Genomic DNA, 57671 nt, shown 5'->3' with positions numbered 1-57671 from the left:
GCCCGGCTTGTGGATCACTTGCAGCATGTCTTCGCCGACGTTCCAGCAGAACGATGCGCGCAAGGCTTCGTGTCGGGCGATCACCGCTTGCCAGGCTTGGGCGAAACGTTGCGGATCGAGCTCGCTGTTGATGCGATAGCGATCCTGCATGTAATAGAGGCCGGTGCCCGGTTCGAGCAAGGTGTGCAGCAGCATGCCTTCCTGCATCGGGGTCAGCGGGTAAACGTCTTCGATCATCGCCGCTGGCACTGGCAATGCATCGAGTTGCGGCTGAGTCAATTTGGCCAGCGGGAAGTCCGACGGCGTCAAGCCGCCCGCGTTGTCGCTCAGGCAATGCTGGATCAGGCTTTGCAACTCGCCCAGATACGCTTCTGCCAGTGCGGTGATGGTTTGCAGATCGTGGCGTTCGGCACTGAAGGTCCAGCGCAGCACCAACTCACCGCCGTAGACCTGACTGTCGACGCTCAGCTCGTTAGGCAACGGCGCGTGTGGATCGTGGGCCGCGCCCACCGGTTCATCGAGCGGACGGAACAGTGCATCACTGCCGAAGCTCTGGTCGAACTGGCCCAGGTAGTTGAAGGTGATCGGCGCCACCGGCAACGCGGCCATGGCCTGACGGCACACGCCATCGGCCAGGTAACGCAGCACGCCATAACCCAAGCCTTTGTGCGGCACCGCACGCAGTTGTTCCTTGATCGCCTTGATCGACGCACCCTGTTCACTCACGGGTGTGAGGCGCAGCGGATAGGCGCTGGTGAACCAGCCCACGGTGCGGGTCAGGTCGATTTCGTCGAACAGCGTTTCGCGGCCGTGACCTTCGAGTTGAATCAACGCCGACTCATGACCGCTCCAGCGACACAGCACACGGGCCAATGCGGTCAGCAGCAGATCATTGACCTGAGTGCGATAGGCCGTCGGAGTCTGTTGCAGCAGTTGGCGGGTACGCTCGCTGTCGAGGCGCACGCTGACGGTTTGCGCGTGACGATTTTGCTGACCACCCTGCAGACGATCACACGGCAATTCAGCACTTGGGCCGGCCAGTTGCGCCTGCCACCAGCTCAATTCTTCCCGTAGGGATTCGCTGCCGGCATAAGCCTGCAACCGTGCGGCCCAGTCCTTGAAGCTGCTGGTTTTCGCCGGCAGTTTTACCGACTGTCGCGACTCGAGTTGACGATAAACCGTTTGCAGATCGTCCAACAGCATCCGCCACGACACCCCGTCCACCACCAAGTGGTGAATGGCAATGAACAGCCGTTGTTGCCCTTCGGGATCATCCACCAGCAGTGCCCTCATCAGCGGCCCTTGCTCGAGGTCGAGGCTGCGTTGGGCATCGGCGAACAGCGCCACGCATTTGTCCATGGTCGGCACGTGCACTTGCCACAGCACTGCGGCGTCGGAAACCGCCTGGTGCTCGGCCTGCCAATGGCCGGCGACTTCGGTAAAGCGCAGGCGCAAGGCGTCGTGCTGTTCGATCACTGCCAGCAGCGCTTGCTCCAGACGATGAGGGTCGAGCGCCATGGTCGGCTCCAGCAGCAACGCCTGGTTCCAGTGTTGACGCTGGGGGATTTCAGTGTCGAAGAACCAATGCTGAATCGGCGTCAAACGCGATTCACCGCTCAGCAAACCTTGCTCGGCGGTGATCTGCTCGGCGCGGGTCGCGACGGCGGCGAGGGTTTGCACAGTCTGGTGCTGGAACAGATCACGCGGGCTGAAATGGATGCCCTGCTGCCGCGCACGGCTGACCACCTGGATCGACAGAATCGAATCGCCGCCCAGTTCGAAGAAGTTGTCGTTGAGGCCGACCTGCTGGACATTCAGCACTTCACACCAGATGCCCGCCAGCGTCAGCTCAAGTTCGTTGCTCGGCGCCACGTACTGCTGACGATTCAGCTCCGGGTCCGGGGCCGGCAGTGCACGGCGGTCGAGCTTGCCGTTGGCGGTCAGCGGCATGCTGACCAGCAGGATCAGGTGCATCGGTACCATGTAATCCGGCAACTGCGATTTGAGGTGCGCCTTCAACGCTTCGCGCAGTGCGGTTTGTTGCGCTTCATCCTGTTCGGCGATGTTGGTAGCCAGGTAGCCGACCAATTGCTTGCCGCTCGGTGCATCGAGGGTCAGCACCACCGCTTCACGCACGGATTCGTGTTCCAGCAAACGGGTTTCGATCTCGCCCAGTTCGATGCGGAAACCACGGATCTTCACTTGATGATCGATGCGGCCGAGGTACTCGACCAGCCCATCGGCACGCTGACGGACAAGGTCACCGGTGCGGTACAAACGTCCGCCGTTCGCTGCAAAAGGATCGGCAACAAACCGTTCGGCAGTCATGCCCGGACGCTGGTGATACCCCTGCGCCAGACCAGCACCGCCGACATACAATTCGCCCGTCGCGCCTTGCGGCACCAACGCCAGATCGGCGTCGAGGATGTAGGCGGCGCGAGCACCAATCACGCTGCCAATCGGCACGCTGCCCAACCCTTCTTCCAGTTGCTCGGGCGCCAGACTGGCAAGCGGCATGACCACAGTTTCGGTTGGGCCGTAAGCATTGAAAAACAGGCCCGGTTTGAACGCCGCGCGAATCCGTTGCAAGTGTTCGCCCGTCAGGGCCTCGCCGCCGGTGATGCACATGCGCACTGGCAGGGTTTCGTCCTGGGTTGCCAGCCATTGCGCCAGCTGGCTGCCGTAGCTTGGGGTGAAACCAAGAATATTGATGTTGTGCCGACGAATCAGCCCGCAGATTTCTTGCGCATCCCACTGGCCTTGAGCACGCAGGACAACCTGCGCACCGCTCAACAGCGGCACCAGCAGACGTTCAGTCGCGGCATCGAAGTTGATCGAATAGAAGTGCAACTCGCAATCGTCCGGGCGCATGCCGAACCGTTCAATGACCGCTTGGCAGTGCATGGCGATTTCACCGTGGGACACCACCACGCCTTTCGGTTTACCAGTGGAGCCGGAGGTGTAAATCAGGTACGCCTGATGCTGTGGCAGGCTGATAAACGGCAGTTCGCTGGCCGGGTAGTTGGCCAGCGCAGCGGCGTCTTCTTCCAGGCACCAGCGGGCGACAGTGGCTGGCAATTCACCGAGGGCCGCGAACATCGACATATCGCTGAGCAGCAAACCGATGCCGCTGTCTTCGATCATGTAGTGCAAACGGTCCAACGGGTATTCCGGGTCCAGCGGCACATAGGCGCCGCCCGCCTTGAGGATCGCCAGCAGGCCGATGACCATTTCCAGTGAACGCTCCAAGGCCAGGCCAACCCGAACCTGCGGCCCGACACCGCGCTCGCGCAGCATCCAGGCCAGACGATTGGCGCGGCTGTCGAGCTCAGCGTAGCTCAGGGTTTGCCCGGCGAACGTCAGGGCCGGCGCGTCCTTGCGCACCAGCGCCTGTTCGCTGAACAGGTGATGGATGCATTGATCGAGGCGATGCTCGCCCGGCTCAATGCCGAGGCTGTCGAGCAGGTTTTGCTGTTCGGTAGCTTCCAGCAGCGGCAGTTCGCTGAGGCGCTGTTGCGGATCAACGAGCAACGCTTCCAGCAGATTGCGCCAGTGCGCGGCCATGCGTGCAATGCGCGGTTCATCGAACAAATCAGTGCTGTAAGTCAGACAGCAACCGAGGCGATGGTCGAGGTCGGTGACTTCCAGATTAAGGTCGAACTTGGTGGCTCGAGCATCGTTGGCCAGGTACTCGACAGTCATCCCGGCCAGGGCTCGGCTCTGCTGGAATTCCCAGCGCTGCACGTTGCACATCACCTGGAACAGCGGGTTGTAAGCCGCGCTGCGCGGTGGCTGCAAGGCTTCCACCAGATGATCGAACGGCAGGTCCTGATGGGACTGGCCTTCGATCACGGTGTGGCGAACCTGCTCGAACAACTCGCCGACGGACATCTGCCCGTCGAGCTGGCAACGCAGCACTTGAGTGTTGAGGAACGCGCCGATCAGCCCTTCGCTTTCCGGTCGAATGCGGTTGGCCACCGGCGCACCGATGCGCAGATCGGTCTGGCCACTGTAGCGGTAAAGCAGCACGGCCAGCGCGGCAGTCATGGTCATGAACAGGGTCAGACCGTTGTCTGCGTTGAAGGCACGAACCCGCGCCGCGAGATCATCGCTGAGGTCGAAGCGGAACAGTTCACCCTGATGGCTTTGCACCGGCGGACGCGGACGATCGGCCGGCAGTTCCAGCAGCGGATGTTCACGGCCCAGTTGCGCGGTCCAGTAATCGAGCTGGCGCTGACATTCGCCGGATTCCAGCCACTGACGCTGCCACACGCTGTAATCCAGGTACTGCACCGGCAGCGGTTGCAGCGGCGAATCGCGATCATCGACGAACGCTTCGTAGAGCGCGCTCAGTTCCCGGGCAAAAATGTCCATCGCCCAACCTTCGGTGACGATGTGGTGCAGGGTCAGGACGAAGTAATGCTCCTGCTCGGCGGTCTTGACCAGGCAAGCACGCAGCAGCGGCCCGGTTTCCAGATCGAAAGGCTTATGGGCTTCGTCATCGGCCAGTTGCTGGACCTGCCATTCGCGGCCATCGGCATCCAGCGTGGTGAAATCCTTCCAGTCCATGCGCAGGCGAGTGTCTGGATGAACCTGTTGCCGGGCCACGCCATCGACGCTCGGGAACGTCGTACGCAGGGTTTCGTGACGCATGATCAGCGCCTGCAGCGCCGCTTCGAAACGCCCGACATCCAGCACGCCGCGCAATCGCGCCATGCCGCCGACGTTGTAGGCCGGGCCGTCCGGTTCCATCTGCCAGAGGAACCACATGCGTTGCTGAGAATAGGACAGTGGCACCGCTTGGCTGCGATCGACCTTCTCGATCGGCGGTTGCTTGTTGGTTTTGCCGCTGGCCTGGATCAAGCGAACCTGTTCGGCAAAAGCGCCCAGTTCACTGGCCTCGAACAGCGCCCGCAACGGCAACTCGACGTCGCAGGCCTGGCGGGTGCGGGAAATGATTTGCGTGGCCAGCAGCGAGTGGCCGCCGAGGGCGAAGAAGTCATCGCGCAGGCCGATTTGTGTTTGGCCCAGCACTTCACGCCAGATACCGGCGATTTGTTGCTCAAGAGCAGTCACTGGTTCGACGTGCTCGCGGACTTGCCACTGAGGTTCCGGCAAGGCGCGACGGTCGAGTTTGCCGCTCGGGCTGAGCGGCATTTTTTCCAGGCGCATCAGTTGCGCCGGGACCATGTATTCCGGCAGCTCAGCGGCCAGCGCGGTTTTCAGGCGCGCGGTTTGAGCATCGATGGTTTCGCTGGATTCAGTGGCGGTGTAGTAACCGATCAACTGCCCACCGGCCGCCGTTTCGCGTACCAGCACCACCGCTTGGGCGACGCCAGACTGCGCCAACAGACGCGCTTCGATTTCTTCCGGCTCGACACGAAAACCACGCAGTTTGACTTGCTGATCGAGACGGCCGAGGTATTCGATCACACCGTCGGCGGTCCAGCGCGCACGGTCACCGGTGCGGTACAGACGTGCGCCCTGCTCGCCCAGCGGATCGACCACGAAGCGTTCGGCGGTCAGGCCCGGACGGCCCAGATAGCCGCGGGCCAGACCGATACCGCTGATGCACAGTTCACCCGGCACACCGGCCGGTACCGGATTGAGGTCGCTGTCGAGCACGCGGCACAGCACGTTGCCCAATGGCCGGCCAATCGGCGAGCGCTCGCCATCAGCCGTTGTGCAGTGCCAGTGAGTGACGTTGATCGCCGTTTCGGTCGGGCCGTAGCGGTTGTGCAGTTGCACTGCCGGCAAGTGTTCCAGTACGCGGTTGCGCAGTTCGGCGGGCAAGGCTTCACCGCCGGAGAACAGCCGCCGCAGGCTGGTGCATTCGGCGCTGAGCGGTTCGTCGATGAACAACGCCAGCAACGGCGGTACGAAGTGCAGTGTGGTCACGCCGAATTGCTGGACCAATTGCGCGATGCGGTACGGATCGCGGTGTTCGCCGGGGCCGGCAAGCAGCAGGCGGCACCCGGTGATCAGCGGCCAGAAGCATTCCCACACCGACACGTCGAAACTGATCGGCGCTTTTTGCATCAGCACGTCGGTTTCGTTCAGGCGATAGGTGTTCTGCATCCATTGCAGGCGTTCAGCGAGCGCCGCGTGAGTATTGCCAACGCCCTTCGGCTGTCCGGTGGAACCGGAGGTATAAATCACGTAGGCCAGGTTGTCGCCATGCAGGTGCAGACCGGGCGCATGGCTTGGCCATTTCTCCAGATGCAGAGCGTCCATGGCAATCACGCTGACGCCGTCAGTGGCCGGCAAGCGATCGAGTAATTCGGTTTGGGTCAGCAGTAACTCGACGCCACTGTCGCTGAGCATGTAGGCCAGGCGTTCGGCCGGGTAATCCGGGTCCAGCGGCACATACGCGCCGCCGGCCTTGATGATCGCCAGCAAGCCGATCAGCAACTGCGGCGAACGCTCGGCGGCGATTGCCACGCACACGTCCGGGCCGACGCCTTTGTCGCGCAGGTAATGCGCCAGGCGATTGGCCTGGGCGTGCAGTTCGGCGAAGTCCAGGCTGCCACCGTCCCACAGCAGTGCGGTGCGCTCCGGGGTCTGGCGTGCTTGTTCGTTGAGCAACTCCGGCAGCCATTGATTGGCGGGTGTACACGGTGCGGCGCTCCAGGCGGATTGATGATCGTGCTCGCTCAAGGTCAGCAATTGCAGGTCGCCGATGGACTTTTGCGGATGCTCGCAGACATCGCGCAGCAGGTTGGCGAAATGCTCGGCCAGTCGCTCGATGGTCGTTACGTCAAACAACTCGCTGGCGTAGTCGAACGACAGGCTCAGGCGACCATTGCGGTCTTCTTCACTGTGCAGTTGCAGGTCGAACTTGGCTTCGCGGCTGTGCCACGGCAGTTCTTCGGCGAGCAGCCCCGGCAAGCGACGCAGTGCACTGAGATCCCGTTGCTGATGGTTGAACATCACCTGGAACAGACCCTGCTCGCGGGCCTGCGGGAAGGCTTCGAGCAGTTGTTCGAACGGTAGATCCTGATGCGCTTGCGCACCCAATGCGGCTTGACGGGTTTGTGCCAGCAACTCAACGAACGGCAGTCGCGAATCCACCTCGGCGCGCAGCACCTGGGTATTGATAAAGAAGCCGATCAGCCCCTGGGTTTCCAGGCGTGGACGGTTGGCATTCGGCACACCGATGCGGATGTCGCGTTGGCCGCTGTAGCGATGCAACAGACTCTGGAATGCCGCGAGCAACAGCATGAACGGCGTCGATTCATGGTGCTGGGCAGTCTGGCGAATGGCATCGCTCAGGTTGGCGTCCAAACGCAGCGTGTGGCGGGCGGCGCTGTGAATGTGTTGCGCCGAACGCGGATGATCGGTGGCCAGGCTCAGGGTCGGATGCTCCTCGCCCAACTGCTCTTTCCAGTAAGCGAGTTGACGCTCGCCCTCCCCCTGCGCCAACCACTGACGCTGCCAACTGCCGTAGTCGGCGTATTGTGTCGGCAACGCTGGAAGGCTGGCGGTCTGGCCTTGAGAAGCGGCTGCGTACAGCCGCGAGAACTCGTCGATCAGCACGTTCATCGACCAGCCATCGGCGATGATGTGGTGCATCGTCACCAAGAGTTGATGGTCCTCATCGCCGAGGCGCACCAGGGTCACCCACAGCAGCGGGCCTTTTTCCAAATCGAACTGGGTGCGGGCTTCGTCCTCGCGGATCTGCTGCGCGCGGGCTTCACGCTCGACGATTGGCAGGTCGCTGATGTCAATCACTTGCAGGGTGAATTCGCCGGCAGCTATGACCTGTTGCAGGGCTACGCCATCACGCTCGAAAAACCGCGTGCGCAGGGATTCGTGACGTTCGATCAGTTGCTGGAAACTGGCGCGCAAGGCGTCTTCGTCCAGTTCGCCGCGCAGACGCAAGGCACCGGGAATGTTGTACGCACTGCTCTGCGGGTCGAGTTGCCAAGTGATCCATAAACGGTTTTGCGCCAGGGATTGCGGCATGGCTTCGTTGCGCGACAAGGGCATGATCGCGCCTTGGGCCACGCCGCCATCCTGTTGTTGCCGGGCAACCGCGACAGCGAATGCGCCGAGGGTCGGCGCTTCGAACAACAGGCGCAGACTCAGCTCCAGCCCCAACGCTTCACGCAGGCGTGCGACCACTTGAGTGGCGGCGATGGAGTTGCCGCCGAGCAGGAAGAAATGGTCATCGGCGCTGACCTGCTTGACCTGCAATTGCTCACACCAGATCTGGCCGATCAGGGTTTGCAGCTCTGAGTCGGTATTGGTTTCAGGCGTGCTTGCGATGCCTGCTGACGGGAACAGCGCATAGCTGTCGAGGCTGCCATCGGCCAGGCGATTGCGGCACGCCGAGCGTTGCAACTTGCCGCTGGACGTCTTCGGCAGCGCCCCCGGATTGAGCAACACCACCACGCTCGGCGCTTCCTGATACGCCTCGGCCACCGCTTGACGGATGGCTTTGATCAGCGCCTCGGGTGGCAGGATTTTCTGCACGCTGCGGCTGATTTCCGCGGCGATGCCGATGCCTTCCTGCCCTTCGATATTGACCGCGAACGCGGCCACGCGACCTTTGCGCACCACCTCCACTTCACGCTCGATGGTCTGCTCGATGTCCTGCGGATAGAGGTTGTGACCGCGCACGATCAGCATGTCTTTCAGACGCCCCGTGATGAACAATTCCCCCTCACGCAGAAAGCCCAGATCGCCGGTGCGCAGCCAGGTGCGGCCGGCGTGCTGAACAAAAGTCTTGGCCGTGGCTTCGGGGTTGCGCCAGTAGCCATGGGCGATGCTCGGCCCGGCAGCCCAGACTTCACCGATCGCGTTATTGGCGAGCTCTTCAAGCGATACGGCATCGACAATCAGCACCGCGTGATCCGGCTGGCTGATGCCGCAACTCATGATCGGATTGCCATCGCCCGGCTCGGCTCGGTTCTGCGCCAGTGCCTGATCATCCACACGCAACGATGGAATGCCCTGGCCGCGCGGGCTGCCGGCCACGAATAGCGTGGCTTCCGCCAGGCCGTAAGAGGCCATGAAGCTGTCCGACGTAAAACCACAGGTCGCGAACTTCTCGGCGAAACGTTCCAGGGTGTCGAGGCGAATCGGTTCGGAACCGGAGTACGCCACGCGCCAGCCACTCAGGTCGAGGCGTTCCAGCGCTGCTTCGCTGACCCGTTCGCTGCACAGTCGATAGGCGAAGTCAGGCCCGCCGCTGATGGTGCCGCCGTATTCGCTGATCGCTTCCAGCCAGCGCAATGGCCGGCCGAGGAAGTACGCCGGCGACATCAACACACACGGCACACCGCTGAAAATCGGCTGCAACAAGCCACCGATCAGGCCCATGTCGTGGTACAGCGGCAACCAGCTGACGATCACGTCGTCGGGATTGAGATCGATGCCAAAGCCATGACGAATCAAGAGTTCATTGGCCACCAGGTTGCCGTGGCTGACTTGCACACCTTTAGGCAACGCGGTGGAGCCGGAGGTGTATTGCAGGAAGGCGATGTGCTCGCCATGCAAGTCCGGCGCGACCCAGCGTTCGGCCAAGGCGCTGTCGAGGGTGTCGACACACAGCAGCGGCGGCGCCTCGTTGATCTGCAGCAACGCGTCGCGCAGGTCGGCACTGGTCAGCAGCAAACGCGGCTCGGCATCGCTAATGATCGACAGCAGACGTTCCTGGTGATGACGTCGGGTCGATTCAGGCGGATAGGCCGGCACCGCGATTACACCTGCGTACAGGCAGCCAAAAAACGCCGCGACGTAATCCGGGCCGCTGGGAAACAGCAGCACCGCGCGATCGCCAAACGATGACTTGGCCTGCAACGCACCGGCAATGATTCGTGCCCGTTGATCAAGCTCACGATAACTGAGCACCACAGCCTGATCCTGGGTTTCGGCGAGAAAACGCAAGGCCACCCGGTCCGGCGTCAGGGCCGCGCGGCGCTGAAGGGCTTGGACCAGTGTGCTGGGGAGTTCGAACGCGTCGGTCATGAGGTTTCCTGCCTGAATTCGGCTTGCAAGTGGAATCGGTTTTCGTTCGTCACACCCATTCATTGGGTATGCAGGACGCGGTCTTCGCCGACCGCGCAAGGCTTGGGAATGCTGTTCTGGCCGGGGTTTGTGCCCGCAACCTTCACCAATGAGAACGGACAAGGTCTGGAAATAATTAGTCGCCAGGCTTGAGCGCCAGCAGGTTTGCGGTCAGTGGGTGAGTCGATGTGTCGCAGTTCTCACTCTGCTCTTTTGTGGAGCATTAATTCTCTTTCTCAATTGACAATCATTATCATTCAGCCTAATTTGTCGCTCGATGCGTAGGACGAGTCCGATCCCCCTGTCGTCCCACGACCCTATTTGCAGCAAGGTGATTTCCAATGACGGAACAAGTATCCACAAGCAGGTGCGATTCACCGCTACTTCAGGCCTTCGTCGACAACCGACTGATTCTGGTCAAGATTGCCGCCCGCATTACCGGTTGCCGATCACGCGCCGAAGACGTGGTACAGGATGCGTTCTTCCGGCTGCAATCGGCGCCGCAGATCACGTCGTCAATCAAGGCGCAGCTCAGCTACCTGTTCCAGATCGTGCGCAACCTGGCGATCGATCATTACCGCAAGCAGGCGCTGGAGCAGAAATATTCGGGCCCGGAAGAGGAAGGTCTGAACGTAGTGATCCAGGGCGCTTCGCCGGAAACCTCGCACATGAATTTCTCGACCCTGGAAAACATTGCCGATGCGTTGACGGAGCTGCCCAGCCGCACCCGTTACGCCTTCGAGATGTACCGCCTGCACGGCGTGCCGCAAAAAGACATCGCCAAGGAACTCGGCGTCTCGCCAACCCTGGTGAACTTCATGATTCGTGACGCGTTGGTGCATTGCCGCAAGGTGTCGGGCAATCGTGCGGATACGTTCGCGCGCCGTTAAAAGCTTCGCGGGCAAGCCTCGCTCCTACAGGGGAATGCGATTCCTTGTAGGAGCGAGGCTTGCCCGCGAAGACTGACTCAAGACCGCAACAGCCCTTGAGCCATACACCTCAAGCCAACGAACACCGATCAAAAAACCGCTCACGCCCCAGCATCATCAGCGCCGCGCGCTTGTGCGGGAAGTCGAACTCTTTTTCGCAGTGGAAACACTGATTGTGCATATGCCCGATCATCTTCGCATTATCGGCGCGAGGTTCGGCTACCACTCTTTGAGTACGTGGATCATCGAGAAACAGGTAATGCACCAGCGCCGATAGCCAGCTCGCCACTTTGTGCGGGCCGCGCTGATGTTCTTCGCCCACCAGCATATGAATGCCACGGTCGTAATCGCCGGCATCATAGAACGGCGCAATGCGATCTTCCTTGGCCCAGTAGGCTTCGAAATAGGCAAACGGCTGATCATCGAAGCAACCGATCAGCGTCAAGGTGTGCGGGTCGGCTTCAAGCTTGCTCAGGTATTCGCGATGCTTCTCGATACTGCCCTCCTCCTGCCAGAAACTCGCCACCCGCGGGCTGTTCTGCCAGCGGTTGAAACGTGCCAGGTCATGCTCGATTTCTACCGTGCGCAGGGAGACCCACGCACCGAGCCGCGCATCGAGGCGTCGATACACCTCACCACGGGGTTTCACCGCACGCAATGGATGGCGCTTGCCGCCACTGATGACCATTTGCTGCGGATAGCAGCCGTTGCGCGACTCACCCAGCCAAGGCTGGGGCAATTGCCAGAACAGCGTGCGTTCGCAGTGATACTGACCGGTGACTTCGGTCGCAATCAGCAACCCGCTGAGCAACGCTTCGGTAGGCACGTCATCGAGTTGCCAGGTCAGACGCTGACAAGCCGCGTCACGGACAAACAGCCAATAGCAGGCCGCCCAGAATGCCTGACCGTCAGGACGACCGAAGCGTTCCTCCAGCCGCAGGTGCAATTCCGGCTCACGGGTCAGCCGCAGTTCGATCAACGGCTGCCCTTGCAGGCTGAGACTCAGGCGGCTGGTGGTTTCATCGGCTACAAGACAGTTGCCTGACGGCAGGGCCAGGGTGGTCAGGTCATTCAGATTGGACATGGGAGGGGCTCACGGTAATCGTCGACAGTTCAACGATGTGACGTGAGCCGGAGCAGGAAATTTAAGCACAGTCGCCAAATACGCGACCTGAACCACGATTCAGGGTTTGCCCACCGGCACCAAGGCAATTTTGTAGGGATCGAAAATCTTCAGCATCTGCCCATTGTCTCGCAGGCCTTGCAGCAACTTGCCGAATGCTTCGCCAGTAATTGGCGCCTGCGGGCGGATCAGCGCGTAATGGTGATAGACCTGATCGATGCGTTGGGACACCAGCAACTGCTCGCCGATTTTCTCGTTACGCAGCAGATAATCGCTCAGGTAGGAACGTGTCACCAAGGCAATGTCCGCTCGTGCGCGCAGCACCATCAGCAAGTTGCTGTCATGGGAATAGGTCAACGTGGCCTTGTAGGTGTCGGCCAGATACTTGGGATCGGCATTGAAATTGGCAAACTCGTAGTGATAGCCGCTGTACAGCGCCAGGCGCTTGCCCGTCAGGTCCTTGAAGTAATTCTCATCACGATCGGGCTTCTTCTGCGCGACAAAGATTTCTGCATCTTCCAGGCCCATGTCGACGAGGGTATGCGGGATGTCCTTCCAGCCCCAATCCGGATTCTCGAAAATCGCCATGTCGACCCGGCCTTCCTTGAAGTCGTTGAAACGTCGAGGAATGGAGGTGGGCACCAGCTCAAACCGATAGTCGGTTTGCAACTGATTCAGCGCTTCCACCAGTTGCGGCAACAGACCGGTGTCGGCACCGGACTCCGGACGCACGGTATAGGGTGGAAAATGCGCGGCACCGACCCGCACCAACTGCGCGGCCTGAGACGGCAACACCCAGCACACAGCAAGCGCCGCCAGCAAAAGCCGCGACGCCGTTCGAATTGGCGAAGACATCAAAACAGCCCACTCCCCAAGAAAAATACCCATCAATGCATTCAAACTAGGCGGTTTCGCCGACTTAGCCAGTTTCTTGCCGAGATAGACGGCTTACTGCCGTTCTTCAAGCACCAGAATAAGCGCTTCATCGGCCAATTGATCGAGACTCATGCTGCCATCGGGACGAAACCAGGTGGTGGTCCAGGATAACGCGCCCGTCAGGAAACGGCGGGTGATGAACACGTCGCCGCGGATAAAACCGGCGTCCTTGGCTTCACCCAGCACCTGCAACCAGATCGCTTCATAAATATCACGCAGGGCCAGAACCTGCGCCTGACCTTCTGCCGACAGCGAACGCCACTCATACACCAATACCGCCATGGCCTCGCCGCTGCCGCCCATGATCGACTGCAATTCGCAACGAATCAGCGCCAGCACCCGCTCGCGCACACTGTCGGCCTCGGCCAGGGCCGCACGCATCAACGCGGTGTTGTAGCGAATGGTCTCTTCCATCACTGCCCGCAGGATCTCGTCCTTGCTTTTGAAGTGATGAAAAATGCTGCCTGACTGAATACCCACCGCACCAGCCAGATCACGCACGGTAGTGCGTTCATAACCTTTATTGCGAAACAGGTGAGCGGCCACTTGCAGCAGTTTGCCGCGAGCGCTGTCCGGGTCGGTCAATTGGCCGCTGTCGACCAATTCGCGCATCACCCTCAGGGCTTTTTGCTCGTCCACCCGTTCTCTCCTACAGTCGATCAATCAATTGCGCTGCTGCCCGCTAAAACAGCGGGGTTGCGCGGGCAATTTAAGCTGGCGGGGGCGACCAAGCAAGCGCTTGGGCAGAAGATATTTCAGCCGTTTACAAACCAAGCGCTTGCTTGGTAGTCTCGAAGCACTTCTGTCGGAGGTGGTTATGGAATTGGCTGCGCCCAAAACAATCCGCATCGGTTGCGCCAGCGCATTCTGGGGCGACACCTCGACCGCCGCCGAGCAACTGGTGGAAGGCGGGCGGCTGGACTATCTGGTGTTCGATTATCTGGCCGAAATCACGATGTCGATCATGGCCGGGGCGCGGATGAAAGATCCGGGGGCCGGCTACGCCAGCGACTTCATCGAAGTGCTCAGTCCTCTCCTCAACCAACTCGCGGAACAGAAGATCCGCGTCATCAGCAATGCCGGCGGCGTCAATCCACAGGCTTGCGCCGCGGCCCTGCAAGCGGCCTGCGACAAGGCCGGGGTGGCGCTGAAGATCGCCGTGCTGTCCGGTGACGATCTGCAACCGCAGTTCAAACGCCTGAGCAGCCTTGGCCTCCATGAGATGTTCAATGGCACGCCCCTGCCGCCGATGTGCGTGTCGACCAACGCCTATCTCGGCGCGCCCGGCATCGTCGAGGCCCTGCGCCTGGGTGCCGACATTGTGATTACCGGGCGCGTGGTCGACAGCGCCGTGGTCAGCGCCGCGCTGGTGCATGAGTTCGGCTGGTCGTGGCACGACTACGACAAACTCGCCCAGGCTGCATTGGCCGGGCACCTTATCGAATGTGGCGCCCAATGCACCGGCGGCAATTTCACCGATTGGCACGACGTGCCCGATTACGAACACATCGGTTTTCCGATCGTCGAAGTCAACGCCGACGGCCAGTTTATCGTCAGCAAACCCGACGGCTCCGGCGGTCTGGTCACGCCCCTGACGGTGGGCGAGCAGATGCTGTATGAAATCGGCGACCCACAGGCCTATTTGCTGCCGGACGTGGTATGCGATTTCAGTCAGGTCAAACTCGTGCAGCAAGGCAAAAACGCGGTTCAGGTGCATGGCGCAAAAGGCTTGCCGCCGACCGATCAGTACAAGGTCAGCGCCACGTATCCGGACGGTTTCCGCTGCACCGCCAGTTGCCTGATCGCCGGGATCGATGCCGTGGCCAAGGCCCGACGAGTCAGCCAGGCGATCATCAACAAGACCTCGGAAATCTTCAGCCAGCGCGGCTGGGCGCCCTACAGCGAAGTGAATATCGAGTTACTGGGCAGCGAAGCCACTTACGGCCCTCATGGCCAGCGCCAGGACAGCCGCGAAGTGGTGATAAAACTCGCCGTGCGCCACCCAAGCAAACAGGCGTTGATTCTGTTTTCCCGGGAAATCGCCCAGGCCGCCACCGGCATGGCGCCGGGGTTGACCGGGATCGTCGGCGGGCGGCCGACGGTGTACCCGCTGATCCGGCTGTTTTCGTTCCTGATCGACAAAACGGCCTGCACCCTGGAAATCAACCTCGCCGGTAAACGCCATCCGTGCGCCCTGCCCGCCCTCGATGTACTCGACCCGGATGACTTGCCGCTACCGTTCGATCCGCCGCAACCCACAGAACGCGCCGACGCCAGCGTGGCCCTGATCAAACTCGCCGTGGCACGCTCCGGCGACAAGGGCAATCACAGCAATATCGGCGTCATGGCCCGCCATCCCGACTACCTGCCGTGGATCGCCGAAGCGCTGACACCTGCGGTGATGGTCGACTGGATGAGCCATGTCCTCGACCCGATCCACGGGCGTGTCGAACGCTGGTATTTACCCGGCACTCAGAGCTTTAATTTTCTTCTGGAAAACGCACTCGGCGGCGGTGGCGTGGCCAGCCTGCGGATCGATCCGCAAGGCAAGGCGTTCGCCCAACAACTGCTGGAGATCCAGATTCCGGTGCCGCAGCGCATCGCCGATCAGGTCAACTAGAGGACCGTCGCCATGGCTTATGACTCGATTTACAAACCCGACCTGTTCGCTGGCCAAAATATAATTGTCACCGGTGGCGGCAGCGGCATCGGCCGTTGCACCGCCCACGAGCTCGCGGCCCTCGGCGCGCAGGTGCTGCTGGTGGGGCGAAATGTAGAGAAACTGAAAAAGGTCACCGCTGAAATCACCGAAGACGGGGGTAAAGCCAGTTGGCAGGTCTGCGATATCCGCGATGAAGACGCCGTCACGCAATTGGTCAGCGAACTGATCCGCAAACACGGGCCGATTCATGGGCTGGTCAACAATGCCGGCGGGCAGTACCCCTCGCCGCTGGCGTCGATCAATCAGAAAGGCTTCGAAACCATACTGCGCACCAACCTGGTGGGCGGTTTCCTGATGGCCCGTGAGGTGTTCAATCAGTCCATGAGCAAGCACGGCGGCGCCATCGTCAACATGCTCGCCGACATGTGGGGCGGCATGCCCGGCATGGGCCACTCGGGCGCGGCACGCTCGGGCATGGACAACTTCACCAAGACCGCCGCGTTTGAATGGGGCTATGCCGGCGTGCGGGTCAACGCCGTCGCGCCGGGCTGGGTCGCTTCCAGCGGCATGGACACCTACGAAGGTGCGTTCCGGGCCGTGATCCCGACCCTGTGCGAACACGTGCCGCTCAAACGTATCGGCACCGAATCGGAAGTCAGTGCGGCGATTGTTTTCCTGCTCAGCCCGGCCGCCGCTTTTGTCAGCGGCAGCACCTTGCGCATCGACGGCGCCGCCAGCCTCGGCGGACGGGCTTGGCCGATGCACAAGGCGCAGAACAGTCATTCGTACAACGGCTTTCACCGCGCCTATTTACCCGAGGTGCTCAGACCCGACGCGCTCAAACCAGACGTGTCCAAACCAGACATCCCCAAGCCAGACGAGCCCAAGGACAAGGAATAACCCATGCCGGTCATCCAGTCCCAGATAGACCCGTTCAGCGAACCGTTCGCCCGCAACCGCGCGGCTATGCTGGCCAGCATCGAGCAGGTCCGTCAGCTCGAGCAGAACCTGCTGAGCAAAGCCGCCGAAGCCAAACCCAGGTTCGACAAGCGCGGGCAACTGCTGCCCCGGGAGCGGCTCAACCTGCTGCTCGATCCCGGCGCGCCGTTCCTCGAACTGGCGAGCCTGGCCGGCTATAAGTTGCACGATGACAAGGACGGCAGCGCGGCTGGCGGCGGCTTGATCGCCGGAATCGGTTACGTGTCCGGCGTGCGGGTTTTGGTGGTGGCGAACAACAGCGCGATCAAGGGTGGAACCATTTCCCCCAGCGGTTTGAAAAAGTCCCTGCGCCTGCAACAGATCGCCATGGAAAACAAACTGCCGGTGATCACCCTCGCGGAGAGCGGGGGCGCCAACCTCAATTATGCGGCGGAGATTTTCGTCGAAGGCGCGCGCAGCTTTGCCAATCAGGCGCGAATGTCGGCCATGGGCTTGCCGCAAATCACCGTGGTCCATGGTTCAGCCACAGCGGGCGGCGCTTATCAGCCGGGGTTGTCGGATTACGTGGTGGTGGTGCGCGGCAAGGCCAAGCTATTTCTCGCAGGTCCCCCGCTGCTCAAGGCCGCCACCGGCGAAGTCGCTACCGATGAGGAACTGGGCGGCGCCGAGATGCATGCGCAAACCGCCGGTACCGCCGAATACCTGGCCGAGAACGATGCCGATGGGGTGCGCCAGGTGCGCGAAATCATGAGCCTGTTGCCGTGGAACGATCAGCTGCCATGGTTACCCGAACGTCAGTGGGAAGAACCGCTGTACCCCATCGACGAACTGCTGGGTCTGATCCCGGATGACCCGAAAAAACCCTACGACGTACGCGAAATCATCGCCCGGATTGCCGACGCTTCGAACTTCCTCGAATTCAAGGGCGAGTTCGACCAGCAAACGATCTGCGGGCATTTGCAGATTCAGGGTCGAGCCTGCGGCTTCATCGGCAACAACGGCCCGATCACGCCCAAAGGTGCGAGCAAGGCTGCACAGTTCATTCAGCTCTGCGACCAGAGCCAGACGCCCCTGCTGTTTTTTCACAACACCACCGGCTTCATGGTCGGCACCGAGTCGGAACAGCAAGGCGTGATCAAGCACGGCGCGAAAATGATTCAAGCGGTGGCCAATGCCCGGGTGCCTAAATTGACGATCGTGGTCGGCGGCTCCTACGGCGCCGGCAACTACGCGATGTGCGGCCGTGGCCTCGACCCGCGTTTCATCTTCGCCTGGCCCAACAGCCGCACCGCGGTGATGGGCGGCGCGCAGGCCGGCAAAGTGTTGCGGATCGTCACCGAAGCCAAACAGCTCAAGGACGGGTTGGTGCCCGATCCGAAAATGCTCGACATGCTGGAACAGGTCACCGCGCAGAAACTCGACAGCCAGTCCACCGCGCTGTATGGCAGCGCCAACCTGTGGGACGACGGGCTGATCGATCCGCGGGACACCCGCACGTTGCTCGGGTATTTGCTGGATATCTGCCATGAGGCCGAGGTTCGTTCACTACAGCCCAACAGTTTCGGCGTAGCCCGTTTTTGATGACGCAGAGCGTCTAAGGCTGCATTCCCACGCAGAGCGTGGGAACGATCACAGGAGAACAACAAAAAATGATCTTCACCCAGGAACACGAAGCACTGCGCCGCACCGTCCGCCAATTCGTCGAGCACGAGATCAATCCTCACGTCGAGGAGTGGGAAAAGGCCGGGCGCTTTCCGATCCATGAGATCTTCCGCAAGGCGGGCGACCTCGGTCTGCTGGGGATTTCCAAACCGGAAAAATTCGGCGGCATGGGACTCGATTACAGCTATTCGATTGTGGCTGCCGAAGAGTTCGGCACCATCCATTGCGGCGGCATCCCGATGTCCATCGGCGTGCAGACCGACATGTGCACCCCGGCCCTGGCGCGATTCGGCTCTGATGAACTGCGTGAAGAGTTCCTGCGACCGGCGATCACCGGCGAGCAGGTTGGCTGTATCGGCGTCTCCGAAGTCGGCGCCGGTTCCGATGTGGCAGGTTTGAAAACCACCGCCCGCAAGGATGGCGACGACTATGTAATCAACGGCAGCAAGATGTGGATCACCAACTCGCCGAGCGCCGACTTCATTTGCCTGCTGGCCAACACCTCGGACGACAAGCCGCACATCAATAAGTCGCTGATCATGGTGCCGATGAACAGCCCCGGGATCAGCCTCAGCTCGCATCTGGACAAGCTCGGCATGCGCAGCTCGGAAACCGCCCAAGTGTTTTTCGACAACGTGCGCGTGCCGCAACGCAACCGCATCGGCCACGAAGGCGCGGGATTCATGATGCAGATGCTGCAGTTCCAGGAAGAACGGCTGTTCGGCGCGGCGAACATGATCAAAGGCCTGGAGTACTGCGTCGACAGCACGATCGAGTACTGCAAGGAGCGCAAAACCTTCGGCAATGCGCTGATCGACAACCAGGTCATCCATTTCCGCCTGGCCGAATTGCAAACCGAAATCGAATGCCTGCGGGCGCTGGTCTACCAGGCCACCGAGCAATACATCAAAGGCCAGGACGTTACCCGTCTGGCATCCATGGCCAAACTCAAGGCCGGGCGACTCGGTCGGGAAGTCAGCGACAGTTGCCTGCAATATTGGGGCGGCATGGGCTTCATGTGGGACAACCCGGTGGCGCGGGCATACCGCGACGTGCGGCTGGTGTCGATCGGCGGCGGTGCCGACGAAATCATGCTGGGGATCATCTGCAAACTCATGGGCATCCTGCCGGGGAAAAAGAAATGAGCACCCTTCCCGTTTGTCAGACCCTGTTGCTCGAACGGCAAAACGGCGTTCTGCACATCACCCTCAATCGTCCCGACAGTCGTAACGCCATGAGCCTGCAAATGGTCGCCGAGCTGCGCACGGTGCTGGCGGCGGTGCGGGATGACCGGCAGGTTCGCGCGCTGGTGATTGGCGGTGCCGGTGGGCATTTTTGTGCCGGCGCCGACATCAAGGACATGACCAACGCCCGTGCTCAAGGCCAGACGGCTTACCGCGAATTGAATCGCGCGTTCGGCGCCTTGCTGGAAGAAGCTCAGCACGCGCCGCAAGTGGTCATCACCGTGCTGCAAGGCGCGGTGCTTGGCGGTGGTTTCGGTCTGGCCTGCGTCAGCGATATCGCCATAGCCGATCATCAGGCGCAATTCGGCCTGCCGGAAACCAGCCTCGGCTTGTTGCCGGCGCAGATCGCGCCGTTCGTGGTGCAGCGCATCGGTTTGACCCAGGCCCGCCGACTGGCCCTGACCGCCGCACGGTTCGATGGCAATCAGGCGCGGCGGATGGGACTGGTGCATTTTGTCGAGCATGACCCGCAAGCCTTGGCCGAGCGCCTCGATGAGGTGCTGGCCCATGTGTTGTGCTGCGCGCCGGGGGCGAATGCGGCGACCAAAAAGCTCTTGCTGGCGAGTGCGGTGCAACTCTCGGATGGCCTGCTGGATCAGGCGGCCGAGTGGTTCAGTGAAGCAGTGACCGGGGCTGAAGGGGTCGAGGGGACGATGGCTTTTGTGCAGAAGCGTAAACCGGGGTGGGCCACTTAAGAGCTTCGCGGGCAAGCCTCGCTCCTACAGGTTTTGTGTCGAGCCCAAATCACGCGGCAATCGTTGAACCTGTAGGAGCGAGGCTTGCCCGCGAAGAGGCCATCACTTTCACCGCACAACTTGAGAGAAGACTCCATGCCCGCCTTCAGCAAAATCCTGATCGCCAACCGCGGTGAAATCGCCTGCCGCATCCAGCGCACCGCGCAAGCGCTGGGCTACCGCACCGTCGCCGTGTTCAGCGATGCCGACGCCGATGCGTTGCATGTGCAGATGGCCGATGAAGCCGTGAACATCGGCCCGGCGCCGGTGCAGCAGTCTTATCTGAACATCCCGGCAATTATCGACGCCGCCCGGCGCACCGGTGCCGATGCGGTCCACCCCGGTTACGGCTTCCTCTCGGAAAACGCAGAATTCGCCCTCGCCTGCCAACACGCCGGCATCATCTTCATCGGCCCGAGCCCCGAGGCCATCGAATTGATGGGCAACAAACGTCTGTCGAAACTCGCCATGATCAAAGCGGGCGTGTCCTGCATCAAAGGCTATCAGGGCAGCGATCAGGACGACGCGACCCTGAATCGCGAAGCCGAACGCATCGGCTACCCATTGATGATCAAGGCCAGTGCCGGCGGTGGCGGTCGTGGGATGCGCTTGGTGCATGGCGCTGGAGCATTGCTGGAGCAACTCCGTACCGCGCGTTCCGAGGCGCTGCATGGGTTTGGCAGCGACGAACTGATCCTCGAGCAAGCTTTGATCGACCCGCGTCACGTCGAGGTTCAGGTGTTCGGCGATCAGCATGGCAACCTGATCTACCTCGGCGAGCGCGATTGTTCGATTCAGCGCCGCCACCAGAAAATCATCGAAGAAGCGCCCTGCCCGGTGATGACCGCCGAGCTGCGTCAGGCCATGGGCGAAGCGGCGCTCAAGGCGGGGCGCGCGGTGAATTATGTCGGCGCTGGCACTGTGGAGTTCCTGCTGGATGCGCGCGGGCAGTTCTATTTCCTGGAGATGAACACCCGGCTGCAAGTGGAACATCCGGTGACAGAGCTGATCACCGGCCTCGATCTGGTGGCCTGGCAGCTTCACGTCGCCGAAGGACTGCCGCTGCCGTTGCGACAGGAGCAGGTGCAGCTCAACGGGCATGCCATGGAGGTGCGCCTGTACGCCGAAGATCCAGCCCAGGGGTTTCTGCCGCAAACCGGGCGAATCGCAGCCTGGGAACCTGCGTTGCAGGGCAGCGTGCGGATCGACCATGGCCTGATCGAAGGCCAGTCTGTCAGCCCGTTCTATGATCCGATGCTGGGCAAGCTCATCGCCCACGGCGCCACCCGCGAAGAAGCCCGGCGCAAGTTGCTGCGGGCGGTACAAGACAGCGTACTGCTGGGCGTGCAAAGCAATCAGCGCTTGCTCGCCAGCCTGCTGCAACATCCGCAATTCATCAGCGGCGAGTTCAGCACCGGGTTCATCCCCACGTACTTTGTCGATCATCCCTGCCTACACCCCTATATACCGAGCGCCGAAGAACTGGCCATCACAGCGGCGCTGTTTTATCAGGCTTCGGCACAGGCTTATCGCGCCCCGCTGGCCGGTTGGCGTAACAATGCCAACGTGCCTTTGCACTACTTGATCGGCCTGGAGGATCAGGCTTGGCCGGTGGAATTGAACGCTGAACCTGGCAAACCCTACCGTGCTCAGATCGGTGCTCGCGCCCTCGAACTGAAGGTCATCGGGTGCGACGGACGCTGGGCTACCCTGGAAATCGACGGCATCCGCCAACGCCATGCCTATCACCTCGAAGCCGGGCAACTCTGGTTGTTCACGCGCCCCGGCAGCTTGCGGCTGGTCGATAAGACCCAGGCACTGGTCAGCGGCCAGGCCAGTGTCAGTTCCGGCACGCTCAAGGCGCCAATGGACGGGGCGATCGTCGATGTATTGGTCAGTGAGGGCAGCCAGGTCAGCAAAGGTCAGCTATTGGTGGTGCTCGAAGCGATGAAAATGGAGCATCCGCTCAAATCGGGTATCGACGGCGTGCTCAAACGCTTGCAGGTCAGGGTCGGCGATCAGGTCAAAAATCGTCAGATTTTGTTAGAGGTCGAATAAGCCGCTAGGCGGATCCGCCGGGTTTGGCTACGCTCAAGCCCATCAGGACGCGGATACCAGGAACCCTGCGATGCCTCACTGGTTGGTCATTGATCTGGAAGCCACCACCGATGAGGGTGGCTGGCCAGTAACAGAAATGGAAATCATCGAAATCGGTGCCACCCTCGTGGACCGCAAGGGCCAGGAACTGGATCACTTTCAGTGCTTCGTGCGCCCGTTGCGCCGGCCCTTGCTGACGCCGTTTTGCCGGGAACTGACCCACATCACCCAGGCCAATATCGATGCCGCACAGCCGCTCACCGATATTTGGCCATTGTTCGAACGCTGGCTCGGCCAACACCACGCGTGTCTGGAAGGCTGGGCCAGTTGGGGCGATTACGACCGAAAACAACTGCTTCAGGACTGGCAGCGCCTGCAACTTGACAGCGCCCTGAGCCGGGTGCCACACATGAACCTCAAGCAACGCTTCGCCAAGGCTTGTCGGCTCGAGCGCCCGCTGAACCTCAATGGAGCCTTGCAACTGGCGGGCCTGCAGTTCAACGGCCAGCAGCATCGGGCACTGGAAGACGCGCGCAATACTGCGCGTTTGTTACCGCTGATTTTCCCCGCTAATCCTTGAGTGCAGGAGGTGACGCCTATCGACACCTTGTGCATACTGGCCGGCCCTTTTTAGCCCTTTTCGAGGAACCGCCCATGTTTAAAGTCAACGAGTACTTCGACGGCACCGTCAAGTCGATCGCCTTTGGCACCGCTGAAGGTCCAGCGACCATCGGCGTCATGGCACCGGGCGAATACGAATTCGGTACCAGCCAGCGTGAAATCATGCACGTGGTGTCCGGCGCCCTGACCGTTAAACTGCCTGACAGCGACACTTGGGAAACCTTCGCCGCCGGCAGCCAGTTTAACGTGCCCGCCAACAGCAAGTTCCAGCTGAAAGTGGCCGTCGACACCGCTTACCTGTGCGAATACCGCGGCTAAAACCCCGGGTTCTAACAGCGACAAAAAAATGCCCGTGTCCTTGGACGCGGGCATTTTTTTATTTTGAAGGGCTTTTATTCGAGAATTGTCACGGGCATGCCGACTTCGAGCCGGCCATTGCCGTCGTTGACCAGGTTCTGTCCGAACATCGCGCCGTCGGCCTCGGTGCGGTATTTCTGCAAGGTGGCCAGTGGTTCACGATCTTCGCTGCGTACACCGGTCTGCGGGTCGATGGTGGTCAGAATGCAGCGTGAGCAGGACTTGACCACGCGGAACTCGACATCGCCAATTCGGATGCGCTTCCAGCTATCTTCGGCATACGCTTCACTGCCCTCGATCACCAGATTGGGCCGAAAACGCAACATCTCCAGCGGCCGCCCGACCTTGCTCGACAAGTCTTCCAGCGACGCCTGACCAATCAGCAACAACGGAAAGCCATCGGCAAAAGCCACCTGATCATCGTCCTTGCCGTAGCCGGCCTGGGTGGTCCGCGCGCAATTGAGTGGCACTTGCACCAGGCGCGTCGGCTTGCCGATGAACTCACTGACCCAGGCACCCGCCGCATCGCCGGCATCGGGGACGCGCAAAGTGTCGCGCCAGATGGTCACCCCACGCAGATCGGCATCGCCGTCAGGCACCGCAATGTCGATCGGTGAATGGTCCGGGGCACTGAGGGTCAAACCGCCGTCGGCATTCCACAACGCCGACAGCTGACTCATTTTCGCGACCGCGCGTTGGGTCAGGAAGCGCCCGCTGGCCTCGTCCACCAGCATCCAGCGTCGATCGCCGTCCAGTCCCAGCTTGTCCAGACTGACCTGATTGAGGGTCTCGCCCTTGCCGGATTTCAATGGAAAACGATAAAGCGCGCTCAGACGCATGGCTAGCTCCCTTGTCAGTAAAAACGCCACCCTATACGAGCTTGTTTGCCGAATCAAAGGCCCTGTGGTGAGGGGGCAAAAGTTAAGATGCAGAACCTGTGGGAGCGAGGCTTGCCCGCGAAGAGCGATGACGCGCAATACCTGAAAACCGCGGTGCATTCTTCGCGGGCAAGCCTCGCTCCTACAGGATTTTTGTCGCTCAACTCACTGGCATTGGGGCTTACCCCCTGCGCAGCGCGCCCAGATCGTTATCAAGCAGGTACTGCGTCGAGCATCAGGCGCTGGCGCACCACGTCGACGAGTTTGTCGGGCTGGAACTTGGAGAGGAAGTTGTCGCAGCCGACCTTCTTCACCATCGAGTCGTTGAAGCTGCCCGACAGCGAGGTGTGCAAGACCACATAAAGACTGCGCAAACGGGGGTCGTTACGGATTTCGGTGGTCAGGCGATAGCCGTCCATTTCCGGCATTTCCGCATCGGTGAAGATCATCAGCAGCTTGTCAGTCATGACTTCGCCCGTATCGGCCCAGGCCTTGAGCATGTTCAGCGCCTTCAAGCCATCGCTGGCGATGTGCATCTTCACGCCCAGTTGACCCAAGGTGTCGCGTAATTGCGACAGGGCTACGTTCGAGTCATCCACCAGCAGCACTTCACGGCCACGGGCGCGCTCCAGAACCGGATCGTCGAGTTTTTCGCGCGATACCTTGGCGTTGTACGGAACGATTTCGGCCAGGACTTTTTCGACGTCGATGATTTCCACCAACTGATCGTCGACCTTGCTGATGGCGGTCAGGTAATGCTGGCGACCGGCACTGGTCGGCGGCGGCAGAATGGCTTCCCAGTTCATGTTGACGATGCGGTCCACGCCACCGACCAGGAACGCCTGCACCGAGCGGTTGTATTCGGTGACGATAATGGTACTGGTTGGGCTTGGCACCAGCGGACGCATGCCGATGGCCTGGGACAGGTCGATCACCGGCAGCGTCTGGCCACGCAGGTTGACCACGCCGCAAACAAAGGGATGGCGCTGTGGCATCAGGGTCAGCTTCGGCAGTTGCAGCACTTCCTGGACCTTGAAGACGTTGATCGCGAACAATTGCCGTCCGGCCAGTCGGAACATGAGAATTTCCAGGCGATTCTCACCCACCAGTTGCGTGCGTTGGTCTACCGTGTCGAGAATGCCGGCCATCAATGACTCCTGGGCTTGTTCTGATGAATTCAATAAAAGAAGTTATCGGCTGTTTTTGCCGGACCTTGACCCTCAGACAAAATGCCACGATCAGACATTGATGTCACATTAACATCATGCTTTACTGGCGCCGTGATTTCATCTGCTTCATTCCCTGCGGCGCGACCTCGGTTTGCACGTTAGGTTCCCCTGTGTAAGGGATTCCCCTAGTAACAATCAGGCCCAACCTGATATTCGCAGTATCCAATAGCCATTAATGTGACGCCATTCTCATTGCATGAACGGAGTCAGGCTTTTGTGTGCGATCGCAGGTCAGTGGCCATCCACCCTCTCGAGTTCCCCAGCCGGCGCTCAAACCGGCCGGAGTGCGATCTCACGAAAGCTTGGCAGCGCCGGGACACGCATGGTTCTCGTCGGCACACACGACATTCCCTCATCTGACATGACGTTGTGGAGATAAGCATGCCGAACGACACCAAAGAGTGGGCTCAACGATTTCCAGAGTTTCTCGTCGAGGCTGAAACACTCTTGGCCAAATCCGAGGAATGTCTGAGTCATTTGCAACTGATCAGCAATGATAAGGACGCTATCGATTGCATGCTCAGCACCCTTCTCAAGCTGTCCAGCAAGGCTGATGCTCTGGCATTGGCGGCGGTCTCGGAATTCTCGCTGCATATTCATGGATTGCTGAGCCACGCGCAGAACCACATGGACCTGCATGATCAAGCCTTGGACGCGCTCAAGGACTGCTTCACATTAATGGCCTGGCAACTTGAACTCATCGATCAGACTACCGGCCAACTCGGTCTCGATGACAGTGAACAGACCTCGCTGATTGAAGCGTTTGCGTTCCAGGTGGGGCAAAGTCAGTTTCAGCCGCCCAGCCACTCCAGACCGCTCAGGTTGGTTTCGTTCTCGGAACGGCAAGCTTAAAAACAATCAGCCCTACCATGCTGCGTTTTTCTATTACTGACGCCCCCCTATAACTTGATGCGTTCATGTCGCACTTCAGATAGTGCCTGGCAATAAAAGCCAAATGCCTGGTGATCGATATCTTCCGACGATAACAATCAAAAGTTTTTCCATTGTGGAACCCTCGTCCAGAAACAATGTTTTGACTCTATAGAACTATATACCGTACGCGACCAACGGTATGTTAAGTGGTAGTATGCCGACCATTAGTTGACGCCAATTAATGGCACAGTGACGGTATTTCCAGCACTGAACCACAGCCATGAAGGCGACTTCACAACAAATTTCCACACAGAGACCCGTCAGCCTTATGGCCGGTCTGCCCGCAGCGAACATCCATTGGCTCCATCCGCTATGTACGCCAGCCTCAAGTCAATTACCCTGTGGCCAGCTTCTCGAAAAAACGCGCGCCGGTTCACGCTTTTACTGTGCCTCTGCTCGGCGCTTGGCAGCCTGCTGGTCTACAGCTTGTCGATGCCTCTGCCGTTGAGTCTGCTGGTGCTCAATAGTGCAGCGCTGACCTGTGTCTGGGTGGGGCATTGCCTCTCGCGCAAATCGATAAAGTTTCAACCTCAAGAACTGGCTGACCGACTGCTGCAAGTGCAGGAAAACGAACGCCATCGGCTCAGTCGGGAATTGCATGATGACATCGGTCAATTGCTGACCGCCGCAAAACTTCAAAGTGAATGGCTCAAACGTCGATTGCCCGAAGAACTACAGGGTCAGTGTTCGGTACTTTGCGATACGCTGGATGAAACGCTGACCAAGGTTCGTGACGTCTCGGCCATTCTCAATCCGCGGCAACTGGCCAGTCTCGGGCTGGAAGCCAGCTTGCGTGCGCATTTACTCAGGACCCTGGCCAATACCTCCGTGCACTGGAGCCTGGAATGCCATCAACGCTTGACGGGCATACCGGAAGAAATGGCGGTGGCGGCTTTTCGAATCACTCAAGAAGCGATTACCAATATACTGCGTCATGCCGAGGCCAGAAATCTGTTGGTTCGCCTGCAACGCCTGCCCCAGGGCCTGACGCTGTTGATCAGCGACGATGGCCTGGGTTTCACACCAGCGGCAGATCCTGCTCGCGAGGGGCAACGCGGAATGGCCGGGATGTCGGAACGGATCGATCAGTTAGGTGGCACACTGACCGTGACCAGCGAGCCGGGCAAAGGCACTCAAATCGAAGCACTCTTCCCCTGGGCGCCGCGTGCGCTAGAACGGGCCAGTACGAATAAGGTTATGCATTGACTTGTAACTTACTTCTGGTGGACGACCACTCGCTTATCAGGGCTGGCCTGCGCGCTCTGGTGCTGGATATTCCCGGTTACGCGGTAATCGGGGAGGCCAATGACGGCTCGCTGTTGGTCGAGATGGTCGAACAGCTGTCCCCGGACATCATTCTGCTGGATATTTCCATGAAGGAAACCGGTGGCCTTGAAGCCTTGCAGCGACTCAAGCGCGTACGCCCCCAGTGCAAAGTACTTATCCTGTCGATGCACACTGACCCGGCGCTTATCATGCAAGCACTGGAGTCAGGGGCGCATGGCTACCTGCTCAAGGACACCACGGCCACCGAACTCGAACATGCCCTGGATGCCTTGCGCAATAACGAACGCTATCTGAGCCCGGCCATTGCCCATACCGTCATCAATCAGGCACTGACCCGCCCCCAGAAAAATCAGGTGCAAGCCCAGGACTCGCACAACCTGACGGCACGTCAGCTGGAAATCCTGCGATTGATTGTTCGTGGCAAATCCACCCGGGAAATCGCCAATGGCCTGGCTCTGAGCATCAAGACTGTCGAAACCCACCGCTCGCAGATCATGAAACGCTTGCAGATCTACGATGTGGCCGGCCTGGTGCTGTTCGCCGTGCGCGAGCACATCATCAGTCTGGACGATTAGCTGGATTCAAGACGCTCAGCAGCGGCGAATCCTCGGGCAAATGCACACGCAATGCCGCCGGGCGCGCCGAGAAACGCAGACTGTCGCCTTCCAGAGGCTCACCATCAAGGTTGATATAAAGGCCCTCCGAAACTTTGATCTCGACCCATGGCAAGCGAGCGCGCACAAACATGTTGTCGATTCCGAAGCCATCGGTCAGCAGGTCTTTCAAGGTGCCAACCAACTCCTGTGGCGCGGGCAAAATGCTGATATCCAGCAGACCATCGTCAGCCAGCGCCTGCGGGCACAACACATGACCACCGCCAGCTTGTCGGCCATTGCCAATGCCCAATGCCAACAATTCGCCGCGCCAGTGAAAATCCGGGCCCTGCAACTCGCCATAGGCTGCATGCAACTCACTGAAGCGCGATAAACCCGTGAAGAGATAAGCGGCGCCTCCGAGAATTTTTTTCAGATCCTCGGAGGTGTTGGCCGTGACCTGACTGCCAAAGCCGCCCGTGGCCATGTTCAGGAAAACCTGCCCGCCGACTTCGCCCAGATCAATGGCTCGCGGGGCAACCTCCAGAAGGTCCAACGCCTGAGCGGGCTCCAGAGGCACACCGGCGGCGCGAGCAAAATCGTTGGCGGTGCCCAAGGGCAAAAGCACCAGGCTTGCCTGCGTCGAATGCGCCGCCATGGCTTCGGCAATATCACGCAAGGTGCCATCACCGCCGCCGGCAATCAGCTGCGTATAACCTGCCGTCAGCGCTTCCTCCACCAACCGCTGCGCATCACCGGCCTCCCAGGTCAGTCGAACAGCCAGTTTCCAGCCCTGCTGGCGCTTGCCTTCGACGGCTGCACGGACCTCCTCATTAAGTGCCTGCTTGCCATGCAGAATCAACAGCACCTTGCGCTCGCTCATTTTTGCCACTCCCCTATCCGCAATTCCATAGGATATGTTGACCTCGTACCCCCTGATAAAAGTCGACAGAATTTCAATTATTTCCAAGGGAAGGAAACGTGAGTCCTACAGAGCGGTATTTTTTCTTACAAAACATGAGGAATCGGCTCAATTGACCCACCCGAACAATTGGTACACCGTTGGTTTTCGGTTATCCGTTATCACCCGTTAAATTTACACAGGGACGTGAGAACAATGAATGGAATCCCCTTAAGGGCCTCAAAAGGCGCAAGCAACAACGGCATCGATCACTCGAATGGTCTTAACGCAAGGAGCCAGTTACTCCATGCAAAGCCATGACCTGAGACTACCGGTAACCCCGGTCGCGCCGTTCGCAGACAATCGCGCCAATCATCAGGCTGAACTCAAAAACAGCGCAAAGCCCGCCGGAGAAGTTGATATGGAACCTCGCGTCATTGAACTGGAAACACACCTCAAATACATCCGAAGAGACATGGATGAAGTCCGGGGTGATGTCAAATCCATCAAACACAGGCTTGCCTATTCAGCGGGCGGAACAGCCGTGATCCTGGGACTTCTGGCCTGGATCGCCAACAGCCGCTTCGACCAGGTGGTGACACTTCTGGCACATTGACGAATGGTCATGCACGCAAGCCCAATGCGATCAACCGGGCTTGCGTGGCAAAACCAGTGCCTGTTCAGCTCAAGACTTCACTCAGCGGGATGAAGCTCACCCAATCACCCTCGATCAGCGTACGGTCCTCCAGCACTTCGACCAAACCGTCAGCCCAGGCGGCACTGCGCAGTACGCCAGAGCTCTGATTTCTGTAGATGATTGCCCTGCCGTTCTCCAGACGTCCGCGCAAGTACTCACGTCGGTTACCAGCCTTTGGCCAGACAAACCCTGCCGGCACCTGAAACTTCAGGGGCTCAACTTCTTTTACGCCTTGGCGGCGCAAAAGGTAAGGCCTTGCCAACAGAGCAAAAGTCACCAGGGTCGATGCCGGATTGCCGGGTAAACCAATCACAGGCACGCCGCGAAAATGCCCGAACGTCAGCGGCTTGCCTGGTTTGATGGCAAGCTTCCACAGGGTTAATTCGCCCTCCTCCCGCAAGGCAATGCCCAGAAAGTCGGCTTCTCCCACCGATACGCCACCGGTCGAGAGAATCAGGTCGACATCCTTCAACTCACCGAGGCGGGCACGAGTGGTCGCTAAATCATCGGGAAGAATGCCAGCATCGATCACCTCACAACCCAATCGCTGCAACCAGCTGCAGAGCAATACTCGATTGCTGTTGTAGATCTGCCCCGGCCCAAGAGCCTGGCCAGGCTCAATCAACTCATCACCGGTAGACAAGACCGCAACACGAGCCTTGCGAACCACGTCCAGCTCAGCGCATCCCAGCGATGCCGCCAGCCCCTGCTCGATAGCCCCCAGACGCGTTCCGGCGGGCAAAATCAGCTCACCAACGGTAGCTTCCTGACCTTGTGGACGGATGTTCTGTCCTGGGGTCATGGTCTCGGTGAAACGTACCCGCTCATCCGCCTGAACCTCGGCATTCTCTTGCATCTCGACACAGTCGGCGCCTGCGGGCACCGGCGCGCCGGTGAAGATTCGCGCACAGGTACCTGGCTTCAAAGGCTCCGGGGCCTGGCCTGCAAAAATCTTCTGACTGACCACCAACGGCTCTCCCGTCCAGTCGGCCAGGCGCAAGGCATAACCGTCCATGGCACTATTGGGCCAGGGCGGCAAATCAAGTGTCGAGACCAGATCAGCGGCCAGTACACGCCCCTGAACCTGCGCCAACGGCAAGCGTTCGTGCTCGCGAATCTTCGAGGCGTCGGCCATTTCCAGTAAGCGCGCCAGTGCCACCTCGACAGCCATCAGACTGCCAGTCTTGCCTGGTTTACCCGCGGGTTTCACAGGGTGCCGCCTGTTTCAGATGGGCCACGAAATTGCACGGACGGTGACGCGAATCCAGTTGCTCGGCGAGAATGCCGTCCCAACCGGTGCGCACCGCATTGGTCGAGCCCGGCAAGCAGCACACCAGCGTGCCATTGGCCAGACCGGCCAAGGCCCGGGACTGAACCGTCGAGGTGCCGATATCCGCTACCGATATCTGCCGGAACAATTCACCAAAGCCATCGACCTGTTTATCCAGCAGGCAACTCACGGCTTCGGGTGTGCTGTCGCGACCGGTGAACCCGGTACCGCCGGTGATCAGCACCACCTGCACGACCTCGTCGGCAATCCAGTTGGCGACTTGCGCGCGAATTTTGTAGAGGTCATCTTTAAGCAATACACGGGCCGCCAGGTTATGACCGGCAGCGCTCAAACGGTCGACGAAGACCTGGCCTGAGGTATCGGTTTCCAGGGTCCGGGTGTCGCTGACAGTCAGCACCGCGATGTTGAGCGGTGCGAAAGGTACATCAGCCTTGGCTTTCATAGGCTCGTCCAGTTGTAGGAGAAACAGCCCGGTGTTATATCACAGCGCCTCATTTTTTCGCCGCCCCCATGGAGAAGTGCGATGACCTCGAACACACCTCTGGCGCCTTGCTCCATTCTGCTCCTGGCCGGCGGTCGCGGCCAACGCATGGGCGGTCAGGACAAGGGGCTGCTGGATTGGCACGGCGAACCGCTGATCGCGCATCTGCACCGTAAGACGCGCCCGTTGAGTGATGACTTGATCATCTCCTGCAACAGAAACCTGGAAAAATATGCGCCTTATGCAGATCAATTGGTCCATGACGATGAAGGCGACTTTCCAGGTCCATTAGCCGGTATTCGCGCGGGCTTGAAAGCCGCCCGCCACACTCACCTGCTGGTGCTGCCCTGCGATGTGCCACGCATCGATGCCGCGCTGCTCCAGAACATGCGTGAAACCGCCGGACAGCATCCGGACAAACCGTTGATGCTGCGCCATGGCGAACATTGGGAACCCTTGCTGTGCATAATCCCCGTCGCCCTTTCAGTAGCTTTCGAAACCGCTTGGAACGAAGGTGAGCGCAGCCCGGGTCGCCTTATGCGCAAACTGGGCGCCACGGCCCTGCAATGCCCGGACAACGACGCTCGCCTGGCCAATCTCAATACGCCGGAACTTTTAAGCACACACCACACTGTGTCAGACTGACACACGAAGGAACTTGCGCGCGTTGTATACGTCTCAAGCTCAGCAATTAAAAGAATTCCCATTCGGAGACAAACTCATGACTCAACGGACCCTCGCCACTTTCATGCTCGCTCTGGGCCTTGCCACCCTCGCCGGTTGCGCATCGCCTACAGTGATCACCTTGAATGACGGTCGAGAAATCCAGGCCGTCGACGCGCCTAAGTACGATGAAGAATCGGGCTTTTACGAATTCGAACAACTGGATGGCAAGCAAACTCGCGTTAACAAAGATCAGGTCCGTACCGTTAAAGATCTGTAATCTTTACGGCGACAACCGGATACAGAAAAGCCCGCTTTAAAAGCGGGCTTTTTCATGACTGAAGAAAAGCAGCGTCATTAGCCCTGTGATCACCACTGCAAGGTGATGGTGCTTTCGAATTCTCTTTCCTGCCCCGTGACCGGATCGACAAATCGCAACCCCTGGGCCAACAGCTTCAAGGGGTTGGCATAGTCATCTCCAACGTCCTTGAGCACCTGCGGATAGAACGGATCATTGCAGATGCTGGCCCCCAAAGCTGTCATGTGAACTCGCAACTGATGTTTCTTGCCCGTCACCGGGTACAGCGCATAACGCCAGAACTCACCGTTCTTTTCCCTGACTTCGACCGCTGTCTCGGTATTGCTGACGCCCGGACCTTCTTGCATGCGAAAAAACGGCTCGCCATCGATAAGTCGACTTTTATGGACCAGCGGGAAGGAGTGTTCAGGCAATGCCCGGGCGATTGCTTCATAGCGCTTTTCGATCTGGCGCGCAGGAAACAATGACTGATACGCCGACCGACTCTGAGGGTTGGCTGAAAACAGCACCAGCCCCGCCGTATGCCGGTCGATCCGATGCAACGGCACCAGATGCGGGTTATCCAGTCGACGGATCAGCCGTCGCAGCAATGTCTGCTCAACGTATTCACCCGCCGGCGTCACAGGTAGAAAGTGTGGTTTGTCCGCCACCACCAGATGCTCGTCGGCGTAGAGGATCGACTCCACCACCGGGATCGGTTTTTCGTCCGGTACTTCACGGAAATAATGAATCCGCAGACCTTCCTTGTAAGGCAGGTCCAGGGCGATCGGCAGGCCTTGCCCATCGAGAACACGACCGCGCGCAACTCTGTCCAGCCATTGTTCACGACCGATAGCGCTGAAGTGTTCGCACAGGCAATCGAGTACGGTCTGCCACGACCCCGGCGGCAAATAGAGCGTGCTGGCCTGGTTATGTGCAGCAGAAAAAGATGAAGTGGACATACGAAAAGCTCTAACCCTCAATGCAGGGCGGCATTATCCAACAGTGGCCGGAACGAACCTAGAAGAATCCTCAGGCCGGTATCGACTGCGTTCGAGCGGCCGCTTCGGTGAATTCCTTGAGCCAGCGCAGCACATCGACCGCTTCCCAGCGACCCGGATCATAAAGTGCATACAACAACCCCTGATAGCCCACGACATCCAGCTGCCGGTGATAGCCCGCACGCTGGAACAAGGCTTCGATTTCGGCGAAACAGGTATTGAAATGCAGTTTGTTGAAGGGCGTTTTTCCCTCCGTGACCAGACCATCCAAACGCAATTCGAGGACGGCCTCGCGCACCACGTCCGCCGACATCCGGTTCACGCTGTTCTTCAATTGTTCGACATTGACCAAGGTTCATCCCTCTGACGTCCGGGATCAGCTGCCAAACCCCAAATAGGGAAAAGCATGGCAGGCAACCGGAGTTACTGTATGCACATACAGTAACCGAATAACCAGCCTTTCGCCAATGGATGAAACGAGGACTGCGACAGGTGGGGTCTCTTCAACCGGCGTCACGGCTCAGGAATGCCACGACCTGATCAGCATCGAAAGGCCAATCGAGTTCAGCGCCGTTATCAAGACGCCGCAGGACCGGTATACGCAAACCATAGTCTTCGACCCAGTCTTCGTTTTCGGCGATGTCGACCAACTCCACCAACAAACCGTTTTCGACAAAGGGCATCAGAAGTGCTTCGGCGACTTCACAAAGATGGCAACCAAGGGTGCCGAACAGGCGACATTCAGGAGGCATGACGACAAGACCCATCGAAGTAAGCGCTCATTCTAGGCCCGCTATCAAAAGCCGTCGAGCCGATGCCCTATCTGTCTGAGCAATGGCTGATTTCAAGAGATTTCGGCAAACTCCTGACGCACATCATTCGCCTCAACGGCCATTTGCGCGATGCTCGCGTCTTTTTTACTTCTACGCTTGAGTAGCCAGAACCTCACCGGAGTTTTTTGTGTTCGCCAATCTGTTGATCATCTTCACCTCCTCTCTGGTGGTGATTGCACTGTTCCAGCGCCTGCGCTTGCCACCGGTGCTGGGCTACTTGTGCGTGGGGCTGATGATCGGGCCGACCGCGTTCAACTGGGTGAATGAAAGCGAAGATTTACCCGACCTGGCAGAATTGGGCGTGGTGTTCTTGCTGTTCTCCCTGGGGCTTGAGTTTTCCCTGTCGAAAATGCTCGCACTGCGCCAGGTGGTTTTTGGCCTGGGCAGCCTGCAAGTGCTGCTTTGCGGGACAGTGCTGGGGGGGGTGCTGATGCTGTTTGGTATGCCAACCATACCTGCACTGTTACTCGGTGCCGGTTTGGCGCTGTCGTCTACCGCCATTGTCAGCAAGGAATTGAGCAGCCTCGGTGAGCTTTTCAGCCGCCACGGCCAGAATGCCATCGCCGTGCTGTTGTTCCAGGACGTGGTCGCGGTGTTGCTACTGACCCTGGTGCCGGTGTTCGCCGGCACCAGCGACCAGGTTTGGTATTGGGCTCTGCCGTTGACGCTGGGCAAGACTATCGTGCTGTTCGTCGGTCTGCTGCTGGTCAGTCGCTGGTTTTTGCCACGCCTGTTTCATGAAGTCGCCGCGTCCCGGTCCGCTGAGCTGTTCGTGCTGTTGGCGCTGGTGCTCGTTCTGCTGACAGCCTGGCTGACTCACCTGCTCGGCCTCTCTCCAGCCCTGGGCGCCTTTCTCGCTGGCATGCTTCTGGGGGAAAGCCACTACCGACATCAAATCGAGGCGGACATTCGTCCGTTTCGCGACATTCTGCTGGGGGTGTTCTTCGTCAGCATCGGCATGCTGATCGACTTGCGCTTGTTTGGCAGCCACGGCCTGCTGATTCTCGGCCTGACGCTGGGATTACTGCTGATCAAAGGCACCGTGGTCGCGCTGCTGGTCAAATGGCGCGGCAGCGATGTCGAAACTGCCTGGCGCAGCGGCCTGGCATTGGCTCAAGGGGGCGAATTCTGCTTTGCCCTGATGACGCAAATGCAGCAGAACAAACTGATGCCCGCCGACTTCGGTGGCCTTCTACTGGCCGCCACGTTCTGCTCGATGCTGGTGACGCCTTTACTGCTGCGCGCTGCGCCCCACATTGCCACACGCCTGCACCACAAGCCCAACGAAGAAGCTGAACTCGAAGAAATCAGCGCGCTCAACGCGGGCTTGCACAATCATGTAGTGATCTGTGGCTACGGCCGCGTAGGTCAGTCCATCGGGCGCGTCCTGCGTAATGTGCATCAACCTTATATTGCGCTGGATACCGACCCGGTGCGGGTTCAGGAAGCAGCCGTCAATGAAAGCTGTGTTCATTATGGCGACTCACGTCGCGGCGAACTGCTGGTCGCGATAGGGCTGGAACGCGCCCGGCTACTGGTGGTCGCCGTGGACCAGACGGACATCGCACTGTTGATCCTCAAGGAGGCGCGCCGCTTCAACCCGAGCGTGCCAGTCCTGGTGCGCACACGGGACGACAGCCAGTTGACCGAATTGAAGGCGGCCGGCGCCAGCGAAGTCGTACCCGAGTTGCTGGAGTCGAGCCTGATGCTCGCCTCCCACGCGCTGATCATGCTGGGCATTCCCGGCCAGCAGGTGCTGGACCGGGTCGCCCAGGTAAGGCATGACCGCTATCGTCTGCTGCACGGTTTTTACCCCGGCACCGACGATGAAGAACGCTGATTCAATCCTGACTCACGGCACCGATCTTGTGCACCGACAAGTCCGCGCCGTAATACTCCTCCTCCTGGCTCAGGCGCAGACCATGGAACATCTTGATCGCGCCATACACCACAAAACCGCCGGCCAGCGCCACGATCACCCCCAGAGATGTGCCGATCAACTGACTGATCAGGCTCACGCCCCCCAAACCACCCAAGGCAGTTTGACCAAAGATGCCGCAAGCGATCCCGCCCCAGACACCACACAGTCCATGCAAAGGCCAGACGCCCAGCACATCGTCGATATGCCATTTGCCTTGGGCAGCGGTAAAGCACCAGACAAACAGTGCCCCGGCGATGGCACCGGTCACCAACGCACCCACCGGGTGCATCAGATCCGAGCCGGCGCAGATCGCCACCAACCCGGCCAATGGGCCGTTATGCAGAAAGCCCGGGTCATTGCGGCCGATGATCAACGCCGCCACGGTGCCACCGACCATGGCCATCAACGAATTCACCGCCACCAGCCCGCTGACCCCTTGCAGTGTTTGAGCGCTCATCACGTTGAAGCCGAACCAGCCGACGATCAGAATCCAGGAACCCAACGCCAGAAAGGGAATGCTCGACGGTGCGAATGCCACCAGTCGTCCGTCGCGATAACGACCATGCCTTGGGCCAAGCAACAACACCGCCGCGAGTGCCAGCCAGCCACCCATGGCGTGAACCACCACAGAGCCTGCGAAGTCATGGAAACTGGCACCGAAGCGCTCCAGCAACCAGGCTTGCAAACCAAAGTTGCCATTCCAGATCATGCCTTCGAAGAAGGGATAGATGAACGCCACAATCAACGCCGTCGCACACAACTGCGGGACGAATCGGGCGCGCTCGGCGATGCCTCCGGAAATGATTGCCGGTATCGCCGCGGCAAAGGTCAGCAGAAAGAAAAATTTCACCAGCCCATAGCCATGATCGGCGGTGATCACCGCCGCCGGCTGCATGAAAGTGACCCCGTAGGAAATCCAATAGCCTATAAAGAAGTAGGCGAGCGTCGAAATGGCGAAGTCGCTGAGGATCTTCGACAAGGCATTGACTTGGTTCTTTTGTCGAACCGTGCCCACTTCGAGAAAGGCGAAACCGGCATGCATGGCCAAAACCATGACTGCACCGATCAGAATGAACAACGTGTTGGAGCTATGGACCAGACTGTCCACAGCGCTTTGCAGATTTTCCATGGATTGGCAGACCTGAAGGCTGAAAAAAAGCACCAAAGCAGTTCGCGTAGATGGCCGGCGCACCAAGTTGCAGCTCATCCAGACTGAAGCGCTGATCCGGATGAACCGCTTTGGCGCACAGGAACGAAGCCTTTGCGCGAGTTTTGATTATTTGAGTTAAGGTTTTCCTGAAATCATGCCCGCCAACAGCGCAATGGCGCAGGCTGACGCACCACGACATAGCAAAAGTTGTACCAGTCATTTGTACTGAACCTTCACGCAAGGCTCATACTCGAACGCTTCACAAGCCACTCACGGAGATCACCAATGGCACGCACCACAGCAAAGACTGCTCAAGAAGTTCTGATGGAAGATTTTCAGACGCTGGTTACCGACACCGAAAGGTTGCTGGAACACACCAAATCCCTGGCTGGCGATCAAGCCGATGAGTTACGCCAGCAGATCCATGACAGTCTGCTGCGCGCGCGGGAAACCCTGAGATTGACCGAAGACTCTGTGCGCGAGCGCGGCAAAGCTGCTGTCACCGCCACCGAAGATTACGTCCAGGCCAATCCATGGCAATCGGTCGGAATCGCGGCTGGCGTGGGCTTCCTGATCGGCCTGCTGGCCACTCGGCGCTAATATGGCGATCGGCGAATCCGGCCCGTCCGCGACGGGCACCGGCTCATCACCGCGGCGCCTCGGTGCTGCGTTTCTTGGACTGCTGCACAGTCATGTCGAACTGTTTGGCATTGAATTGCAGGAACAAAAAGCACGCACCGTGAGCCTGCTGCTGTTCGCAGGCCTGACGCTGGTCTTTGCCTTGTTGTTGCTGGTGGGGTTGTCGACGCTGGTGTTGATCCTGTTTTGGGACACCTATCGCTTGGCCGCAATCATCGGGCTCTGTGTGTTCTATACCCTTGCCGCGTCGTTCTGTGCGATGCGCTTGAGAGCAGCGATTTTCGATGAGTCCTCGCCCTTCCACGGCACCCTGGAAGAGTTGGCCAATGATCGGGAGCGTCTGTTGCCATGAGCATGTCTGAACTTCCCCGCAACAGTTCGCGCACGGAAATGCGCAAGGCGCTGATTCGCCTGCGCATGGAAATGCATCGCCAGGAAATTCGCCACGAATCCCAACACCTGCTGCATCCCCTGCAACGGGTGCGTGGCATGACGCAAAACCTGCAAGACGGTCTCGGCATCAAACACGCCCCGCTCTGGGGCATCGCGGCCGTGATCGGGTTGGGCTTTCTGACCGGCAAGGGTGCCAAGGGTGGCGGCATCGGCAGCCTGACTCGGCTGGCTCGGTTGGGTGTCACGCTGGGGCCCCTGATCAAGCTGATCATGCAGAACTCGCGCAAACACTAATCAGTCCTGTTTGGCTGCATTCTTGCAATACCACCGGGATTAACCTCTTTTGTCGAGAGGTTGATCCTGTGTGCCTGCCTGATGTCCAGGTTTACCCAGAACAAAACCTCACTAAGGAGGTCCCGTGATCGACGGGCAACCGCTCGCCTGCTTTCAACCGTTCATCGATACCGCCACGGGCCGCATCGCTGGCGTCGAAGCGCTAGGTCGACTGCGTCAGGCCGACGGCCAATTGACCTCGGTAGGGCCGTTGTTCGCCGACCCGCGAACGCCCGCTATCGCCCTGCGTCGTCTCGATCGCCAGATTCGCGATAATGCCCTGAGCCGTCTGCATGAAGCGCCCCCGGACTGGTTTCTCAGCTTGAACATATCGCCCCGCTGGATCAACCGCTTGCGCCGGGACCAGGTACTGCCGAGCCTCAAGCAGCTGAGCAGGCATGGCGTCGACGCGCAACGAATCGTCTTCGAGATCACCGAATTGGGTGGCGACAGCCAGCGTCTGGCCGAAGTCGTGGCCCGTTATCGACAAGCCGGGGCGCGGATCGCCATCGATGATTTCGGTGCCGGTTACTCTCAGCTCGATCGCGTGCTGGCCCTGCAACCGGACATTCTAAAGCTCGACATGCGGCTGTTCCAGGCCGCCGCATTGGGTGGCCCCAGCAGCGACGTGGTGAAGGCGCTGGCGCAAATGGCGGAAAAAACCGGCTGCTGGATTATCGCCGAGGGCGTGGAAACCGAAGCTCAACTAAATTTTGCCCTGGAGTGTGGCTCGCGCTATGTACAGGGCTTTCTGTTCGCCCGTGCGCAAGCTGATTTCTTCACCACAGAGGCCTTTGTCGAGCGCTTCGCACAACTGCGCCAGCGTTATGTTCAGCAAAAACTGGCTGAGCGCGCGCGCCTGATGATCCTGCGCCAGCAACTCAGCGAACTGATGACCATCCTGCAGGCCTGGGCTCAAGCCAGCGCGCCCCTCAGCACCTTGCCGCAACTGGAAGCGTTTCCCTGGCTGTTGCGTTTTTATCAATGCGACCGCCACGGCACGCAGCTGACCCCCAATCTGGAATGGCGCAACAACGGCTGGGAGGCGGATAACCGCTACCTGGGCCATAACTGGTCTTGGCGCCCCTACTTTTATCATTTGCTGGCCGAGGGTTGGGATGAGCGCCGACTAACGCTTTCCAACACTTACCGCGACGCCACCAGCAATCAGTACTGCCTCACCGCCGGGCAATTCTTCGATAACGGCGAGCGGTTGCTGCTCATCGATATCGATGCCGCAGGGTTGTAGTTCTTCTTGCAGGGACCGGCGTGAACCGGGAAGCTAGGGGATCAGTCACCTGACGGAGAAACCAGCCTTGGATTGGCAAACCCTGCTTACCCGCGAACGCCTTGGAAAGCCTGTGCACAGCCCGGAAGAACTCGGCCGCAGCCCTTTCCATAAAGACCACGACCGCATCATTTTCTCGGGCGCGTTTCGCCGTCTCGGGCGCAAGACCCAAGTCCATCCGGTCTCCAGCAACGACCACATCCATACGCGCCTGACCCACTCGCTTGAGGTCAGCTGCGTCGGTCGTTCGTTGGGCATGCGCGTCGGTGAAACCATCCGTAGCGCCCTGCCCGACTGGTGCGAACCGAGCGACCTGGGCATGGTGGTGCAATCGGCTTGCCTGGCCCATGACATCGGTAATCCACCCTTCGGTCATTCCGGTGAAGACGCTATTCGCCACTGGTTTCAGCAGGCCGCAGGCCGTGGCTGGCTGGATGCGATGAGCGAAACCGAACGCAATGACTTCCTCAATTTCGAAGGCAATGCCCAAGGTTTCCGGGTGCTTACCCAGCTTGAATACCACCAGTTCGAAGGGGGGACCCGGCTCACCTACGCCACGCTGGGCACTTACCTGAAATACCCGTGGACTGCTCGGCACGCCGACTCACTGGGTTACAAGAAGCACAAGTTTGGCTGTTATCAGAGCGAACTGCCGCTGCTGGAACAGATCGCTCACAAACTCGGTCTGCCCCAACTGGACGAACAGCGCTGGGCGCGCCATCCACTGGTGTACCTGATGGAGGCCGCCGACGACATCTGCTACGCGCTGATCGATCTGGAAGATGGCCTGGAGATGGAGCTGTTGGAATACGCCGAAGTCGAGTCCCTGCTGCTGGACCTGGTAGGCGACGATCTCCCGGAAACCTATCGTCAACTCGGTCCACAGGATTCACGTCGGCGCAAACTGGCGATCCTGCGGGGCAAAGCCATCGAACACCTGACTAACGCGGCTGCCCGAGCCTTCGTCGAGCAACAGGATGCGCTGCTGGCGGGCACGCTGCCTGGCGACCTGGTGGAACACATGCATGGCCCGGCCAAACGCTGCGTCTTGAATGCCAAGGACATGGCACGCAAAAAAATCTTCCAGGACAAGCGCAAGACGCTCCACGAAATCGGTGCCTACACTACCCTGGAAATCCTGCTCAACGCGTTTTGCGGCGCGGCACTGGAGCAACACAACGGCCGTACGCCATCCTTCAAGCACCGCCGCATACTCGACCTCTTGGGCAACAATGCGCCCGATCCTCATGGCCCATTGCATACCTCTTTCTTGCGCATGATTGATTTCATCGCTGGCATGACCGACAGCTATGCCGGTGAAATGGCGCTGGAAATGACCGGTCGTTCAAGCCACAGATAAAAGCGTATCGATCAGCCGCGTCGCCTGAGCGGCTGATCGAATGACTCGATGTTCATTTGTATTTCAACGTTGACAGAATCGCCCTACACCTTGCGCAGAGCTGACTGATCGATTGTTCGGCCATATCGCGAAACAATCAAAATCCCAATGCTCGACAGATGAAGCATGAAAATTCCTATGTTCAAACATGATTGGCGCATCTTGCTGGTGGAAGATCATCCTTTTCAACTACGAGCGACCCAATACCTGCTCGAGAGTTATGGCTTCACTCAATTGACTGCCACCGACAGTGCCGAAGGTGCCTTGCAACACATGCTCAAGGCTGCACAACCGTTCGATATTCTTCTGTGCGACCAATGCCTGCCCGACCTTCCAGGTCTCGACTTGATTGCATACGCCAGTCAGCGGGGGATGATCAGACAGGCAATACTTCTGAGCAGCCTGACATCCGTCGAACTGGACGAACTTAAAATAATGGCTTGCCACCATGATCTACCCTTGCTCGGTTACTTGATCAAGCCATTGAAACAATCAGACTTCAGAAACTTGTTGACCTTGTCCTCTCCATAAAGCGCAAAAAAACCAAACACACTAAAGCCATCATCAAAACATCAATTAACATCTCTAACTCAATGCTTTCGATCTCTTGACTATCCCGATCGAACTTTTGCCCTTCCTCATGCAAAACCTAGTTGATACGTAGTCCTATTCTTCTTCATTTGTAGGACTTTTCCTATATTGCCGCTACAGCGACCTCGGTTCATGCGGCCCCTCAACTATCTGAGCTAAGGTGCGCGCTTTATTTGTGCACGTATGGGATTTGATTATGAACTCCGTTTTTATTATCGACGATCACCCTGTCATTCGCCTCGCCGTTCGAATGCTGCTGGAACATGAAGGTTACAAAGTCGTCGGCGAAACTGACAATGGGGTCGATGCAATGCAGATGGTCCGCGAATGCATGCCTGACCTGATCATCCTCGACATCAGCATTCCCAAACTGGATGGACTGGAAGTTCTTTCCCGTTTCAACGCCATGAGTACACCACTCAAAACACTGGTATTGACGGCACAGTGCCCGACACTTTTTGGTATTCGCTGCATGCAGTCCGGTGCATCGGGATATGTATGCAAACAGGAAGAACTTAGTGAACTGATGAGTGCGATCAAAGCAGTCTTGTCAGGTTACAACTATTTCCCCAGTCAAGCCTTGAACCCTGTTCGTCGAGACGACGCACGCTGGGCCGATCTGGAATTGTTCAAATCCGTTAACGATCGGGAGTTGATGGTATTACAACTTTTCGCCCAAGGTCGCACCAATAAAGAAATTGCCAAGGGCATGTTTCTTAGCAACAAAACGGTCAGCACCTATAAAAAACGACTCATGCAAAAACTCAAAGCCAAATCCCTGGTTGAACTCATCGATATGGCAAAACGTAACGCATTAGTGTGAGAAACAGGATGCCCAGTCGTTTCAAGGATTATCTGATACTCATGGCCGCGGGTTTATGCCTGAGCACCCCGGTTCTCGCGACTCAGACGACCAGCGAGCACTACACCCTGCTCAGTCGCTCGACGGCTGGGCACATGGAAGTCCAACTGGATACCTCACAACGACAATGGGTTAACGAAAAACGTGAATTGATCCTGGGTACGTCTGCTCCAGATTATCCTCCTTTCGACCTGACGCTCAGCGGCCAGGACTATGAAGGTTTCACCGCCGATTACGCGGGCATCCTCGGCAACGCTATAGGGTTGCCGATCAAAGTTCGGCGCTTCGCGTCCCGAGGAGCCGCGATCGAGGCGCTGGAAAAAGGCCAGGTCGACATGCTTGGCACCGCCAATGGGTTCGAGGCCGACAATGCCGAGATTGCCCTATCCATGCCTTATGCGGTGGATCAACCCGTACTGGTGACACGAGAAGGAGAAACCAGATCGCTGACCGATGGGCTTGCCGGCATGCGGCTCAGCATGGTGTATCACTATCTGCCTCTGAATGAGGTCAGGGCGCTGTATCCGAAGGCAATCATCACCTCCTATCCCTCCTACCAGAATGCAATCAATGCGGTTGCCTTCGACCAGGCCGACGTTTTTCTCGGCGACACCATCTCAACCCACTACATGATCAACAAGGGGTACCTGAACAACATCCGCATGGCCAACTTCGGTCAACACGAAGCCCACGGTTTCAGCTTTGCCGTGCAAAAGGACAACCCGGATCTGCTCGGGATCATCAACACGGTGCTCAGGGCCATTCCCACCAGCGAGCGAGAAAACATTGCCAAACGCTGGAGTGCCGGCAGCGACATTCTTCTCACCGATCACAAACTGCAACTCAGCCATCGCGAAGAACGCTGGCTGGCGCAACATCCGGTCGTGCGCGTCGTGGTCAATGAAGCGTTTGCGCCACTGACGTTTTTCGACAGCGACGGCAACTTTCGGGGCGTCACGGCGGATTTGCTCGAGCTGATCAGATTGCGCACCGGTTTGCGTTTCGAAATCCTGCGCAGCCGAAGCGATGATGCGATGGTCGAGCAGATCGTTAACCATCAGGCCGACCTGATCGCCGCCCTGCTCCCCAGCGTCCAACGTGAAACGATGCTGAACTTCAGCCGCCCCTATCTGGAAAACTCCTTTGTGCTGCTGACGCGCAGAGCGACCGACAGCCCGACAAACCTCACGCAATTGCAGGACAAACGCCTGGCGATCGCCCAAGGCAATCCACTGGTGGATTACCTGCGCAGAGAGTTTCCGCGGATCAATCTGGTTGAAACCCCGGACACGTTCAGCGCCGTGGAGTTGCTCGCCGAGGGCCAGACAGAAGGTGCAGTGAACTCACTGGTGATCGCCAACTACTTCATCTCATCGCGGATCTTCGAACAGGCACTTCAGATCAGCACCACCATCGGCACCCGACAGGCAGCGTTTTCCCTGGCGACCGGGCGCGATGCCAAAGAACTGAATGCCATCCTCGACAAGGCACTATTGAGCATCGCCCCGGAAGAGCTGGGCATCATCAACAACCGCTGGCGTGGCTATTCAGCGGCTACGCAAAGTACCTGGCGCAACTATCATCGCGTGTTCTATCAGATCGTTATCAGTGCCGGCGTATTGCTGCTGATATCCGTTGCCTGGAACGCCTACATGAGACGCCAGATCAAACAGCGGCAGGCGGCCGAACGGGCATTGAACGATCAACTGGAATTCATGCGCTCACTGGTCAATGGCACGCCTCATCCCATTTATGTGCGTGATCGCCAGGGTTTGCTGCGAAGCTGCAACGACAGTTACCTGGAAACCTTCTGCGCGAAACGCGAAGACATCATTGGTAAAGGCGTCACACAGGGCGCCCTCGGCAACGCCTTCGAAGCACGGGAATATCAGGCGGACTACCAGCGCGTCATGGCCGAGGGAACGCCGCTGATTCTCGACCGTCCGTTGCACATCAACGACCGCATGCTGACGATCTATCACTGGATTCTTCCCTATCGAGACTCGAGCGGTGATGTGCAAGGCATCATTGGAGGCTGGGTCGACATCAGCGAACGGCGGCAACTGTTCGATGAGCTGCGGGCCGCGAAAGAGCAAGCCGATGCTGCCAACCGAGCTAAAAGCACCTTTCTGGCGACCATGAGCCACGAGATCCGCACGCCCATGAATGCAATCATCGGCATGCTCGAACTGACGCTCAAACGTATCGATCACAGCCATCCGGATCGACCGGCCATCGACGTCGCGTACCACTCGGCGAAAGACCTGCTGGAACTGATCGGCGACATTCTCGATATTGCGCGCATTGAATCCGGGCGTTTGAGCCTGAGCCCGGAGCGCGTCGATCTGGCTGAAACCGCAGCCTCGGTGGTGCGGATCTTCGACGGGCTGGCCCGACAGAAAAATCTTGGGCTGCAACTGGAGTTCAGTCCTGCCAAACCAGCCTTCGATGTGCTTCTGGACCCGATGCGCTTCAAGCAGGTGCTGTCCAACCTAGTCAGCAATGCCATCAAGTTTACGCAACAGGGCCAAGTCAGAATCAGCGTCGAGTTGCAGCCGACCGACGAACCCGACCGGGTCCAATTGCAGTTGCTGGTTGAAGACAGTGGCGCAGGGATCAGCGAGCAGGATCAACAGCGGTTGTTCGAGCCTTTCGTCCAGGCCGATAACTCCGGCCAATTAGCCAGAGGCGGTGCGGGGCTGGGCCTGGTGATCAGCCGCAATCTGTGCAAAATGATGGGCGGCAACCTGCAATTGAACAGTCAACCGGGTGTCGGCACACAGGTTCGGGTTTCGCTGAACCTGGCCACCCTGCCGACGGAACGGATGCCCGAACCTGTCGAGCCGCAAATCCACCCCTGCATTGCTCCCTTGAACGTTCTGGTGGTCGATGATCATCCGGCCAATCGCTTGCTCATGTGCCAGCAACTGGAGTTTCTGGGGCATCGGTTCAACGTCGCGGCGGATGGCAAAGCGGGGTTCGAGGCATGGAAGAATCAGCCATTCGACCTGGTGATTGCCGATTGCAACATGCCGATCATGAATGGGTATGAGCTGGTCCGTGCCATTCGCCAACATGAACAACACATGCAGCGTCCTCCCTGCACTGTTCTGGGTTTCACCGCCAATGCACAACCGGAGGAAAGACAACGCTGCAAGCTTGCCGGGATGGACGATTGCCTGTTCAAACCCCTCAGCCTGACGGCGTTGAGCCAATGGGTCGAAGGCATCAGGCCGACGCTCCGCGAACCGGCCTTCAGTCTGGAGGGGCTGCACCTGTTGACCGGTGGCAACCCGACTCTGAACCAGCGATTGTTGACCGAGCTACTGAACAGCAACCGCCTGGACCGCAAAGCGCTGCTGGCGTTATCCGAGTCAAAGGACCGCCAGTCACTCCTCGACATTGCCCACAAAATCAAGGGCGCGGCCCGGATCGTCCAGGCCTCCCGCCTCATCGACAGCTGCGAGGCGCTCGAGCAGGCCTGCAACAACAGGCTCCACCACGATGAAGTGGCCGATTGCAGCACGTCCATGGCGCGCGCCATGCTTGAACTGGAGCAGGCATTGCAGCACCAGATGGCTCGCTATGACAAAAGCAGAATGAAGGAGCATTAACTATGCTTGAAGGCTGAGCAGTGAGTTAATCATCATGGAGAAAGCTGCAATGTCCAGCCCACTGCGCCCGGAGCAACGCCGGTTCCCTCTGCACATCCATATCAGCGTGATGTTCACCTTCCTGTTGTTACTGACCGGGGTGGTACTGGGCATTTTCAATTATCGGCAAACCACCCAGATCATTCTTTCCAGCAGCGAAAAGCTCTTCAACCGCATCGAGCAGGATGTTCGTCTGGACCTGCATCGCACCTATCAGCCGATTCGTCATTTGCTGAGCCTGCTGGCGGACAATCCGGCGACCGAGGCGGCCGATCTTGAGCATCGCCTGGCGTTGCTCAAGCCCTTCAGCCAATCGCTCAAGGACAACCCCGTTCTGGCCTCGCTGTACCTGGGCTACGGCAATGGCGACTTCTTCATGGTTCGTCCACTGCGTACCGCCGCGCTGAAAACCTTGCTCAAGGCACCGGACACGGCGGCGTATGAGGTGTGGAGCATCGAACACTCAAGCAGCGGCCAGATCCGCTCCCAATCATTGTTTTTCGATCAGAACCTGGCCCTCATCAGCCATCAGGACAACCCCGACGATACCTACGATCCCCGCACCCGCGCCTGGTTCTCCAGCGCCCTCGGCAACCACGATCAGATCACCACCGAGCCCTACCTTTTTTTCTCCACCCACAACGTCGGCACCACACTGGCCCGACGCAGTGGCGAGCAGGCGGTGATGGGGGCCGACCTTACGCTGGCTGAACTGTCGGCGACCCTGGCCGAACATGTGGTGACCCCCAGTACCGAAATTGTGCTGTTCGATGCCCAGGGTAATGCCATCGCCTACCCCGACAGCAGCAAACTGATCGTCGACGACCAGACCGCCCGGCTGACCAAAGCCGCCGACCTGAACCCCACGCTCGCGGCTCTGCTCAGCAGTCCACCCGAGGTCAAACGGTTGAACGTCGCAGGTCGTCAATGGATCGTGGCGCGCAGCAGCATCCAGGAGGGTGGCCCGCAGGGACTGCAACTGGCGCTACTGGTGCCGGAGGACGAACTGCTCGTCGATGCCTACCGCATGCGCTGGCAAGGCGCGTTGATTACCCTGGCGACGCTGTTGTTGTGCCTGCCGATGGGTTGGCTGACCTCGAGAATCCTGGTCAAACCCTTGCGCGCCCTGGTGCAGGAAGCCGATGCGATTCGTAGTTTCGATTTCAATTTTCCAGCCTCCCGTCGCTCGCCAGTGCTTGAAGTCGACCAATTGAGCGTGTCGATGGCGCGCATGAAAGACACCTTGGCGAGTTTTTTCCAGATCACCGACAGCCTGAGCGCCGAGACCCGTTTCGCCCCGCTGCTGCAACGGGTGTTGTTTGAAACCGTGAAGATCGGCCAGGCCCAGGCCGGTCTGCTTTATCTGCGGGAAAATGATGACGATCGCGTGGAGCCTCATGCGCTGGTCATCAACGGCAGCTCACAGGCTTTGTCGTCATTCGCCATTCAAGGACACACACCTCAGGATCCGCAGAGCCCTCGATGGATGCAGAAATTGTCGAGCGCCAACAATGTCGTCACCAGCCTGGGTTTCGACGAGGCGGCGGACTTGCAGAAGGTTTTGCTCGCACTGGAATGCCCACGGGTTCATCTGATCGGTATTCGGCTGCACAACCGTCATAACGAAACCGTCGGCCTGCTGGTCCTGCTGCTGACCGACAGCGGCACGCAAGACGACCTGGAAAAACTTCGCCCGGATCGCATCGCATTTCTCCAGGCGGTTTCCGGTGCAGCGGCCGTGAGTATCGAAAGTCAGCGCCTGCAAGCCAAGCAGAAGCAATTGCTGGACTCTTTTATTCACCTGCTGGCTGGCGCGATCGATGCCAAGAGTCCTTATACCGGCGGGCACTGCCAGCGGGTGCCGGCACTGACGCTGATGCTGGCACAGGCGGCCGCGGCCAGTCAGGATCCGGCCTTCAGCAGCTATCAGCCCACCGACGATGAGTGGGAAGCCCTGCACATCGCTGCCTGGCTGCATGATTGCGGCAAGATCACCACGCCTGAATACGTGGTCGACAAAGCCACGAAGCTTGAGACCCTGAACGACCGCATCCACGAAATCCGCACCCGCTTCGAAGTGCTCAAGCGCGATGCCTGGATCAACTATTGGCAGGCCATCGCCTTGGGAGGTGACGAGCAGCATCTGACGCAATTACGCAACGCGAATCTCACGGCGCTGGATGATGATTTTGCGTTCATCGCCCGCTGCAACCTTGGCAGTGAGGCCATGGCCGAGGCCGATCTGCAACGCCTGAACACCATCGCCCAACGCACCTGGACCCGAACCCTGGATGATCGACTGGGGGTTTCGTGGGAAGAGAACCGTCGTCAGGCCCGGACGCCGGCGCCGATCCTGCCGGTCAGCGAGCCGCTGCTGGCGGATAAACCCGAACACCTGATCGAACGCGCCGACAGTGAGCTGATCCCGGCTGACAATCCGTGGGGGTTCAAGCTCGACGTGCCACGCTACAAGTACAACCGGGGCGAACTCTACAACCTGAGCATCACCCGAGGCACCCTGACCCGCGAGGAGCGTTACATCATCAACCACCACATGGTGCAGACGATTCTGATGCTCAGTCACCTGCCCTTCCCCGGCCACCTCAATAATGTCGCGGAGATTGCCGGCGGCCATCACGAAAAAATGGACGGCACCGGTTATCCCAAACGGTTGAAGCGCGAAGACATGAGCTTGCCGGCGCGGATGATGGCGATTGCCGATATTTTCGAAGCGCTGACCGCCGCCGATCGCCCCTACAAGAAAGCCAAGTCCTTGAGCGAAGCGCTGGGCATCATGGCCACCATGTGCCGTGACGCCCACATTGACGCTGAGTTGTTCGGGCTGTTCATCAACGACGAAGTCTACTTGCAGTACGCCAAGCGTTTTCTCGACCCACGACAAATTGATGCGATCGACCCGTCAAGCCTGCTGATCAAGGCCGGCTTGAAGGCCTGATCAGCAGTCGGTCAGACGCAGGAAAATCGCCGCCAGTTGCTCGATGCCGGCCTGATCGTCAGCGGTAAAACGCGCGAGTTTCGGGCTGTCGAGGTCCAGCACACCGATCAGTCGACCGTCCTTGACCAGCGGCACCACCAACTCGCTGTTCGAGGCACTGTCGCACGCGATGTGCCCGGGGAACGCATGCACGTCTTCAACCCGTTGAGTCTCCAAGGTGGCCGCCGCCGCCCCGCACACACCGCGACCGAATGGAATCCGTACACAGGCGATCTGCCCCTGAAACGGGCCAAGCACCAGTTCTTCGTTGCGATTAAGGTAGAAACCGGCCCAGTTCAGGTCGTCGAGCTGGTTGAACAGAAACGCCGAAAATTGTGCGGCGTTGGCGATAAAATCACGCTCGTCTGCCAGCAGCGATTCCAGCTGCGCCCACAGCATGCCGTAGCCTTCCAGACCCTGGCCGCTCTTTTGTAAATCGATCATGCCTTGTGCTCCAACAGCTTCAGCCCCACCCAATAGCGGGCAAATTGATACGCGCAACGTCCGTTGCGATTGCCCCGGCCCGTGGCCCAGCGTACAGCGAGGATGTCCAGCTCTTCGTCACGCTGCCACTCAAGGCCGGCCTTGTCGGCCAATTGGCCGATCCAGTGTTCGACGACGTTGAGGAAATGCTCCTGAGTAAACGGATAGAACGACAGCCACAGACCAAAACGGTCCGACAGCGCGATCTTGTCTTCCACCGCCTCACTGGGATGGAGTTCGCCATCGACCCTTTTCCAGTTTTCGTTATCGCTTTCCTTTTCCGGCACCAGATGGCGACGGTTGGAGGTGGCGTACAGCAGAACGTTGTCTGGCGCCTGTTCAAGAGAGCCGTCGAGCACGCTCTTGAGCACGCGGTAATCGCCCTCACCCGACTCGAACGACAGGTCATCGCAGAACAGCACAAAGCGCTGAGGCAGCTTGGCGATCTGCTCGACCACGCGAGGCAAATCCGCCAAGTGATCGCGTTCGATCTCGATCAGCCGCAGGCCGCTCGTGGCGTGTTCCGACAGCAAGGCGCGCACCAGCGACGATTTACCGGTGCCACGCGAGCCCCAGAGCAAAGCGTGGTTGGCCGGCATGCCATCGAGAAATTGGCGGGTATTGCGGCCCAGTTGCTCCAGTTGCCGGTCAACGCCGATCAAGTCGGACAAACGCGTGTCCAGGCTGACTTGCAGCGGCAACAGAAAACCGCTGCGTCCCTCGCGCTGCCAGCGTGCGGCCAGGCAGTGCGTCCAGTCGATGGCTTGCCGAGGCGCGGGAAGCAACGGTTCGATACGGGCCAAAACGGCATCGGCGCGTTCAAGAAAAGCATTCAATCGGGAATCCACGTCTTCTCCTCGGGCACGTTCAAGGTAATGATGGCGATACAGCGACGAAACACAGCGTCTACACCCCCTACAGGTGTTTTGCGAGAACATCGGCATCCATTGATGATCGACTATGCTTGAGCAGCGAAGGGAAACGGAAGTGGTTCAACATCCCATGGATATCAAGTTCAGCCAACGGCTGTCGTACAAACAAGCCAAGCTTACGGTGCTGGTCGGGTTCATTCTGGGCACGCTGCTCAGCCTGCTGCAAATAGGCATCGATTATGCCAGCGAAGACGCCTCCATCAACCGCGAAATCCTGTCTTTGCTGGAAATCAGCCATAACCCCGCATCCCGCATCGCCTACAACATCGATGCCGAACTCGCTCAGGAACTGGCCCTGGGTCTGCTGCGCTCCCCGGCGATCATCGGCGCGCAACTGATCGACAACAACAATACCGTGTTGGCCAGCGTCAAACGCCCGGGCCTGGAAAACAATGACCGGATGATCAGCGACTTCCTGTTCGGCGCTAACCGGCAGTTCGAAGACCGCCTTTACCTCGACCACTTGCCGGACGAATCCCTCGGGACCTTGCGCCTGGAAGTCGACACCTACACCTTCGGCAGCCGTTTCCTGCGCCGGGCCGAAGTGACCCTGCTCAACGGCTTTGCGCGCAGCCTGATTCTCACGGGCATTCTGCTGGCGCTGTTTTACGTGATGCTGACCAAACCGCTGGTGCGGGTCATCCGTGAACTCAGTGGCCGTGATCCGCGCAGCGCGGAGCCGACGTGGCTGGAATGTCCGACGGGGCATGAAAATGATGAAATCGGAGTCTTGGTCGAGGTCGCCAATCAGCAGTTCGAAAATATCGCCACCGAAATCCAGCAACGGCGCAACGCCGAAAATCGCCTGACCGACTACCTCTCGCAACTGGAAAATATCGTCTCGGCACGCACTGCGGAACTCAAGGCGATCAACTCTCGGCTCACCCAATCGAACGAGGAACTGGAGGTTGCCCGCAGCACCGCCCTGGACATGGCCGAAGCGCGCTCGGTGTTCCTGGCCAACATGAGTCATGAAATCCGCACGCCCCTCAACGGTCTGCTGGGGATGATCGCGCTCTCGCTGGACGGCCCGCTCAATGCCGAGCAGCAACAACAGCTTTCCATCGCCCATGACTCGGGCAAAGTGCTGGTGGAACTGCTCAACGATATTCTCGACCTGTCGAAGTTCGATGCCGGCCAGCTCGAACTCGAACACATTCCATTCGACCTTGGCTCGCTGATCGAAGACACCGCCAACCTGCTATCCCAGAACGCCGCGCCGAGTGTCGAATTGGCTTGTCTGATCGACCCGCAATTCCCTGCCCTGGTGCTCGGCGATCCGACCCGGGTCCGGCAAATCGTCAGCAACTTGTTGTCCAACGCCCTCAAGTTCACCCGTTTCGGGCGGGTCGATGTGCGTCTTTCAACGTTCGAAGACGGTGTGCGAATCGAAGTCTGCGACACTGGCATCGGCATCGCCCAGGACGCGCAGGTCAAAATCTTCCAGCCGTTCACCCAGGCCGGTGCCGGCATTACCCGGCAATTCGGCGGGACCGGGTTGGGTCTGGCGCTGACGTATAGCCTCTGCGAAGTGATGCAGGGGCGTCTGACAATCAGCTCGGAAGCAGGTTTCGGCAGTCAGTTCTGCGCCGACCTGCCCCTGCCCTGCCATACCCGGGCTATTTCTCCGGCCGCATTGCGGGGCAACATCGTTGCGATTACCGCCGCCAGCAGCGGTCTGGCGGAACTGTTGAGCAGCCTGTTGCCCGGCTGGGGGCTCGACTATCAGCAGCGCTCCATTGATGACAGGTTGATCGGGCTAGAGCCGGATGTACTGATCACCGACTGCCCCGAATGCCTGTTTGGCCTGCGCCCTACCTTCACCGCGCCGATTCTGCTGGTGACCGCTTACGGCAGTTTCCTGCCCAGCGAGCAAGTCAACGCTCTCGCGCCCTTGCAACAACAGGCGCGGCCTCTGGCGCGCAATGCGCTTTACCAGACACTGCGGCGGATCCTGCAACCGGAACTCACCACGATCAACGGGGCCCGGATCGAAGCCATCTCACCCCAGCGACGCGGGCGCATCCTGCTGGTGGAGGACAACCCGGTCAATCAGTTGGTGGCCAAGGGCATGCTCGGAAAACTCGGTTGCGAGGTCAGCGTCGCGGCCCACGGCGGCGAAGCGCTGGATCAGCTTGAGCTGAGCGAATTCGATCTGGTGCTGATGGATTGCAACATGCCGGTGATGGACGGCTATGAAGCCAGTCGGCAGATTCGTCGCAGCGGGCGCTGGCCACAGCTGCCCATCGTCGCCCTGACCGCGAACGCCATGTCCGAAGAACGCGAACGCTGCCGCGCGGCGGGCATGAGTGACTACCTGGCCAAACCTTTCCGCCGGGAAGAACTGGCGGCCCTGCTCGACTTGTGGATACCCACTACGACAGCGCTTTGATTTGCCCCAGCAGGTGATCGAGGCCATCGCGCAGATCATTCAGGCGATCCAGATCGACGCCGCTATCGCACAACAGCCGGGCCTTGAGCGGCCCGACCTGATCGCGCAAGGCCATGCCGGCGGGCGACAGACTCAAATGCACCTCTCGCTCATCGCGCGCCGAACGCTGACGCTGCACCAACTGCAATTGCTCAAGCCGCTTGAGCAGCGGCGTCAGGGTCCCGGAATCCAGCGCCAGGCGCTCACCCAAGGCCTTGACCGTCGGCTGCTCCGGGGCCGCCTCCTGCCATTCCCACAGCACCAGCATCGCCAGGTATTGCGGGTAGGTCAGGCCCAACTGATCGAGCATCGGCTTGTAGGCGCGGATCACCGCCCGAGAAGCGGCGTACAGCTTGAAGCAGAGCTGACTGTCGAGCTTCAGCGAATCAACTGACAACGTGTTCATTTGAGCAAGGCTTCGATCTCGCGGCTCAGGTCCTGCGGTTTAGTCGCCGGAGCGAAGCGCTTGACCAACTGGCCGTCCCTGCCGATCAGGAATTTGGTGAAGTTCCACTTGATGCCTTGGGAACCCAGCACGCCCGGTGCGCGCTTTTTCAGCTGAACGAACAGTGGGTGGGCGTCGGCGCCATTCACTTCGATCTTCTTGAACAGCGGGAAACTCACCCCGTAATTCACCTCGCAGAATTCGGAAATCGCCCCCTCATTGCCCGGCTCTTGCTTGCCGAACTGATTGCACGGAAAGCCGAGCACCACCAGACCTTGATCCTTGTAGGTCTGCCACAGCTCTTCAAGACCTTTGTATTGCGGGGTGAACCCGCATTTGCTGGCGGTGTTGACCACCAGTACCGCTTTGCCGGCGAAATCGGCCAGGGTCTTTTGCTCGCCCTTGATGGTGGTGCAAGGAATGCTCAGCAGGTTGTCGCTCATGGCACGAACTCCGAATGGAAGGACAAAGACTAAACATAGCGAGCAATTGAATTGTGCGCAATTTAAAATATTGAACGCCATTCATCTGTAGGAGCGAAGCTTGCTCGCGAAGGCGCCGGGTCAGTCAAACTCAATGTTGAATGCCAAGACGCCTTCGCGAGCAAGCTTCGCTCCTACGGGGCTCGCATTACGAGCGGGGAACGAGGTCCAGGCACACCGAGTTGATGCAATAACGCAGGCCGGTGGGCGGCGGACCGTCCGGGAACACATGCCCAAGGTGCGCATCGCATGTGGCGCAGACCACTTCGGTGCGGATCATGCCGTGGCTGACATCACGGATCTCGACCATCGCGCTGTCGCCGATCGGCGCGTAGAAGCTCGGCCAGCCGCAGCCGGAATCGAATTTGGTCTTTGAGTCGAACAGCGGCGCTTTGCAGCAGATGCAGTGGTAAACACCGTCGACCTTGCTGTCGTTGTACTTACCGGAGAACGGCCGCTCGGTGCCCTTGAGGCGGCAAACGTTGTACTGCTCCGGATCGAGCATTTCACGCCATTCTTCCAGGGTTTTTTCCAACTTTTCCATGATCACACCTCAGCAGCTGAAAAAGCCCGATCTGTACCTTTTCCACGGATCGGGCGGCACGTATGATTGCGCCTCGTCAAACGCCAGTCTGGCAGCCAGACCACGCGCATTCAAACAGATTATGGGTGCCGCCACTCAAGGCGTCAGGCCTGTGTGAATACGCAGGATACCCAGTACGGTCGTTCATACGCCGCCTGGATCGTTCATTTTCGGGAACACATCGCCATGCAGGTCAGCAAATCGAACAAGCTCGCCAACGTCTGCTACGACATTCGCGGCCCAGTGCTCAAGCACGCCAAACGCCTGGAAGAGGAAGGTCATCGCATCCTTAAGCTGAACATTGGCAACCCGGCGCCCTTTGGTTTCGAAGCGCCGGATGAAATCCTTCAGGATGTGATCCGCAACCTGCCGACAGCCCAGGGCTACAGCGACTCCAAGGGGTTGTTCAGCGCTCGCAAGGCCGTGATGCAGTACTACCAGCAAAAGCAGGTGGAAGGCGTCGGCATTGAAGACATTTATCTGGGCAATGGCGTTTCCGAGCTGATCGTGATGTCGATGCAGGCCCTGCTCAACAACGGCGACGAAGTGCTGGTGCCAGCTCCCGATTATCCGTTGTGGACTGCCGCAGTAAGCCTGGCAGGCGGCAACCCGGTGCATTACCTGTGCGACGAGCAGGCCAACTGGTGGCCGGACCTGGCCGACATCAAGGCCAAGATCACCCCGAATACCAAGGCTCTGGTGATCATCAACCCGAACAACCCGACCGGCTCGGTGTACTCGAAAGAAGTCCTGCTGGGCATGCTGGAACTGGCCCGTCAGCACAATCTGGTAGTGTTCTCCGACGAAATCTACGACAAGATCCTGTACGACGATGCCGTGCACATCTGCACCGCCTCGCTGGCGCCGGACCTGCTGTGCATGACCTTCAACGGCCTGTCCAAATCCTATCGCGTGGCCGGTTTCCGTTCCGGCTGGGTCGCCATTTCCGGCCCCAAACACCATGCCCAGAGCTACATCGAAGGTATCGACATACTGGCCAACATGCGCCTGTGTGCCAACGTGCCGAGCCAGCACGCCATCCAGACTGCGCTGGGCGGCTATCAGAGCATCAACGATCTGGTGCTGCCGCAAGGGCGCTTGCTGGAACAGCGCAATCGTACCTGGGAACTGCTGAACGACATTCCGGGCGTGAGCTGCGTCAAGCCGATGGGCGCATTGTATGCGTTCCCGCGGATCGACCCGAAAGTCTGCCCGATCCACAATGACGAGAAATTCGTGCTCGACCTGCTGCTCTCGGAGAAGCTGCTGGTGGTACAAGGCACGGCCTTCAACTGGCCATGGCCGGATCACTTCCGCGTGGTCACCCTGCCACGGCTCGATGACCTGGATCAGGCGATTGGCCGGATCGGTAATTTCCTCAAGTCCTACCGCCAGTAAATGGCCTGTCACCGTGCGACGACTGATCAAAGTCGCACGGTGATTAATTCAGCAACATATCTTTTCACCCCGACCTGCACCGTTGTTTCAAGCGCTGACTGACGACACGTTTCATGCCCGCGCCTAACAACGGCGGGGGCCTGCGACGTTAATTGGCTGACAACCATTTCCTCTGTCGATGTCGGAAATGCCCTTCAAGCAGCTAGACTGTTGCTGTAGGACACAGTTTGAAATAGTCACCCAGTTGAATAGCCCGGTGCAGCACCTTATATACCCCGCAGTACGCTACATCTTTAGCACGAGGAGATTTCTACAACCATGATGCGCATTTTGCTGTTTTTGGCCACTAACCTGGCGGTCGTGCTGATTGCCAGCATCACCCTGAGCCTTTTCGGCTTCAACGGGTTCATGGCGGCCAATGGGGTTGATCTCAACCTCAATCAGCTGCTGATTTTCTGTGCGGTCTTTGGTTTCGCCGGTTCCCTGTTCTCGCTGTTCATCTCCAAGTGGATGGCGAAAATGAGCACCAGCACCCAGATCATCAGCCAGCCGCGCACCCGGCACGAGCAATGGCTGCTGCAAACTGTCGAGCAACTGTCCCGTGAAGCCGGGATCAAGATGCCCGAAGTCGGGATTTTCCCGGCCTATGAAGCCAACGCCTTCGCCACCGGCTGGAACAAGAACGATGCACTGGTCGCGGTCAGCCAGGGCTTGCTCGAACGTTTCTCGCCGGATGAAGTGAAAGCCGTTCTGGCCCACGAAATCGGCCACGTCGCCAATGGCGACATGGTCACCCTGGCGTTGATTCAGGGGGTGGTGAACACCTTTGTGATGTTCTTCGCGCGGATCATCGGCAACTTCGTCGACAAGGTGATCTTCAAGAACGAAGAAGGCCAAGGTATCGCCTACTACGTAGCGACTATCTTCGCCGAACTGGTTCTGGGCATTCTGGCCAGCGCCATCGTCATGTGGTTCTCGCGCAAGCGCGAATTCCGTGCCGATGATGCCGGTGCACGCCTGGCCGGTACCAGCGCAATGATCGGTGCCCTGCAGCGTCTGCGTGCAGAACAAGGGCTGCCGGTGCACATGCCGGACACCCTGAATGCCTTCGGCATCAACGGTGGCCTCAAACAAGGGTTCGCCCGCATGTTCATGAGTCACCCGCCGCTGGAAGAGCGTATTGACGCATTGCGTCGTCGGGGCTGAGAGGCTCTGCTGTCTAGTCCTGAAATAGGTTTACACCTGTTTCACCCTAACGCCCGATGCACCGCATCGGGCGTTTTGTATTTCAGG

The 57671-nt window shown here is 59.1% G+C and carries 47 protein-coding genes (1 of these 47 running past the window's edge); 28 read left to right on the top strand and 19 right to left on the bottom strand.

From position 1 onward, the window contains the following. Nucleotides 1–9972, bottom strand: the 5' portion of a protein-coding gene (locus tag NHU87_RS23130; protein WP_253552746.1) for a non-ribosomal peptide synthetase. The gene continues 3012 nt to the left of window position 1, outside the view; only the first 9972 of its 12984 coding nucleotides appear in the window; its start codon is at nucleotides 9970–9972; its stop codon lies beyond the left edge, outside the window. Nucleotides 9973–10352: 380 nt separating this feature from the next. On the opposite strand from NHU87_RS23130, the gene NHU87_RS23125 reads away from it, so the two are divergent. Beyond that, on the top strand, nucleotides 10353–10901 hold the full coding sequence (locus NHU87_RS23125) for an RNA polymerase factor sigma-70 (protein WP_007894994.1): 549 nt from the start codon (nucleotides 10353–10355) through the stop codon (nucleotides 10899–10901). 109 nt (nucleotides 10902–11010) lie between these two features. On the opposite strand, the gene NHU87_RS23120 is transcribed toward NHU87_RS23125, so the two are convergent. The 3 genes from NHU87_RS23120 to NHU87_RS23110 form a co-directional block, all read right to left on the bottom strand. Further along, complete coding sequence (locus NHU87_RS23120) at nucleotides 11011–12024, bottom strand: GNAT family N-acetyltransferase (protein WP_253552745.1); 1014 nt, start codon at nucleotides 12022–12024, stop codon at nucleotides 11011–11013. Between the two features lie 99 nt (nucleotides 12025–12123). Then, nucleotides 12124–12918 carry a substrate-binding periplasmic protein gene (locus NHU87_RS23115; protein WP_253552744.1) on the bottom strand — a complete coding sequence of 265 codons (795 nt, stop codon included), beginning with the start codon at nucleotides 12916–12918 and terminating at the stop codon, nucleotides 12124–12126. A 93-nt stretch (nucleotides 12919–13011) separates the two neighbouring features. Beyond that, nucleotides 13012–13638, bottom strand: a complete 627-nt coding sequence (locus NHU87_RS23110) for a TetR/AcrR family transcriptional regulator (RefSeq protein WP_253552743.1) — start codon at nucleotides 13636–13638, stop codon at nucleotides 13012–13014. Nucleotides 13639–13816: 178 nt separating this feature from the next. On the opposite strand from NHU87_RS23110, the gene NHU87_RS23105 reads away from it, so the two are divergent. The 8 genes from NHU87_RS23105 (at nucleotide 13817) to NHU87_RS23070 (ending at nucleotide 23276) form a co-directional block, all read left to right on the top strand. Continuing rightward, nucleotides 13817–15619 (top strand): acyclic terpene utilization AtuA family protein, encoded by a 1803-nt coding sequence (locus NHU87_RS23105; protein WP_253552741.1) that lies wholly within the window; start codon nucleotides 13817–13819, stop codon nucleotides 15617–15619. Nucleotides 15620–15631: 12 nt separating this feature from the next. After that, nucleotides 15632–16561 (top strand): SDR family oxidoreductase, encoded by a 930-nt coding sequence (locus NHU87_RS23100; RefSeq protein WP_253552738.1) that lies wholly within the window; start codon nucleotides 15632–15634, stop codon nucleotides 16559–16561. A 3-nt stretch (nucleotides 16562–16564) separates the two neighbouring features. Continuing rightward, nucleotides 16565–18181, top strand: a complete 1617-nt coding sequence (atuC, locus tag NHU87_RS23095) for a geranyl-CoA carboxylase subunit beta (protein WP_253552736.1) — start codon at nucleotides 16565–16567, stop codon at nucleotides 18179–18181. A 68-nt stretch (nucleotides 18182–18249) separates the two neighbouring features. After that, entirely contained in the window at nucleotides 18250–19407 is a 1158-nt protein-coding gene (gene atuD, locus NHU87_RS23090; RefSeq protein ID WP_253552734.1) for a citronellyl-CoA dehydrogenase, read from the top strand. Next, nucleotides 19404–20201, top strand: coding sequence for an enoyl-CoA hydratase/isomerase family protein (locus tag NHU87_RS23085; protein ID WP_253552732.1), 798 nt, complete (start codon nucleotides 19404–19406; stop codon nucleotides 20199–20201). The genes atuD and NHU87_RS23085 overlap by 4 nt, the downstream gene beginning before the upstream one ends. Before the next feature lie 135 nt (nucleotides 20202–20336). Beyond that, a complete protein-coding gene (locus NHU87_RS23080; protein ID WP_253552730.1) occupies nucleotides 20337–22298 on the top strand; it encodes an acetyl/propionyl/methylcrotonyl-CoA carboxylase subunit alpha in 1962 nt (653 codons plus the stop codon). Nucleotides 22299–22368: 70 nt separating this feature from the next. Continuing rightward, nucleotides 22369–22917, top strand: a complete 549-nt coding sequence (locus NHU87_RS23075; protein WP_253552729.1) for an exonuclease domain-containing protein — start codon at nucleotides 22369–22371, stop codon at nucleotides 22915–22917. Between the two features lie 74 nt (nucleotides 22918–22991). Beyond that, nucleotides 22992–23276, top strand: a complete 285-nt coding sequence (locus NHU87_RS23070; RefSeq protein ID WP_007895072.1) for a pyrimidine/purine nucleoside phosphorylase — start codon at nucleotides 22992–22994, stop codon at nucleotides 23274–23276. Nucleotides 23277–23350: 74 nt separating this feature from the next. Here the strand turns inward: NHU87_RS23070 and NHU87_RS23065 are convergent, their stop codons facing one another. Continuing rightward, nucleotides 23351–24154, bottom strand: coding sequence for an MOSC domain-containing protein (locus tag NHU87_RS23065; protein ID WP_253552728.1), 804 nt, complete (start codon nucleotides 24152–24154; stop codon nucleotides 23351–23353). 251 nt (nucleotides 24155–24405) lie between these two features. Beyond that, a complete protein-coding gene (locus tag NHU87_RS23060; protein WP_008009352.1) occupies nucleotides 24406–25341 on the bottom strand; it encodes a chemotaxis protein CheV in 936 nt (311 codons plus the stop codon). Between the two features lie 462 nt (nucleotides 25342–25803). On the opposite strand from NHU87_RS23060, the gene NHU87_RS23055 reads away from it, so the two are divergent. The 3 genes from NHU87_RS23055 (at nucleotide 25804) to NHU87_RS23045 (ending at nucleotide 28217) form a co-directional block, all read left to right on the top strand. Then, nucleotides 25804–26274: a hypothetical protein gene (locus NHU87_RS23055; protein ID WP_253552727.1), complete on the top strand. Its 471-nt coding sequence runs from the start codon at nucleotides 25804–25806 to the stop codon at nucleotides 26272–26274. Between the two features lie 393 nt (nucleotides 26275–26667). Continuing rightward, on the top strand, nucleotides 26668–27561 hold the full coding sequence (locus NHU87_RS23050) for a sensor histidine kinase (RefSeq protein WP_253552775.1): 894 nt from the start codon (nucleotides 26668–26670) through the stop codon (nucleotides 27559–27561). Next, complete coding sequence (locus NHU87_RS23045; RefSeq protein WP_253552726.1) at nucleotides 27558–28217, top strand: response regulator; 660 nt, start codon at nucleotides 27558–27560, stop codon at nucleotides 28215–28217. The genes NHU87_RS23050 and NHU87_RS23045 overlap by 4 nt, the downstream gene beginning before the upstream one ends. Here the strand turns inward: NHU87_RS23045 and yegS are convergent. Then, complete coding sequence (gene yegS, locus NHU87_RS23040) at nucleotides 28201–29118, bottom strand: lipid kinase YegS (RefSeq protein ID WP_253552725.1); 918 nt, start codon at nucleotides 29116–29118, stop codon at nucleotides 28201–28203. The genes NHU87_RS23045 and yegS overlap by 17 nt on opposite strands. A 325-nt stretch (nucleotides 29119–29443) precedes the next feature. Here yegS and NHU87_RS23035 point away from each other — a divergent pair, with 325 nt between their 5' ends. After that, nucleotides 29444–29752 (top strand): hypothetical protein, encoded by a 309-nt coding sequence (locus NHU87_RS23035; protein WP_253552723.1) that lies wholly within the window; start codon nucleotides 29444–29446, stop codon nucleotides 29750–29752. Nucleotides 29753–29816: 64 nt separating this feature from the next. Here the strand turns inward: NHU87_RS23035 and NHU87_RS23030 are convergent, their stop codons facing one another. Next, on the bottom strand, nucleotides 29817–31043 hold the full coding sequence (locus NHU87_RS23030; protein ID WP_253552721.1) for a molybdopterin molybdotransferase MoeA: 1227 nt from the start codon (nucleotides 31041–31043) through the stop codon (nucleotides 29817–29819). Next, nucleotides 31027–31566: a molybdenum cofactor biosynthesis protein B gene (gene moaB / locus NHU87_RS23025; protein WP_008075630.1), complete on the bottom strand. Its 540-nt coding sequence runs from the start codon at nucleotides 31564–31566 to the stop codon at nucleotides 31027–31029. Before moaB ends, NHU87_RS23030 begins: the two co-directional genes overlap by 17 nt. A gap of 81 nt (nucleotides 31567–31647) precedes the next feature. On the opposite strand from moaB, the gene mobA reads away from it, so the two are divergent. Together mobA and NHU87_RS23015 are read left to right on the top strand one after the other, a co-directional pair. Next, nucleotides 31648–32250 carry a molybdenum cofactor guanylyltransferase MobA gene (gene mobA, locus NHU87_RS23020; RefSeq protein ID WP_253552720.1) on the top strand — a complete coding sequence of 201 codons (603 nt, stop codon included), beginning with the start codon at nucleotides 31648–31650 and terminating at the stop codon, nucleotides 32248–32250. Nucleotides 32251–32326: 76 nt separating this feature from the next. Beyond that, nucleotides 32327–32548 carry a YgdI/YgdR family lipoprotein gene (locus tag NHU87_RS23015; RefSeq protein WP_038982251.1) on the top strand — a complete coding sequence of 74 codons (222 nt, stop codon included), beginning with the start codon at nucleotides 32327–32329 and terminating at the stop codon, nucleotides 32546–32548. An 89-nt stretch (nucleotides 32549–32637) separates the two neighbouring features. On the opposite strand, the gene NHU87_RS23010 is transcribed toward NHU87_RS23015, so the two are convergent. The 3 genes from NHU87_RS23010 to NHU87_RS23000 all read right to left on the bottom strand — a co-directional run bounded on the left by NHU87_RS23010 (nucleotide 32638) and on the right by NHU87_RS23000 (nucleotide 34319). Next, nucleotides 32638–33528 (bottom strand): pseudouridine synthase, encoded by an 891-nt coding sequence (locus NHU87_RS23010; protein ID WP_253552719.1) that lies wholly within the window; start codon nucleotides 33526–33528, stop codon nucleotides 32638–32640. Nucleotides 33529–33598: 70 nt separating this feature from the next. Next, on the bottom strand, nucleotides 33599–33919 hold the full coding sequence (locus tag NHU87_RS23005) for a hypothetical protein (protein ID WP_007895054.1): 321 nt from the start codon (nucleotides 33917–33919) through the stop codon (nucleotides 33599–33601). Between the two features lie 151 nt (nucleotides 33920–34070). Then, a complete protein-coding gene (locus tag NHU87_RS23000; protein ID WP_301271539.1) occupies nucleotides 34071–34319 on the bottom strand; it encodes a glutaredoxin family protein in 249 nt (82 codons plus the stop codon). A 208-nt stretch (nucleotides 34320–34527) separates the two neighbouring features. Here NHU87_RS23000 and NHU87_RS22995 point away from each other — a divergent pair, with 208 nt between their 5' ends. Then, nucleotides 34528–36240, top strand: a complete 1713-nt coding sequence (locus tag NHU87_RS22995) for a cation:proton antiporter (protein WP_253552717.1) — start codon at nucleotides 34528–34530, stop codon at nucleotides 36238–36240. A 1-nt stretch (nucleotide 36241) separates the two neighbouring features. On the opposite strand, the gene NHU87_RS22990 is transcribed toward NHU87_RS22995, so the two are convergent. Beyond that, the gene (locus NHU87_RS22990) at nucleotides 36242–37450 is read right to left on the bottom strand and encodes an ammonium transporter (RefSeq protein WP_253552716.1); all 1209 of its coding nucleotides are present in this window, start codon (nucleotides 37448–37450) and stop codon (nucleotides 36242–36244) included. Continuing rightward, nucleotides 37410–37691, bottom strand: coding sequence for a hypothetical protein (locus NHU87_RS22985; protein ID WP_253552714.1), 282 nt, complete (start codon nucleotides 37689–37691; stop codon nucleotides 37410–37412). The genes NHU87_RS22990 and NHU87_RS22985 overlap by 41 nt, the downstream gene beginning before the upstream one ends. A gap of 65 nt (nucleotides 37692–37756) precedes the next feature. Between NHU87_RS22985 and NHU87_RS22980 the strand changes: the two genes are divergently transcribed. From NHU87_RS22980 to NHU87_RS22940, 9 genes are all read left to right on the top strand, one after another. Beyond that, nucleotides 37757–38071 carry a DUF883 family protein gene (locus tag NHU87_RS22980; RefSeq protein WP_008009371.1) on the top strand — a complete coding sequence of 105 codons (315 nt, stop codon included), beginning with the start codon at nucleotides 37757–37759 and terminating at the stop codon, nucleotides 38069–38071. A gap of 1 nt (nucleotide 38072) precedes the next feature. Continuing rightward, nucleotides 38073–38462, top strand: coding sequence for a phage holin family protein (locus NHU87_RS22975; protein WP_253552712.1), 390 nt, complete (start codon nucleotides 38073–38075; stop codon nucleotides 38460–38462). Next, the gene (locus NHU87_RS22970; RefSeq protein ID WP_052963975.1) at nucleotides 38459–38797 is read left to right on the top strand and encodes a hypothetical protein; all 339 of its coding nucleotides are present in this window, start codon (nucleotides 38459–38461) and stop codon (nucleotides 38795–38797) included. Before NHU87_RS22975 ends, NHU87_RS22970 begins: the two co-directional genes overlap by 4 nt. A gap of 124 nt (nucleotides 38798–38921) precedes the next feature. Continuing rightward, the gene (locus NHU87_RS22965) at nucleotides 38922–40085 is read left to right on the top strand and encodes an EAL domain-containing protein (protein ID WP_253552710.1); all 1164 of its coding nucleotides are present in this window, start codon (nucleotides 38922–38924) and stop codon (nucleotides 40083–40085) included. Nucleotides 40086–40152: 67 nt separating this feature from the next. Further along, nucleotides 40153–41484, top strand: coding sequence for a deoxyguanosinetriphosphate triphosphohydrolase (locus tag NHU87_RS22960; RefSeq protein WP_253552708.1), 1332 nt, complete (start codon nucleotides 40153–40155; stop codon nucleotides 41482–41484). A 165-nt stretch (nucleotides 41485–41649) separates the two neighbouring features. Continuing rightward, nucleotides 41650–42054, top strand: coding sequence for a response regulator (locus NHU87_RS22955; protein ID WP_253552706.1), 405 nt, complete (start codon nucleotides 41650–41652; stop codon nucleotides 42052–42054). A 256-nt stretch (nucleotides 42055–42310) separates the two neighbouring features. Continuing rightward, nucleotides 42311–42937 carry a response regulator transcription factor gene (locus NHU87_RS22950; RefSeq protein ID WP_253552704.1) on the top strand — a complete coding sequence of 209 codons (627 nt, stop codon included), beginning with the start codon at nucleotides 42311–42313 and terminating at the stop codon, nucleotides 42935–42937. 8 nt (nucleotides 42938–42945) lie between these two features. Further along, a complete protein-coding gene (locus tag NHU87_RS22945; RefSeq protein WP_253552702.1) occupies nucleotides 42946–46590 on the top strand; it encodes a transporter substrate-binding domain-containing protein in 3645 nt (1214 codons plus the stop codon). A gap of 49 nt (nucleotides 46591–46639) precedes the next feature. Next, nucleotides 46640–49585 carry an HD domain-containing phosphohydrolase gene (locus NHU87_RS22940; protein ID WP_253552701.1) on the top strand — a complete coding sequence of 982 codons (2946 nt, stop codon included), beginning with the start codon at nucleotides 46640–46642 and terminating at the stop codon, nucleotides 49583–49585. Here the strand turns inward: NHU87_RS22940 and NHU87_RS22935 are convergent, their stop codons facing one another. Together NHU87_RS22935 and NHU87_RS22930 are read right to left on the bottom strand one after the other, a co-directional pair. Next, complete coding sequence (locus NHU87_RS22935) at nucleotides 49586–50068, bottom strand: GAF domain-containing protein (protein WP_253552700.1); 483 nt, start codon at nucleotides 50066–50068, stop codon at nucleotides 49586–49588. Next, complete coding sequence (locus NHU87_RS22930) at nucleotides 50065–50955, bottom strand: ATP-binding protein (protein WP_253552699.1); 891 nt, start codon at nucleotides 50953–50955, stop codon at nucleotides 50065–50067. The genes NHU87_RS22935 and NHU87_RS22930 overlap by 4 nt, the downstream gene beginning before the upstream one ends. A gap of 154 nt (nucleotides 50956–51109) precedes the next feature. Here NHU87_RS22930 and NHU87_RS22925 point away from each other — a divergent pair, with 154 nt between their 5' ends. Then, complete coding sequence (locus NHU87_RS22925) at nucleotides 51110–53431, top strand: hybrid sensor histidine kinase/response regulator (RefSeq protein ID WP_253552698.1); 2322 nt, start codon at nucleotides 51110–51112, stop codon at nucleotides 53429–53431. Here NHU87_RS22925 and NHU87_RS22920 read toward each other — a convergent pair. The 3 genes from NHU87_RS22920 to msrB all read right to left on the bottom strand — a co-directional run bounded on the left by NHU87_RS22920 (nucleotide 53415) and on the right by msrB (nucleotide 54941). Continuing rightward, entirely contained in the window at nucleotides 53415–53876 is a 462-nt protein-coding gene (locus NHU87_RS22920; protein WP_253552697.1) for a MarR family winged helix-turn-helix transcriptional regulator, read from the bottom strand. The two genes, NHU87_RS22925 and NHU87_RS22920, sit on opposite strands and share 17 nt — an antisense overlap. Continuing rightward, nucleotides 53873–54358, bottom strand: coding sequence for a glutathione peroxidase (locus tag NHU87_RS22915; RefSeq protein ID WP_253552695.1), 486 nt, complete (start codon nucleotides 54356–54358; stop codon nucleotides 53873–53875). Before NHU87_RS22915 ends, NHU87_RS22920 begins: the two co-directional genes overlap by 4 nt. Nucleotides 54359–54545: 187 nt before the next feature. Then, nucleotides 54546–54941 (bottom strand): peptide-methionine (R)-S-oxide reductase MsrB, encoded by a 396-nt coding sequence (gene msrB / locus NHU87_RS22910; RefSeq protein ID WP_253552693.1) that lies wholly within the window; start codon nucleotides 54939–54941, stop codon nucleotides 54546–54548. A 225-nt stretch (nucleotides 54942–55166) separates the two neighbouring features. Here msrB and NHU87_RS22905 point away from each other — a divergent pair, with 225 nt between their 5' ends. Both NHU87_RS22905 and htpX read left to right on the top strand, forming a co-directional pair. Then, nucleotides 55167–56378: a pyridoxal phosphate-dependent aminotransferase gene (locus NHU87_RS22905; RefSeq protein ID WP_223483802.1), complete on the top strand. Its 1212-nt coding sequence runs from the start codon at nucleotides 55167–55169 to the stop codon at nucleotides 56376–56378. Between the two features lie 318 nt (nucleotides 56379–56696). Continuing rightward, nucleotides 56697–57584: a protease HtpX gene (gene htpX / locus NHU87_RS22900; protein ID WP_008075669.1), complete on the top strand. Its 888-nt coding sequence runs from the start codon at nucleotides 56697–56699 to the stop codon at nucleotides 57582–57584. Nucleotides 57585–57671: the final 87 nt, after the last annotated feature.

The organism is Pseudomonas mandelii (assembly GCF_024138395.1).
Lineage (GTDB): Bacteria > Pseudomonadota > Gammaproteobacteria > Pseudomonadales > Pseudomonadaceae > Aquipseudomonas > Aquipseudomonas mandelii_E.
The sequence above is the reverse complement of the archived record's forward strand: the minus strand, read 5'-3'. Positions and strand labels throughout refer to the sequence as shown.

Bases quoted from the DNA above. Each gene is read 5' to 3' on its own strand.
- mobA (WP_253552720.1), top strand. From the start codon at position 31,648: ATGACCTCGAACACACCTCTGGCGCCTTGCTCCATTCTGCTCCTGGCC.
- NHU87_RS23015 (WP_038982251.1), top strand. From the start codon at position 32,327: ATGACTCAACGGACCCTCGCCACTTTCATGCTCGCTCTGGGCCTTGCC.
- NHU87_RS23125 (WP_007894994.1), top strand. From the start codon at position 10,353: ATGACGGAACAAGTATCCACAAGCAGGTGCGATTCACCGCTACTTCAG.
- NHU87_RS22945 (WP_253552702.1), top strand. From the start codon at position 42,946: ATGCCCAGTCGTTTCAAGGATTATCTGATACTCATGGCCGCGGGTTTA.
- atuC (WP_253552736.1), top strand. From the start codon at position 16,565: ATGCCGGTCATCCAGTCCCAGATAGACCCGTTCAGCGAACCGTTCGCC.
- NHU87_RS22980 (WP_008009371.1), top strand. From the start codon at position 37,757: ATGGCACGCACCACAGCAAAGACTGCTCAAGAAGTTCTGATGGAAGAT.
- atuD (WP_253552734.1), top strand. From the start codon at position 18,250: ATGATCTTCACCCAGGAACACGAAGCACTGCGCCGCACCGTCCGCCAA.
- NHU87_RS23010 (WP_253552719.1), bottom strand. From the start codon at position 33,528: ATGTCCACTTCATCTTTTTCTGCTGCACATAACCAGGCCAGCACGCTC.
- NHU87_RS23070 (WP_007895072.1), top strand. From the start codon at position 22,992: ATGTTTAAAGTCAACGAGTACTTCGACGGCACCGTCAAGTCGATCGCC.
- NHU87_RS23050 (WP_253552775.1), top strand. From the start codon at position 26,668: ATGTACGCCAGCCTCAAGTCAATTACCCTGTGGCCAGCTTCTCGAAAA.
- NHU87_RS22970 (WP_052963975.1), top strand. From the start codon at position 38,459: ATGAGCATGTCTGAACTTCCCCGCAACAGTTCGCGCACGGAAATGCGC.
- NHU87_RS23100 (WP_253552738.1), top strand. From the start codon at position 15,632: ATGGCTTATGACTCGATTTACAAACCCGACCTGTTCGCTGGCCAAAAT.
- msrB (WP_253552693.1), bottom strand. From the start codon at position 54,941: ATGGAAAAGTTGGAAAAAACCCTGGAAGAATGGCGTGAAATGCTCGAT.
- NHU87_RS22940 (WP_253552701.1), top strand. From the start codon at position 46,640: ATGTCCAGCCCACTGCGCCCGGAGCAACGCCGGTTCCCTCTGCACATC.
- NHU87_RS23105 (WP_253552741.1), top strand. From the start codon at position 13,817: ATGGAATTGGCTGCGCCCAAAACAATCCGCATCGGTTGCGCCAGCGCA.
- htpX (WP_008075669.1), top strand. From the start codon at position 56,697: ATGATGCGCATTTTGCTGTTTTTGGCCACTAACCTGGCGGTCGTGCTG.
- NHU87_RS22915 (WP_253552695.1), bottom strand. From the start codon at position 54,358: ATGAGCGACAACCTGCTGAGCATTCCTTGCACCACCATCAAGGGCGAG.
- moaB (WP_008075630.1), bottom strand. From the start codon at position 31,566: ATGAAAGCCAAGGCTGATGTACCTTTCGCACCGCTCAACATCGCGGTG.
- NHU87_RS23115 (WP_253552744.1), bottom strand. From the start codon at position 12,918: ATGTCTTCGCCAATTCGAACGGCGTCGCGGCTTTTGCTGGCGGCGCTT.
- NHU87_RS22935 (WP_253552700.1), bottom strand. From the start codon at position 50,068: ATGATCGATTTACAAAAGAGCGGCCAGGGTCTGGAAGGCTACGGCATG.
- NHU87_RS23075 (WP_253552729.1), top strand. From the start codon at position 22,369: ATGCCTCACTGGTTGGTCATTGATCTGGAAGCCACCACCGATGAGGGT.
- NHU87_RS22905 (WP_223483802.1), top strand. From the start codon at position 55,167: ATGCAGGTCAGCAAATCGAACAAGCTCGCCAACGTCTGCTACGACATT.
- NHU87_RS23060 (WP_008009352.1), bottom strand. From the start codon at position 25,341: ATGGCCGGCATTCTCGACACGGTAGACCAACGCACGCAACTGGTGGGT.
- NHU87_RS23000 (WP_301271539.1), bottom strand. From the start codon at position 34,319: ATGCCTCCTGAATGTCGCCTGTTCGGCACCCTTGGTTGCCATCTTTGT.
- NHU87_RS22920 (WP_253552697.1), bottom strand. From the start codon at position 53,876: ATGAACACGTTGTCAGTTGATTCGCTGAAGCTCGACAGTCAGCTCTGC.
- NHU87_RS23035 (WP_253552723.1), top strand. From the start codon at position 29,444: ATGCAAAGCCATGACCTGAGACTACCGGTAACCCCGGTCGCGCCGTTC.
- NHU87_RS22985 (WP_253552714.1), bottom strand. From the start codon at position 37,691: ATGACTGGTACAACTTTTGCTATGTCGTGGTGCGTCAGCCTGCGCCAT.
- NHU87_RS23065 (WP_253552728.1), bottom strand. From the start codon at position 24,154: ATGCGTCTGAGCGCGCTTTATCGTTTTCCATTGAAATCCGGCAAGGGC.
- NHU87_RS22990 (WP_253552716.1), bottom strand. From the start codon at position 37,450: ATGGAAAATCTGCAAAGCGCTGTGGACAGTCTGGTCCATAGCTCCAAC.
- NHU87_RS22955 (WP_253552706.1), top strand. From the start codon at position 41,650: ATGAAAATTCCTATGTTCAAACATGATTGGCGCATCTTGCTGGTGGAA.
- yegS (WP_253552725.1), bottom strand. From the start codon at position 29,118: ATGAGCGAGCGCAAGGTGCTGTTGATTCTGCATGGCAAGCAGGCACTT.
- NHU87_RS23085 (WP_253552732.1), top strand. From the start codon at position 19,404: ATGAGCACCCTTCCCGTTTGTCAGACCCTGTTGCTCGAACGGCAAAAC.
- NHU87_RS23055 (WP_253552727.1), top strand. From the start codon at position 25,804: ATGCCGAACGACACCAAAGAGTGGGCTCAACGATTTCCAGAGTTTCTC.
- NHU87_RS22975 (WP_253552712.1), top strand. From the start codon at position 38,073: ATGGCGATCGGCGAATCCGGCCCGTCCGCGACGGGCACCGGCTCATCA.
- NHU87_RS22925 (WP_253552698.1), top strand. From the start codon at position 51,110: ATGGATATCAAGTTCAGCCAACGGCTGTCGTACAAACAAGCCAAGCTT.
- NHU87_RS23120 (WP_253552745.1), bottom strand. From the start codon at position 12,024: ATGTCCAATCTGAATGACCTGACCACCCTGGCCCTGCCGTCAGGCAAC.
- NHU87_RS22950 (WP_253552704.1), top strand. From the start codon at position 42,311: ATGAACTCCGTTTTTATTATCGACGATCACCCTGTCATTCGCCTCGCC.
- NHU87_RS23080 (WP_253552730.1), top strand. From the start codon at position 20,337: ATGCCCGCCTTCAGCAAAATCCTGATCGCCAACCGCGGTGAAATCGCC.